54 protein-coding genes and 1 tRNA gene (2 of these 55 cut by a window edge) are annotated in these 56,303 nt (G+C 65.1%); 34 read left to right on the forward strand and 21 right to left on the reverse strand.

Annotation, left to right across the window (positions count from 1 at the left end; genetic code table 11):
• From CSC73_RS10145 to folE2, 5 genes are all read left to right on the forward strand, one after another.
• A protein-coding gene (locus tag CSC73_RS10145) for a TRZ/ATZ family hydrolase (RefSeq protein ID WP_163840316.1) crosses the window boundary here: on the forward strand, nt 1-521 show its 3' portion. Its footprint begins 817 nt before the window's first position; only the last 521 of its 1,338 coding nucleotides appear in the window; the start codon falls outside the window, past its left edge; the stop codon is at nt 519-521.
• A 25-nt stretch (nt 522-546) separates the two neighbouring features.
• Nucleotides 547-1,284: a bifunctional 2-polyprenyl-6-hydroxyphenol methylase/3-demethylubiquinol 3-O-methyltransferase UbiG gene (ubiG, locus tag CSC73_RS10150; RefSeq protein ID WP_163840317.1), complete on the forward strand. Its 738-nt coding sequence runs from the start codon at nt 547-549 to the stop codon at nt 1,282-1,284.
• Nucleotides 1,274-1,978 carry a phosphoglycolate phosphatase gene (locus CSC73_RS10155; RefSeq protein ID WP_163840318.1) on the forward strand — a complete coding sequence of 235 codons (705 nt, stop codon included), beginning with the start codon at nt 1,274-1,276 and terminating at the stop codon, nt 1,976-1,978. Before ubiG ends, CSC73_RS10155 begins: the two co-directional genes overlap by 11 nt.
• Nucleotides 1,979-2,077: 99 nt before the next feature.
• Complete coding sequence (locus CSC73_RS10160; protein ID WP_163840319.1) at nt 2,078-2,794, forward strand: phytoene/squalene synthase family protein; 717 nt, start codon at nt 2,078-2,080, stop codon at nt 2,792-2,794.
• Between the two features lie 77 nt (nt 2,795-2,871).
• Complete coding sequence (gene folE2, locus CSC73_RS10165; RefSeq protein WP_163840320.1) at nt 2,872-3,804, forward strand: GTP cyclohydrolase FolE2; 933 nt, start codon at nt 2,872-2,874, stop codon at nt 3,802-3,804.
• Between the two features lie 114 nt (nt 3,805-3,918).
• Here the strand turns inward: folE2 and CSC73_RS10170 are convergent, their stop codons facing one another.
• From CSC73_RS10170 to yidD, 3 genes are read right to left on the reverse strand one after another with little or no spacing between them, the layout of a single operon-like run.
• Complete coding sequence (locus CSC73_RS10170) at nt 3,919-4,731, reverse strand: M23 family metallopeptidase (protein WP_484573220.1); 813 nt, start codon at nt 4,729-4,731, stop codon at nt 3,919-3,921.
• 14 nt (nt 4,732-4,745) lie between these two features.
• Entirely contained in the window at nt 4,746-6,092 is a 1,347-nt protein-coding gene (locus CSC73_RS10175; RefSeq protein ID WP_163840322.1) for a dihydroorotase, read from the reverse strand.
• The gene (gene yidD / locus CSC73_RS10180) at nt 6,092-6,343 is read right to left on the reverse strand and encodes a membrane protein insertion efficiency factor YidD (protein WP_163840323.1); all 252 of its coding nucleotides are present in this window, start codon (nt 6,341-6,343) and stop codon (nt 6,092-6,094) included. Before yidD ends, CSC73_RS10175 begins: the two co-directional genes overlap by 1 nt.
• Before the next feature lie 119 nt (nt 6,344-6,462).
• Here yidD and dksA point away from each other — a divergent pair, with 119 nt between their 5' ends.
• On the forward strand, nt 6,463-7,551 hold the full coding sequence (gene dksA / locus CSC73_RS10185) for an RNA polymerase-binding protein DksA (protein WP_163840324.1): 1,089 nt from the start codon (nt 6,463-6,465) through the stop codon (nt 7,549-7,551).
• A 468-nt stretch (nt 7,552-8,019) separates the two neighbouring features.
• Here the strand turns inward: dksA and CSC73_RS10190 are convergent, their stop codons facing one another.
• From CSC73_RS10190 to cysS, 4 genes are all read right to left on the reverse strand, one after another.
• Entirely contained in the window at nt 8,020-8,661 is a 642-nt protein-coding gene (locus CSC73_RS10190) for a CDGSH iron-sulfur domain-containing protein (RefSeq protein ID WP_163840325.1), read from the reverse strand.
• A gap of 52 nt (nt 8,662-8,713) precedes the next feature.
• A complete protein-coding gene (locus CSC73_RS10195; protein WP_163840326.1) occupies nt 8,714-9,952 on the reverse strand; it encodes an MFS transporter in 1,239 nt (412 codons plus the stop codon).
• Nucleotides 9,949-10,386 (reverse strand): SufE family protein, encoded by a 438-nt coding sequence (locus tag CSC73_RS10200; RefSeq protein ID WP_163840327.1) that lies wholly within the window; start codon nt 10,384-10,386, stop codon nt 9,949-9,951. The genes CSC73_RS10195 and CSC73_RS10200 overlap by 4 nt, the downstream gene beginning before the upstream one ends.
• Before the next feature lie 228 nt (nt 10,387-10,614).
• Nucleotides 10,615-11,982, reverse strand: a complete 1,368-nt coding sequence (cysS, locus tag CSC73_RS10205; protein ID WP_163840328.1) for a cysteine--tRNA ligase — start codon at nt 11,980-11,982, stop codon at nt 10,615-10,617.
• Between the two features lie 191 nt (nt 11,983-12,173).
• Here cysS and CSC73_RS10210 point away from each other — a divergent pair, with 191 nt between their 5' ends.
• The 11 genes from CSC73_RS10210 (at nt 12,174) to CSC73_RS10260 (ending at nt 23,494) form a co-directional block, all read left to right on the forward strand.
• Nucleotides 12,174-12,605: a glycine zipper 2TM domain-containing protein gene (locus CSC73_RS10210; protein ID WP_211840864.1), complete on the forward strand. Its 432-nt coding sequence runs from the start codon at nt 12,174-12,176 to the stop codon at nt 12,603-12,605.
• A 215-nt stretch (nt 12,606-12,820) separates the two neighbouring features.
• Nucleotides 12,821-13,837, forward strand: coding sequence for an N-acetylornithine carbamoyltransferase (locus tag CSC73_RS10215; protein WP_163840330.1), 1,017 nt, complete (start codon nt 12,821-12,823; stop codon nt 13,835-13,837).
• A 50-nt stretch (nt 13,838-13,887) separates the two neighbouring features.
• A complete protein-coding gene (locus CSC73_RS10220) occupies nt 13,888-15,087 on the forward strand; it encodes an argininosuccinate synthase (RefSeq protein WP_163840331.1) in 1,200 nt (399 codons plus the stop codon).
• Nucleotides 15,088-15,194: 107 nt separating this feature from the next.
• Nucleotides 15,195-16,283, forward strand: coding sequence for an acetylornithine deacetylase (locus CSC73_RS10225; RefSeq protein ID WP_163840332.1), 1,089 nt, complete (start codon nt 15,195-15,197; stop codon nt 16,281-16,283).
• Between the two features lie 3 nt (nt 16,284-16,286).
• Entirely contained in the window at nt 16,287-17,603 is a 1,317-nt protein-coding gene (locus tag CSC73_RS10230) for an acetylglutamate kinase (protein ID WP_163840333.1), read from the forward strand.
• Nucleotide 17,604: 1 nt separating this feature from the next.
• Nucleotides 17,605-18,225 (forward strand): GNAT family N-acetyltransferase, encoded by a 621-nt coding sequence (locus CSC73_RS10235; protein ID WP_163840334.1) that lies wholly within the window; start codon nt 17,605-17,607, stop codon nt 18,223-18,225.
• Nucleotides 18,215-19,165, forward strand: coding sequence for an N-acetyl-gamma-glutamyl-phosphate reductase (gene argC / locus CSC73_RS10240; RefSeq protein ID WP_163840335.1), 951 nt, complete (start codon nt 18,215-18,217; stop codon nt 19,163-19,165). Before CSC73_RS10235 ends, argC begins: the two co-directional genes overlap by 11 nt.
• Before the next feature lie 109 nt (nt 19,166-19,274).
• Nucleotides 19,275-20,579, forward strand: a complete 1,305-nt coding sequence (gene argH, locus CSC73_RS10245) for an argininosuccinate lyase (protein ID WP_163840336.1) — start codon at nt 19,275-19,277, stop codon at nt 20,577-20,579.
• Between the two features lie 92 nt (nt 20,580-20,671).
• Nucleotides 20,672-20,944 carry a YciI family protein gene (locus CSC73_RS10250; RefSeq protein WP_163840337.1) on the forward strand — a complete coding sequence of 91 codons (273 nt, stop codon included), beginning with the start codon at nt 20,672-20,674 and terminating at the stop codon, nt 20,942-20,944.
• 10 nt (nt 20,945-20,954) lie between these two features.
• The gene (proB, locus tag CSC73_RS10255) at nt 20,955-22,100 is read left to right on the forward strand and encodes a glutamate 5-kinase (RefSeq protein ID WP_163840338.1); all 1,146 of its coding nucleotides are present in this window, start codon (nt 20,955-20,957) and stop codon (nt 22,098-22,100) included.
• Nucleotides 22,101-22,240: 140 nt separating this feature from the next.
• Entirely contained in the window at nt 22,241-23,494 is a 1,254-nt protein-coding gene (locus tag CSC73_RS10260; RefSeq protein WP_163840339.1) for a glutamate-5-semialdehyde dehydrogenase, read from the forward strand.
• A gap of 41 nt (nt 23,495-23,535) precedes the next feature.
• Here the strand turns inward: CSC73_RS10260 and CSC73_RS10265 are convergent.
• Nucleotides 23,536-23,612, reverse strand: a tRNA-Pro gene (locus CSC73_RS10265).
• 140 nt (nt 23,613-23,752) lie between these two features.
• Between CSC73_RS10265 and hisS the strand changes: the two genes are divergently transcribed.
• Both hisS and CSC73_RS10275 read left to right on the forward strand, forming a co-directional pair.
• Nucleotides 23,753-25,159: a histidine--tRNA ligase gene (hisS, locus tag CSC73_RS10270; protein ID WP_163840340.1), complete on the forward strand. Its 1,407-nt coding sequence runs from the start codon at nt 23,753-23,755 to the stop codon at nt 25,157-25,159.
• Complete coding sequence (locus CSC73_RS10275; protein WP_163840341.1) at nt 25,159-27,045, forward strand: HAL/PAL/TAL family ammonia-lyase; 1,887 nt, start codon at nt 25,159-25,161, stop codon at nt 27,043-27,045. Before hisS ends, CSC73_RS10275 begins: the two co-directional genes overlap by 1 nt.
• A 320-nt stretch (nt 27,046-27,365) precedes the next feature.
• On the opposite strand, the gene CSC73_RS10280 is transcribed toward CSC73_RS10275, so the two are convergent.
• A complete protein-coding gene (locus CSC73_RS10280; protein WP_163840342.1) occupies nt 27,366-29,129 on the reverse strand; it encodes a sensor domain-containing diguanylate cyclase in 1,764 nt (587 codons plus the stop codon).
• A 286-nt stretch (nt 29,130-29,415) separates the two neighbouring features.
• On the opposite strand from CSC73_RS10280, the gene CSC73_RS10285 reads away from it, so the two are divergent.
• The 11 genes from CSC73_RS10285 (at nt 29,416) to CSC73_RS10335 (ending at nt 39,353) form a co-directional block, all read left to right on the forward strand.
• The gene (locus CSC73_RS10285) at nt 29,416-29,742 is read left to right on the forward strand and encodes a YerC/YecD family TrpR-related protein (RefSeq protein ID WP_163840343.1); all 327 of its coding nucleotides are present in this window, start codon (nt 29,416-29,418) and stop codon (nt 29,740-29,742) included.
• Nucleotides 29,743-29,752: 10 nt separating this feature from the next.
• A complete protein-coding gene (gene hisG / locus CSC73_RS10290; RefSeq protein ID WP_163840344.1) occupies nt 29,753-30,667 on the forward strand; it encodes an ATP phosphoribosyltransferase in 915 nt (304 codons plus the stop codon).
• 26 nt (nt 30,668-30,693) lie between these two features.
• Nucleotides 30,694-31,992: a histidinol dehydrogenase gene (hisD, locus tag CSC73_RS10295; RefSeq protein ID WP_211840867.1), complete on the forward strand. Its 1,299-nt coding sequence runs from the start codon at nt 30,694-30,696 to the stop codon at nt 31,990-31,992.
• A complete protein-coding gene (gene hisC, locus CSC73_RS10300) occupies nt 31,989-33,071 on the forward strand; it encodes a histidinol-phosphate transaminase (protein ID WP_163840346.1) in 1,083 nt (360 codons plus the stop codon). Before hisD ends, hisC begins: the two co-directional genes overlap by 4 nt.
• Before the next feature lie 154 nt (nt 33,072-33,225).
• The gene (gene hisB / locus CSC73_RS10305) at nt 33,226-34,299 is read left to right on the forward strand and encodes a bifunctional histidinol-phosphatase/imidazoleglycerol-phosphate dehydratase HisB (RefSeq protein WP_163840347.1); all 1,074 of its coding nucleotides are present in this window, start codon (nt 33,226-33,228) and stop codon (nt 34,297-34,299) included.
• Nucleotides 34,299-34,898, forward strand: a complete 600-nt coding sequence (gene hisH, locus CSC73_RS10310; RefSeq protein WP_425502303.1) for an imidazole glycerol phosphate synthase subunit HisH — start codon at nt 34,299-34,301, stop codon at nt 34,896-34,898. The genes hisB and hisH overlap by 1 nt, the downstream gene beginning before the upstream one ends.
• Entirely contained in the window at nt 34,895-35,632 is a 738-nt protein-coding gene (gene hisA / locus CSC73_RS10315) for a 1-(5-phosphoribosyl)-5-[(5-phosphoribosylamino)methylideneamino]imidazole-4-carboxamide isomerase (protein WP_163840348.1), read from the forward strand. Before hisH ends, hisA begins: the two co-directional genes overlap by 4 nt.
• Nucleotides 35,626-36,402 carry an imidazole glycerol phosphate synthase subunit HisF gene (gene hisF, locus CSC73_RS10320; RefSeq protein WP_163840349.1) on the forward strand — a complete coding sequence of 259 codons (777 nt, stop codon included), beginning with the start codon at nt 35,626-35,628 and terminating at the stop codon, nt 36,400-36,402. Before hisA ends, hisF begins: the two co-directional genes overlap by 7 nt.
• Entirely contained in the window at nt 36,392-36,991 is a 600-nt protein-coding gene (hisIE, locus tag CSC73_RS10325; RefSeq protein WP_163840350.1) for a bifunctional phosphoribosyl-AMP cyclohydrolase/phosphoribosyl-ATP diphosphatase HisIE, read from the forward strand. Before hisF ends, hisIE begins: the two co-directional genes overlap by 11 nt.
• Nucleotides 36,992-37,171: 180 nt before the next feature.
• Nucleotides 37,172-38,773, forward strand: coding sequence for a calcineurin-like phosphoesterase C-terminal domain-containing protein (locus CSC73_RS10330; protein ID WP_163840351.1), 1,602 nt, complete (start codon nt 37,172-37,174; stop codon nt 38,771-38,773).
• Between the two features lie 4 nt (nt 38,774-38,777).
• Nucleotides 38,778-39,353: a YdeI/OmpD-associated family protein gene (locus tag CSC73_RS10335; RefSeq protein ID WP_163840352.1), complete on the forward strand. Its 576-nt coding sequence runs from the start codon at nt 38,778-38,780 to the stop codon at nt 39,351-39,353.
• Nucleotides 39,354-39,516: 163 nt separating this feature from the next.
• Here CSC73_RS10335 and yddG read toward each other — a convergent pair whose 3' ends face one another.
• The 5 genes from yddG to CSC73_RS10360 form a co-directional block, all read right to left on the reverse strand.
• A complete protein-coding gene (gene yddG, locus CSC73_RS10340; protein WP_211840865.1) occupies nt 39,517-40,386 on the reverse strand; it encodes an aromatic amino acid exporter YddG in 870 nt (289 codons plus the stop codon).
• 10 nt (nt 40,387-40,396) lie between these two features.
• Nucleotides 40,397-41,110 carry an acireductone synthase gene (gene mtnC, locus CSC73_RS10345; protein ID WP_163840353.1) on the reverse strand — a complete coding sequence of 238 codons (714 nt, stop codon included), beginning with the start codon at nt 41,108-41,110 and terminating at the stop codon, nt 40,397-40,399.
• 2 nt (nt 41,111-41,112) lie between these two features.
• Nucleotides 41,113-41,670, reverse strand: a complete 558-nt coding sequence (locus tag CSC73_RS10350; RefSeq protein WP_163840354.1) for a 1,2-dihydroxy-3-keto-5-methylthiopentene dioxygenase — start codon at nt 41,668-41,670, stop codon at nt 41,113-41,115.
• Nucleotides 41,671-41,883: 213 nt separating this feature from the next.
• Entirely contained in the window at nt 41,884-42,525 is a 642-nt protein-coding gene (locus tag CSC73_RS10355; RefSeq protein ID WP_163840355.1) for a methylthioribulose 1-phosphate dehydratase, read from the reverse strand.
• 80 nt (nt 42,526-42,605) lie between these two features.
• Complete coding sequence (locus CSC73_RS10360) at nt 42,606-44,150, reverse strand: amino acid permease (protein WP_163840356.1); 1,545 nt, start codon at nt 44,148-44,150, stop codon at nt 42,606-42,608.
• Nucleotides 44,151-44,315: 165 nt separating this feature from the next.
• Between CSC73_RS10360 and CSC73_RS10365 the strand changes: the two genes are divergently transcribed.
• Nucleotides 44,316-44,870: an NUDIX hydrolase gene (locus tag CSC73_RS10365; protein ID WP_163840357.1), complete on the forward strand. Its 555-nt coding sequence runs from the start codon at nt 44,316-44,318 to the stop codon at nt 44,868-44,870.
• Nucleotides 44,871-44,952: 82 nt separating this feature from the next.
• On the opposite strand, the gene serA is transcribed toward CSC73_RS10365, so the two are convergent.
• Nucleotides 44,953-46,194, reverse strand: a complete 1,242-nt coding sequence (gene serA, locus CSC73_RS10370; protein WP_163840358.1) for a phosphoglycerate dehydrogenase — start codon at nt 46,192-46,194, stop codon at nt 44,953-44,955.
• A gap of 259 nt (nt 46,195-46,453) precedes the next feature.
• On the opposite strand from serA, the gene CSC73_RS10375 reads away from it, so the two are divergent.
• From CSC73_RS10375 to CSC73_RS10385, 3 genes are all read left to right on the forward strand, one after another.
• On the forward strand, nt 46,454-47,842 hold the full coding sequence (locus tag CSC73_RS10375) for an FAD-binding oxidoreductase (protein ID WP_163840359.1): 1,389 nt from the start codon (nt 46,454-46,456) through the stop codon (nt 47,840-47,842).
• A 272-nt stretch (nt 47,843-48,114) separates the two neighbouring features.
• Nucleotides 48,115-48,414 (forward strand): DUF2388 domain-containing protein, encoded by a 300-nt coding sequence (locus CSC73_RS10380; protein ID WP_163840397.1) that lies wholly within the window; start codon nt 48,115-48,117, stop codon nt 48,412-48,414.
• Nucleotides 48,411-50,267 (forward strand): DUF7844 domain-containing protein, encoded by a 1,857-nt coding sequence (locus CSC73_RS10385; RefSeq protein WP_246197487.1) that lies wholly within the window; start codon nt 48,411-48,413, stop codon nt 50,265-50,267. Before CSC73_RS10380 ends, CSC73_RS10385 begins: the two co-directional genes overlap by 4 nt.
• Before the next feature lie 296 nt (nt 50,268-50,563).
• Here the strand turns inward: CSC73_RS10385 and yeiP are convergent, their stop codons facing one another.
• From yeiP to CSC73_RS10415, 6 genes are all read right to left on the reverse strand, one after another.
• Nucleotides 50,564-51,130, reverse strand: coding sequence for an elongation factor P-like protein YeiP (yeiP, locus tag CSC73_RS10390; protein ID WP_163840360.1), 567 nt, complete (start codon nt 51,128-51,130; stop codon nt 50,564-50,566).
• 105 nt (nt 51,131-51,235) lie between these two features.
• Nucleotides 51,236-52,006 carry an SDR family oxidoreductase gene (locus CSC73_RS10395; protein ID WP_163840361.1) on the reverse strand — a complete coding sequence of 257 codons (771 nt, stop codon included), beginning with the start codon at nt 52,004-52,006 and terminating at the stop codon, nt 51,236-51,238.
• A gap of 122 nt (nt 52,007-52,128) precedes the next feature.
• The gene (locus CSC73_RS10400; protein WP_163840362.1) at nt 52,129-52,629 is read right to left on the reverse strand and encodes a GNAT family N-acetyltransferase; all 501 of its coding nucleotides are present in this window, start codon (nt 52,627-52,629) and stop codon (nt 52,129-52,131) included.
• On the reverse strand, nt 52,622-55,231 hold the full coding sequence (locus CSC73_RS10405; protein ID WP_246197488.1) for a sensor domain-containing protein: 2,610 nt from the start codon (nt 55,229-55,231) through the stop codon (nt 52,622-52,624). The genes CSC73_RS10400 and CSC73_RS10405 overlap by 8 nt, the downstream gene beginning before the upstream one ends.
• Complete coding sequence (locus CSC73_RS10410; RefSeq protein ID WP_163840363.1) at nt 55,228-56,121, reverse strand: hydroxymethylglutaryl-CoA lyase; 894 nt, start codon at nt 56,119-56,121, stop codon at nt 55,228-55,230. Before CSC73_RS10410 ends, CSC73_RS10405 begins: the two co-directional genes overlap by 4 nt.
• On the reverse strand, nt 56,118-56,303 hold the 3' portion of the coding sequence (locus tag CSC73_RS10415) for a hypothetical protein (RefSeq protein ID WP_163840364.1). 435 nt of this gene lie beyond the right edge of the window; 186 of the gene's 621 nt are visible here — the last part of the coding sequence; the start codon falls outside the window, past its right edge; the stop codon is at nt 56,118-56,120. The genes CSC73_RS10410 and CSC73_RS10415 overlap by 4 nt, the downstream gene beginning before the upstream one ends.

Below are 56,303 nucleotides of genomic sequence, written 5' to 3' on the forward strand. Positions count from 1 at the left end.
CCGAGCGCGGCGTATCGGTGGTGCATTGCCCCGAATCCAACCTCAAGCTGGCCTCCGGTTTCTGCCCGGCCTGCGCCTTGCAGAAGGCGGGCGTGAATCTGGCCATCGGCACCGACGGCGTGGCCAGCAACAACGACCTGGACATGTTCGGCGAAACGCGCACTGCGGCGATCCTGGCCAAGGCGGTGGCCGACGATGCCGCCGGCTTCGATGCTTTCAGTGCGTTGCGCGCGGCCACGCTGGGCGGCGCCAAGGCGATGGGCTTCGACCATCTGGTGGGTTCTATCGAGCCCGGCAAGCAGGCCGACCTGGTATGCGTCGACCTTTCCGCGCTGGAAACCCAGCCGCTGCACCATGTGGTGTCGCAACTCATCTACGCCACCGGCCGCCACCAGGTCAGCGATGTCTGGATCGCGGGCAAGCCCAAGCTGGCCCGGCGCGAGCTGGTCGACATGGACATGGCTGGAATACTGGCCAACGCCAAACAATGGCAGGCGCGCATCGCCGCCATCCTGCGTTGACCCCATCGGATTCAGGAAGCTACGCATGACCGGTTCCAACGCCCACGCCAAGGAAAACTTCGATCAGGCCGAACTGGACAAGTTCGGCGCCCTGGCCAATCGCTGGTGGGATCCGCAGGGTCCGCAGAAAGCGTTGCACGCACTCAATCCGGTACGGCTGGACTATGTGAAGCAACGCGTCGCGCTGCATGGCGCCGCGGTGCTGGACGTGGGTTGCGGCGCCGGCCTGCTCAGCGAGGCGCTGGCCAGAGAAGGCGCGCAGGTCACCGCCACCGATCTGGCTCCGGAGCTGATCAAGGTGGCCAAGCTGCACAGGCTGGAATCGCAGGTCAGCGTCGATTACCGGTTGCAGTCGGTCGAGTCGCTGGCAGCGGAGCGGCCCGGCAGCTTCGATGCGATCACCTGCATGGAAATGCTGGAGCACGTTCCCGATCCGGCCGCCATCGTCGCCGCTTGCGCGACCTTGCTGAAACCCGGCGGACAATTGTTCCTTTCCACGCTTAACCGCACGCCGGCCGCCTTCGCGCTGGCCATCGTCGGTGCGGAATACGTGGCGCGGTTGCTGCCCAAAGGCACCCACCACTACCAGGATTTCATCAAGCCTTCCGAGCTGGCCGCCTGGCTGCGCGCCGCCGGGCTGCAGTTGGAAGACGTCAGCGGCCTGGCCTACGAACCCTGGCGCAACGCCGCGCGCATCATCGGACGCACTGATGTGAACTATCTGGTCTGTGCGGTGAAGCCGGGAATCGGGAATGGAGAATAGGGAATTGGAGAGGCAGGCAAGCGGCTTTTCGTTCCCCCGCGCTGTATTGTTCGATCTGGATGGCACCCTGCTGGACAGCGCGCCGGACATGCTGGCCACCGCCAACCTTCTGCGCGATGCGCACGGATTGGCGCCGATGCCGCTGGCGCAGATACGCCCGCACGTCTCCAAGGGTTCGCGGGCGATGCTGGCCGCTGCCTTTCCGCATATAGATGCGACCGCGCGCGAGGCGATGGTGCCGCTGTTTCTGGAAACCTACCTGCAGCAACTGGGCAGGCACAGCGTGCTGTTCGGGGATATCGAAGCGATGCTGGCGGCGCTGGAAGCCGATGGCGCGGCCTGGGGCATCGTCACCAACAAGCCCGAATACCTGGCGCGCGAAATCCTGCCGCAACTCGGCTGGGAAACGCGCTGCGCGGTGCTGATCGGCGGCGACACCCTCGCCGAAAAAAAACCGCATCCGCTGCCGTTGCTGGTGGCGGCCGAGCGCATGGGCTTCGCTGCAGGCCAATGCGTCTACGTGGGCGACGACGAGCGCGATATCCAGGCCGCTCGCGCCGCAGGCATGCCTTCGATCGCCGCGTTGTGGGGATACCGGCAGGATCACGAAGACCCTGTGAAGTGGGGCGCGGATGCTGTGCTGCAGTTCCCCTCCGACCTGCTGGATGCCCGCAACTGGCCGCAGTCCCTGTAGGAGCGGCGTAAGCCGCGACCGGAACGTCGAAGTGCCCCGGAAGAATCGACGGGTTTCCATTGCGCCGGTCGCAGCTTACGCAGCTCCTACAATTACGATATGACCGACTCGACCGCACTCGACAGCTTCCTGGACAAATGGCGCACCCGCTGGCCGGAATGGCGCGTGGTCGAAGTATTCGTTCCCGTTGCCCAACGCCAGCTCGCCGTCGCCTGGTTCGCCTTGCTGCAGGAATTCACCGATGCGATGAACATCGCCGGCGATCCCTTGCCGGCCGACGCCAAGCTGGCATGGTGGGGCGAGGAACTGCGCGACTGGAGCAGGCAGCGCTCCCGGCATCCGCTGGGCCGCGTGCTGGAGCCGCACCGCGCGCCCTGGTTCGAACTGGCCGAGACGCTTCCGGTCCTGATCCGGTTGCGCGAACGTCCCCAGGACCCGGCGGCGGCATTCGAGCTGGTACGGCCCCTGGCAACGGCTGTCGCCAATGCGGAGTCCGCCTTGTTCGGCTTCGCCACGGGAGGCCAACCGCTGGTTCAGTCGATCGGCGCCCAGTGGCTGGCGACTCGGCTGGAGGGGGCAGGGGATGCGGCGGTGCCCGTCCATTCCGGCAACCGCGCAGATTCCTCCCAGCTCGGCTGGTCCCGGCAATTGCTCGAACAATGGCCCGTACGCAACGGCGGCGCCGTTCCCCGCAGGCTTTGGGGGGCGCTGGCCCGGTCGCGGTTGCGGCGTTTCACCAAGGCTGGGGAAGGTTCTGCGCCCCTGTCGCCGGTGCGCGCGCTGTGGCTGGGATGGCGCATGGCAAGGCGGCGCTGACGTAACGGACCGTTGCAGGGGCGGCCGGTCCCCAGCCGGTACAATTCACGTCTGACCCGCCCCCACGGTTTGCCAAGATGTCCGCTTCACGTCCCCTGGTTCCACGCACAGACCTTCCCGATGTCGCCGGCCATGCCGTGCCTCTGGCGCGCCCGCTGGACTGGGTAGGCATGGAAGGCATCGCCTTGCCGGTGCGGGTATCCGATGGCGCGGGCGGGCAGTTGCAGGTCGCCGCCAATATCGATCTGTCGGTGAACCTGTCCAATCCCGACGCGCGCGGCATCCACATGTCGCGCCTGTACCTGCAATTGCAGGAAGGCCTGGCGCGCGAAGCCATCACTCCAGCCGGTCTGCGCCACCTGCTGCAGGAAAGCATCGCCTCGCAATCGGGCCTGGCTTCGCGGGCGCGGCTGAAGATCCGCTACGAAGCGCTGCTGCAGAGGCGTGCGCTGGAGAGCGAATTCACCGGTTGGAAACGCTATCCGGTGGAGATCGAAGCCACCTTGAGCGAGGGCCATCTGCATCTTGCGCTTGGTTTCTCGCTGGAATACTCCAGCACCTGCCCGGCGTCGGCCGCGCTGTCGCGCCAGGCCAACGCCGAGCGCTTCTCCGGGGATTTCGCCGCCGCGCGTCCGCTGTCGGTGGAAGTGGTGCGCGACTGGTTGGAATCCGAACGCGGCATGGCCGCCACGCCGCATGCGCAGCGCAGCCGCGCGCAGGTGCGGGTGGAGCTGCGCGCGCAGTTCGACGAACTGCCGCTGGTGCCGTTGATCGACGCATTGGAAGCGGCCCTGGCCACGCCGGTGCAGACTGCGGTCAAGCGCGTCGACGAGCAGGCCTTCGCGCGCCTGAACGCGGAAAACCTGATGTTCTGCGAAGACGCTGCCCGCCGGGTGGCCTCGGTGCTTTCCAGCGATGCTCGCGTGGAGCACTACGAAGCCACCGTGTCGCATTTCGAAAGCCTGCATCCGCACGATGCGGTGGCACGCGTCAGCGGCACGAATCCCTGACAGCCATCATCGTCCGGGTGCATCGGGTGCGTGGATGTGGCGTAGGAGCGACGTAAGTCGCGAAGGATTTTTGTTTCGAAAGGCCCATTCGCGACTTACGTCGCTCCTACGGCTCTATTTTCGCTCCAGCACCAGCAGCGGGTCGATGCGCACGTCGAACCAATTCATCCCCCAATGCAAATGCGGCCCGGTTGCGCGCCCGGTCGCGCCGACTGCAGCGATGACCTGTCCCTGTTCGACTCTGTCGCCCACCTTCACATCGATACGCGACAGATGCAGGAAGTTGGAGCTGACGCCGAAGCCGTGATCCAGCAGCAATGTGCCGCCGGTGAGGTAGAGATCGGGCGCGGCGAATGTCACCACGCCGGCCGCAGGCGCCTTGACCGGGGTGCCGGCGGGCACGGCGATATCCATGCCCGAATGCCCAGCGCCTGGCTGCCCGTTGTAGACACGGGCATTGCCGAAGCGGCCGCTGATACGTCCCTGCACCGGCCATACGAAGGGTTTTGCGAAATCGGTGCGGTCGTCGTCGCGCGCCCTGGCGGCGGTCACCAGCGCCTGTTCGCGCTTGATCCTTTCGGCGATGGCAGGCGGCGGGTTGACGGTTTTGGGCGGCACGCCGTCGACCTTTTCTTCGGGCCACTGGCGAGGCGTCACCACGATCTGAGCGGCGTCGCGGATTCCATCCGGCCGCTTGACCTCGACTTCCAGCGGCCCGGATTCATCGCGGCCCACGCCGAACACCACCGTACCGTAGCCGCTGACCCGCAGGTTGCGCCCGGCGTAGCGCACCTCGCTGCCGGGCGGCACCTTGCCCAGCACCAGTGCGCCTTGCTGCACGCTGGCGGGAAAGACGATCTTCGAGTCTTGCGGCGGATCCTGTTGCGCGGAAACCGAGGAGGGAAGCAGGGCCAGCCAAAGCAGCAGAGCAATAGCCGCCTTCAACGATCGAACTCCAACCGCTGTCCGTTCGGCGTGCCCACCAGGTGCTCGCCATTCCATACCATGCGTCCGTTGACCCAGGTCGCGCCGATGCGCGACTGGAAAGTGGTGCCTTCGAAAGGCGACCAGCCGCACTTCGACAGCACATCCTCGCGGCGTACGGTGAACGGGTCGTTCTCCACCAGCACCAGGTCGGCCCAGTAGCCTTCGCGCAAGTAGCCGCGTTCCTTGACGTCGAACAGCTGCGCCGGCGCATGGGAGACCTTGTTGACGATCTGCGCGACGGTCGATTTCTTTTCGTGCACCAGTTCCAACGCCGCCACCAGCGCGTACTGCACCAGCGGCAAGCCGGAAGGCGCCTGCGAATAGGCCCTGGATTTCTCTTCCAGCGTATGCGGCGCATGGTCGGTGGCCAGCACGTCGATGACGTTGTCGGCCAGCGCGCGGATCAACGCTTCGCGGTCGCTGGCGTCCTTGATCGCGGGGTTGCACTTGATCAGGTTGCCCAGGCGCCCGTAGTCGCTGCGGTCGAAGCGCAGGAAGTGGATGCAGGTCTCGGCGGTGATCCGCTTGCGCACGCCGTCGCTGCGCACCAGCGGGCCGGCCTGGAACAGCGCCAGCTCGTCGGCGGTGGAGATATGCAGCACATGCAGGCGTGTGTCGTGCTTGCGCGCAAGCGACAGCGCAAGCCGCGTGGACTTGATGCAGGCCTCGCGCGAGCGGATGTCCGGATGGCATTCCACCGGAATATCCTCGCCGTAGCGCACCTTGAACAACGCCAGGTTGGCGTCGATGGTCGGCGTGTCTTCGCAGTGGGTGATGATGGGCGTGGGCGCTTCGCGGAAGATGGCGTCCAGGGTGTCCGGGTCGTCGACCAGCATGTTGCCGGTGGAAGCGCCCATGAACACCTTGATGCCCGGCGCAGTCTTGGGATCCAGCGTGCGCACCGCTTCCAGGTTGTCGTTGCTGGCGCCCAGATAGAAGCCGTAGTTGCCCCAGGCGCGGCCGGCGGCGCTCTGGTACTTGGCTTGCAGCGCGTCGGCATCCAGGGTGGGCGGATTGGTGTTGGGCATGTCCATGAAAGTGGTCAGGCCGCCGGCCGCGGCCGCTCCCGATTCGCTGGCGATGTCGCCTTTGTGGGTCAGGCCGGGTTCACGGAAATGCACTTGGTCGTCGATCATTCCGGGCAACAGCCAGCGTCCGCCGGCTTCGATCACCTGATCGCCGGGTTGCGCGCTCAGCTGCCCGCCCACGTGAGTGATGCGGCCGTTGGCGAAACGCAGGTCGCCGTCGAACTCGCGGCCTTCGTTGACCAGGCGGGCGTTGACTATCAGGGTGCCGGGCATCAGGGGGTTCCTGTGGACGGGGAGGGGGGAACGGGCTTTTCAGGCACGGGATCGTGCCCGCCCGGATGGAAAGGATGGCAGCGGCCGACGCGCCGCAGCGCCAGCCAGCCGCCCTTCAGCGGGCCGAAGCGACCGATGGCCTGCATCGCATATTCCGAGCAACTGGGCGCAAAGCGGCAGCGCGGCCCTAGCAATGGACTGATGAAGCGCTTGTAAAACCGCAGAAGGAGAATAAGGAAACGACCAACCATGCACCGATGATATGCGAGTTGGGTGGAGAGTTCATTGAGCCGGTGGTTGCCGCACCCGAGCGGGTAGGCTATAAAGACGCCCCCTTCCCGGGCCCGGGAAGTTGAAGGAAGTGCTTTTCGTGGCTGCAAAGAAACCTGCGAAGAAGGCCGTCAAGCCGGCCAAGAAACCCGCCAAGCCCGTCGCCAAGAAGCCTGTCGCCAAGCCCGTTGCGGCCAAGAAACCGGCGGCCAAGCCTGCTGCCAAGAAGGCGCCGGCCAAGAAGCCGGCCGCCAAGAAAGCTCCGGCCAAGCCGGCCGTCGCCAAGAAGGCTGCCCCGGTCCAGAAGGCCGCAGCCAAAAAGGCGCCCGCCGCAAAAGCCGCACCGGCCAAGAAGCCGGCAGCGCAGAAGCCCGCAGCCAAGGCTGCTGCGAAGCCTGCGGCCGCCAAACCTGCCGCTCCCTCCAAGTCTTCCGTCAAATCCGTACCGAAGCCGGCCGCCAAGCCGGTTACGGCCAAAGCGACTCCTGCCAAGACCGCCCCCCCGGCTGCTGGCCGTGCCGAAGCGCCAGTTCCCAAGGCTGCTGCAACCCCGGCACCGGCGCCAGCCGTCCAACCGACTCCCACAAAACCCGTGCCTTCCCCCAAAACCTCCAAAAACGCAAAATCCGTCGCCGCCGTTCCGGCCCCAGTCGCCAAGGCTCCCATCCCTCGTCCCGTGGGCAAGGTGGCCGTTGCCGTGGTTTCCAAGCCTTCGGCCACGCCCGCGCCGCGCGGCAAGGTCAAGGTGGTGCCGTACAAGACCGATGAAGCGACCGGCCGTCCCCTCATTCCCGATGGCTACAGGCCGGCGGCGGACGAGGAATACATGAGCACTCTGCAGCTGGAGTATTTCCGCCAGCGCCTGCTCACCTGGCGCGCCGATCTGGTCGAAGAATCCAAGCAGACCATCGAGAACCTGAAGGACGAAGTGCGCGACGTCGGCGACGAAGCCGAGCGCGCCACCCGCGAAACCGAGAACTCGCTGGAATTGCGCACCCGCGACCGCTACCGCAAGCTGATCGGCAAGATCGACAGCACGCTCAAGCGCCTGGATGGCGGGGACTACGGTTACTGCGCCGATACGGGCGAGGAAATCGGCCTGGAGCGTCTGGAAGCGCGTCTGACCGCCGAGCGCACCATCGATGCGCAGGAGCGCTGGGAGCATCTGCAGAAGCAGCAGGGAGACTGATCACTGCGTCTGCTTAAATCTGTTGCAGAGTTTCAAAAAAGCCCCGCATCGCGGGGCTTTTTCTTGCCGTCATCCCAGCGCAAGCTGGGATCCATCTTGATCTTGATTCTGCTCTTGCTCCCGCTTCTGCCTCCTCCCTTGCGCGCAGCGCAGGGGAGGATTGAGGAGGGGTGCTCTTGATCTTGCTCTGGTTTTTGCTTGTGCCTCAAAGCAAGAGCGTTTCGCGCTAACGCGCGAGTCACTTTTCTTTGAACGGCAAAGAAAAGTAACCAAAAGAAAGCCGCCCTAACGTCGCGCCCAACGATAGAGCCGTTGGGTCCGCAAGCAGGCCAGGAATTTCCGTAAGACACATCCTGTGTCTACGGAAACGGCGCACATCCCTGTGCGCCGCCCCTTCGGGGTTGATCCCGACCTGCTTGCCGCGTCTCACGGGATAATGAAGCTAAAAGCAAGGGCCGAACCTATCCTTTATGCCCCATCGGCCTGAAAACCAACCTTCCTATGCGAGCCATCGCAATAAGGCTTGTTCTGCGAATGCCCGCAGCGGCAAAGCCAGGTTTCGCCGACCCGATTGATCGTGTGGCCGGTTCCGCTGACGATTTCCAGATTGCCGCTGACTTTCAGCGGTCCGTTGAGTTGCGGCGCCACTTCAAGCGTGCCCGCGCGTGCGGCCAGCGCTTCGGAAGGCTTGATCGCGGGTTCACCGGTCGCCCGGAAACCGCCTTCGGCATGGCTGTTGTCGCAGTAGGGTTTGTTCTTGGACAGGCCGCAGCGGCACAAGGTCGCGCGCAAGCCCTGATCCTCGCCGGCGATGCGCAGCGGCGCGTTGAAGGCCAGCGGTCCGTCTTCGCGTATGCGTACTGTGTTGACCAGCGGCGGCGGCTCTCCGTTCTGCCCATCGAGGCGCTCGTAGCGGATCGCGCCGGAAGGGCAGATGCGGGCGGTGAGCGCTACTTCATCGGCGGAAACGGCGTCGGGATGGATCCATTCGCCCTCCACGTTGGGGACGAACACATCCGGGTGGGTCAACACGCAATTGCGCGAATGGATGCAGCGTGTGCCGTCGAAATGGATGACGACCTGCTTGCCGCGAACGGTTTCGGTACCCATGGCATGACTCGGCTTTGGGGAGAGCCCAAGTTTACGCCGGAGCGGCCCGGGGTTATTGCAGATCCTGCAGATCCAGCCGCCGCAGCTTCGGCGCCTTCCATGCGGTGACGCCCACTACGGCCAGAGTCATGCAGCCGCCGAATATCACCGAGGGCACAAGCCCCAGCAGCTTTGCCGCCAGCCCCGACTCGAACGCGCCCAGTTCGTTGGAAGAGCCGATGAAGATGCCATTGATGGAAGAAACCCGGCCGCGCATTTCGTCCGGCGTGGCCAGCTGCAGGATGGTCGAGCGCAGCACCACCGATACGCCATCGCACATGCCCGAAAGCGCCAGCATCAGCACCGACAGCCAGAATTCGCGCGACAGCGCGAAGCCGATGATGCACAGACCGAAGCCTGCGACCGCATACAGCAGCAGGCGTCCGGCGTTGCGCTTGGGCGGATGCCGGGCCAGCCATAGGCCCACCAGGACAGCGCCTGCGGCGGGCGCAGCGCGCAGGATGCCCAGCGCTTCGGGACCGTAGTGCAGGATGTCGTGGATGAAGGCCGGCAGCAGCGCCACCGCGCCGCCGAACAGCACCGAGAACATGTCCAGCGCCTGCGCGCCCAGCACGACCTGGTTGTTGAACACGAAACGCAGGCCTTCGCCGATGCTCTTGAAGATGGGCGCGCGCTCCGGCGGGGAAGGCGGCTCGGTGACGCGCAGGGAAACGATAGCGATCGCGGCGGCCGCGGCGAAACCGGCGGCGACCAGATAAGCCAGCGTATTGCCGCCCCAGGCCACCAGCAATCCGCCCATGGCCGGTCCCAGCACCAGGCCCGTCTGCATCACTACGCTGCCTATGCCCGCGCCGCGCGCGTACTGCTCGCGTGGCAGCACGCGCGCGAACAGCGCCGTGTACACCGGCGCCAGGAAAGCGCGCACCACGCCGTTGACGGCGATGGCCGCGTAGATGGTGAGGGTGCCGAAGGAAGGAATGCGTCCGCTGGCCACGCCCGCCAGGGTCAGCGTGGTCAACAGCAAGCCCAGGCAGGCATACATGCCCAGCCTGCGCCGGCGCATGTGGTCGACCGCATAGCCGGCGAACAGAGCGAAGCAAAAGTAGGGGATGACCTCGGTCAGCCCGATCAAGCCCAGCGCCAATGCGTCGCGGGTGATCTGATAGATATGCCAGCCTACGGTCACCGCCACGATCTGGTAGGACAGCATCGCCAGCAGGCGGTACACCAGCAAGCCGATGAAGCCACGGTTGCGCAGCGGCGAAACCGGTGTCGTGGCGGCATCGCTCATGCGTGATTTCGCGCGGTGTCCTGAATGAAGGCAAGAATCGCGGCCAGCCCGTTGCTGCGTGTCGGCGACAGATGCTTGGCCAGGCCGATGTCGGCGATGTAATCCGGCTGCGTGGCCAGGATCTCGGCGGCCGAGCGGCCGGAGTACACACGCAACGCCAGATAGATCAGGCCCGAGACGATGGCCGAGTCGCTGATGGCGCTGAAATCCAGGCGCTCCGCGTCGCCTTGCGGCACGATCCAGACCAGCGACTGGCAACCGAGCAGGCGATTTTCCTCGGTCTTCCACTCTTCAGGGAAGGCGGGCAGCTTGCGTCCCAGGTCGATCAGGTACTGGTAGCGCTCGGACCAGTCGCCGAAGAAGCCGAACTCTTCCTTGATGGCGAGCTGGGCTTCGGCGGGGGTGGATTCGAGGGGGAAGATCGTGTCAGTCATCGAGAAGCCAAGAATTCAGCGGATTTTTGAGCCCCTCTCCCTTCGGGAGAGGGGTTGGGGTGAGGGTACGGCGAAGTGAAGATGGCGCCGAAGCTGTATGAATGAGGAGCTGATCATTGCGCCCGTCAGGGCCACAAATATCACTTCGCCGTACCCTCATCCGCCCTACGGGCACCCCGTATCGAGTACGGGGCAGGCTCTTCTCCCAGAGGGAGAAGGGGAAAGTCATCAACCACGCTTCCAGCGTACGCCCTGTGCCGTGTCTTCCAGCAAAACGCCTTCGGCGGCCAGCTGGTCGCGGATGGCGTCGGAGCGTGCGAAATCGCGATTGCTCTTGGCAGTGTTGCGTTCGTCGATGAGCGACTGGATGCGCGCATCGTCGTCGCCTGAAGCGCCTCGACCGAACCAGTCCGCCGCTTCCTGCTGCAACAGGCCCAATGCCAGGCCCGCGCCAAGCAACTCCGATTTCAGACGTGCCTTGTCCTCGGACGTGATCGCCTTGCGCGCTTCGCCGGCGATGCGCGACAGTTCGGCGAGCGCTTGCGGAGTATTCAGGTCGTCGTCCAACGCGGCTTCCACAACAGCAGGAATCCCGGCCTCGGCCTGGACGTCTGCCAGGTCGCGCAACGTCCCATACAGCCGGTCCAGCGTGCGCACCGATTGTTCGATCAAACTCTCGGACCATTCCAGCGGCTGCCGGTAATGCGCGGAAAGAAGCGCATAGCGCAGCGCTTCCGGCGGATGCTGCTTCAGCAGCTCATGCACGCGCTCCACATTGCCTACCGACTTGGACATCTTGGCGCCGCCGAAATTCAGCATGCCGTTGTGCACCCAGAAACGGGCAAAGATCCTGCCGCCGTGGGCGCATTCGCTCTGCGCGATCTCGTTTTCGTGGTGCGGAAACTGCAGATCCACGCCGCCGGCATGGATGTCGATGGTTTCGCCGAAGATCGCCTCGATCATCGCCGAGCATTCGATATGCCAGCCCGGGCGGCCCCGGCCCCACGGCGATTCCCAGCCGGGAAGATCGTCGCTGGAAGGCTTCCACAGCACGAAATCGCCGGGATCGCGTTTGTACGGAGCCACTTCCACCCGTGCGCCGGCCAGCATTTCCTCCGGATCGCGGCGGGAAAGCTTGCCGTAATCCGGGAAGGTCGCCACCGCGAACAGTACGTGGCCTTCGGCGGCGTAGGCATGACCGGTTTCGATCAGGCGCTCGATCATGGCGATGATGTGGGGCACATGGGCGGTCGCTTCGGGCTGCAGGTCCTGCGGCACCACGCCCAGGCCGGCCATGTCCTCGCGGTAGGCGGCCGCGTATTTGTCCGTGATCGCGGAAATCGGCACCCCGAGTTCCTTCGCCGCGGCGTTGATCTTGTCGTCTATGTCGGTGATGTTGCGCGCGTAGCGCAGGCCGCCGAAGCGGCGGCGTAGCAGGGCGGCCAGCACTCCGAACACCACCGGGCCGCGCGCATTGCCGATATGCACGTAGTTGTAGACCGTCGGCCCGCACAGGTACATGGTGGGGCAGGCCGGATCCATAGGCACGAAGGTTTCGACCTGTCGTGTCAGGTTGTTGTGCAGTCGCAGGGTCATCGGTGTCGGCGCAAGTGGGGGTAGCAGGACGATTCTACCGGCCCACCCTTGGCTTCGACAGCATCGATTCAGCCCCTCTCAAGGCGCGTTCCCTACACTGGCGTCCGGGATTCCAGTCAAGCGGCCTAATGCACCTGTATCGCCACACCTTACTCGGGTTCTGCCTTTCCGCCTTTGCAGCTGCGCCGGCCATGGCCCAGGATGCCGCCCCGCTCACGGTGCTTCCAGTGGAAAACGTGCGCCTGGACTATGCCCAGGTGCTGGCGGTCGAGCCCGTTTACCAGACTCTGCGTGCCTCGCGCACCGAGATGCGTTGCGAAGAGATACAGGCCCCCAAGCCCACGCCGCCCAAGGACGAAGGCCGCTGGTCGAAGATCATGGACTCGGTGAAGGGCGTATTCACCCGCGACCCGGAGCCCGCACCCAAGACCGAACCGGCCAAGCCCAGCTGCCGCATGGTGCCGGTGGAGCGCGAATTCCGCCGTCCCATCGCCTATGACGTCGACTACGTCTACAAGGGCTTCAAATACCGCTCGCGCCTGGCCGAGGACCCCGGCAATCGGTTGCGGATCCGGGTTTCTGTGATGCCGTACGTACCCGGCCAGAACCTCGCCACGCCTTGAGTCTTGCGCCAGAGCACCCTGCATGCGAGGATGCGGGCCCATGAAGATGAACACCCACCTGCACGCATGCGCCGCCCGGATGGCCTCGGGAATGACGTCTCGTGCCCGCCGACCGGAACCGCTTATCTAGCTGGGTCGCCGGACGTTACTGCTTGTTCAACCGGAACCCAGCCTGACGCTGGGTTTTTTCGTTTCTGGATACTTAGGAAGTCGCAATGAAGCCGGATGCAATCAAACATTTCTTGAATACGCAGGACTGGTCGCGTGCCGAATTGGACGCTCTGCTGACGCAGGCGGCGCTGTACAAGCGGCACAAGCTGGGCGATGCGCTGAAAGGCAAATCGATCGCCCTGGTGTTCTTCAACCCGTCCATGCGCACCCGCACCAGTTTCGAGCTGGGCGCTTTCCAGCTGGGCGGCCATGCCGTGGTGCTGCAGCCCGGCAAGGACGCCTGGCCTATCGAATTCAACCTGGGCACGGTGATGGACGGCGACACCGAGGAGCACATCGCCGAGGTCGCCCGCGTGCTGGGCCGCTACGTGGACCTGATCGGCGTGCGCGCCTTCCCGAAGTTCGTCGACTGGTCCTACGACCGCCAGGACATCGTGCTGAAGAGCTTCGCCAGGTATTCGCCGGTGCCGGTGATCAACATGGAGACCATCACCCACCCGTGCCAGGAACTGGCGCACGTGCTGGCCCTGCAGGAGCACTTCGGCACCCACGACCTGCGCGGCAAGAAGTACGTGCTGACCTGGACCTACCACCCCAAGGCGCTGAACACCGCCGTGGCCAACTCGGCCCTGACCATCGCCACCCGCATGGGCATGGACGTGACCTTGCTGTGCCCCACGCCCGAGTACGTGCTGGACGAGCGCTACATGGGCTGGGCCGAACAGAACGTGGCCGAAAACGGCGGCTCGCTGCGCGTCAGCCACGACACCGACAGCGCCTATGCGGGCGCCGATGTCGTCTACGCCAAGAGCTGGGGCGCCTTGCCGTACTTCGGCAACTGGGAACCGGAGAAGCCCATCCGCGACCAGTACAAGCACTTCATCGTCGACGAACGCAAGATGGCGCTGACCAACAATGGCATCTTCAGCCATTGCCTGCCGCTGCGCCGGAACGTCAAGGCCACCGACGCCGTCATGGATTCGCCGCAATGCATCGCTATCAATGAGGCGGAGAACCGCCTGCATGTGCAGAAGGCCATCATGGCCGCCTTGATCAAATAAGAATTCCAACCACAACCCGGTGGGCCAAGGCCCACCCTACGAGACCCAAAATGACTGCCTCCCCCAAAGACATCGTTCTCGCCTTTTCCGGCGGCCTGGATACCAGTTTCTGCATTCCATACCTGCAGGAGCGGGGCTGGGCCGTGCATACCGTATTCGCCGATACCGGCGGCGTGGATGCGGAAGAGCGCGCCTACATCGAACAGCGCGCCGCCGAGCTGGGCGCCGCCAGCCACGTCACCGTCGATGGCGGCCCTGCGATCTGGGAAGGTTTCGTCAAGCCGTTCGTGTGGGCGGGCGAGGGTTACCAAGGACAGTATCCCTTGCTTGTGTCCGACCGTTATCTCATCGTCGATGCCGCGCTGGCGCGCGCCAAGGAACTGGGCACCAACGCCATCGCCCACGGCTGCACCGGCATGGGCAACGACCAGGTGCGTTTCGATCTGGCGGTGAAGGCTTCCGGCGACTATCTGATCGTCGCGCCCATCCGCGAAATCCAGAAGGAGCACACCCAGACCCGTGCCTACGAGCAGCAGTACCTGGAAGCGCGCGGTTTCGGTGTGCGCGCCAAGCAGAAGGCCTACACCATCAACGAGAACCTGCTGGGCGTGACCCTGTCAGGCGGCGAGATCGACAAGTGGGAAGCCCCGGGCGAAGGCGCGCGCGGCTGGTGCGCGCCGCGCAGCGAATGGCCGGAACAGGCGTTGAAGGTCGCGATCGGCTTCAAGAACGGCGAGGCAGTGACGCTGGACGGGCAGCCGATGGAAGGCGCCAAGCTGCTGGCGAAGTTGAACAGCCTGTTCGCGCCCTACGGCGTAGGCCGCGGCATGTATACCGGCGACACCACTATCGGCCTGAAGGGCCGCATCGTGTACGAAGCGCCGGGTTTGATCTCGCTGCTGGCCGCGCATCGCGCGCTGGAGGAGGCGGTGCTGACCAAGCAGCAGAACCGCTTCAAGCCGGAAGTGGCGCGCAAGTGGGTGGAAGTGGTTTACGAAGGTTTCTATCACGACCCCATCAAGACCGATCTGGAGGCTTTCCTGGCTTCGTCGCAGGCCACGGTCAATGGCGAAGTAGTGCTGGAAACCCGCGGCGGCCGTGTCGATGCCGTAGCGGTGAAGTCGCCGCACCTGCTGCACGCCAAGGGCGCCACTTATGCGCAGTCGGCCGACTGGGGCGTGGAGGAAGCGGAAGGCTTCATCAAGCTGTTCGGAATGAGCAGCACGCTGTGGGCCGAAATCAACCGTTGAACCTTCCGTTGTCATCGCGAACGCAGTGAGTGATCTGCTTCTCCTTTCTACGACGCTAACAGCAGATCCCTCGCTTCGCTCGGGATGACAAACCATTTGGTAACGAAATGCTGAACTCCGTACTCAAACACCTCGAAGCGCTGGTGTCCCACGACACCCGCAATCCACCGCGCGCCATCACCACCGGCGGCATCTTCGACTATATCCGTACGCACCTGCCGGGCTTCCGCGTCGAGGTCATCGACCACGGCGCCGGCGCGGTGTCGCTGTTCGCCGTGCGCGGACAGCCCAGACGCTTGTTCAATGTGCATCTCGATACGGTGCCTTCGTCTCCTGCCTGGACGGCCGATCCGCTGAAACTGCGTGTCGTCGGCGACCGCGCCATCGGTCTGGGCGCCTGCGACATCAAGGGCGCCGCAGCTGCGTTGATCGCGGTGGCCCAGGTCACCGAAGGCGATGCGGCTTTCCTGTTCAGTAGCGACGAAGAAGCCAACGACCCGCGCTGCATCGCCGCGTTCCTGGCGCGCGACCACGGGTTCACCGAAGCCGTCATCGCTGAGCCCACCCAGGGCCAGGCCGTGCTGGCGCATCGCGGCATCAGCGCAGTGCGCATGGCGTTCAAAGGCCAAGCCGGGCATGCGTCGGCGGAGAACGCGCTGTCGCTCAGCGCCGTGCACAACGCCATGCGCTGGGGTGCTTCGGCGCTGGATTTCGTGCAGGCCCAGCACCACCTCCGCTTCGGCGGGTTGACCGGCTTGCGTTTCAACATCGGCCGGGTCGAAGGCGGCATCAAGGCCAACATGATCGCGCCCAGCGCCGAAGTGCGTTTCGGTTTCCGCCCGTTGCCTTCGCAGGACGTGGACGCGCTGCATGCGCAGTTCCGCGATTTCGCCAATAGCGAGGCGCTGGCCGAGTACGAGGAAACATTCCGCGGCCCTTCGCTGCCGTCGGGCGATGTGGCACGCGCAGAAGAGCGCCGGCTGGCCGCCCGCGACCTGGCCGACGAACTCGGCCTGCCCATAGGAAACGCGGTGGATTTCTGGACCGAAGCCTCGCTGTTCTCGCAGGCCGGGCTGACCGCTCTGGTCTACGGTCCTGGCGATATCGCCCAGGCGCACACCGCCGACGAATGGGTGTCGCTCGAACAACTTCAACATTACGCCGCTACGGTGCAGCGCATTTTCGGAACCGAATAGAACATGGAATCGCACAAGCAAACCCGGCAGACCATCATCCGCCTGTTGTCCAGCATGGCCAGCGCGAAGGAGATCTCGCAGTACGTCAAGCGTTTTTCGCAGCTGGACGCCAAACGCTTCGCCGTGGTCAAGGTGGGCGGCGCGGTGTTGCGCGACGACCTGGAAGCACTGACTTCCTCGCTGTCGTTCCTGCAGGAAGTAGGGCTGACGCCCATCGTCGTGCATGGCGCAGGTCCGCAGCTGGACGAGGAAATGACTGCGGCCGGCATCGTCAAGCAGACCGTCGATGGCTTGCGCGTGACCACGCCGGAAGTGCTGGCCATCGTACGCAAGGTGTTCCTGCAGCAGAATCTGGCGCTGGTCGAAGCGCTGCAGGAGTCGGGCGCGCGCGCGACTTCGATCGTTTCGGGCGTGTTCGAAGCCGAATACAAGGACCAGCCGACCTACGGCCTGGTCGGCGAGGTGAAGCGCATCAACCAGTCGCCGATCGAAGCCAGCCTGAAAGCGGGCTCCATTCCGGTCATTGCCAGCCTGGGCGAGACGGTGGGCGGGCAGATCCTCAACATCAACGCCGACTTCGCCGCCAACGAGCTGGTGCAGGTGCTGCAGCCCTACAAGATCATCTTCCTCACCGGTACCGGCGGCTTGCTGGACGACAAGGGCGCGGTGATCGACTCGATCAACCTGTCCACCGAATACGACGAACTGATGGCGCAGCCGTGGATCAACGGCGGCATGCGGGTGAAGATCGAGCAGATCAAGGATCTGCTGGACAAGCTGCCGTTGACTTCGTCGGTATCGATCACCAAGCCGGCGGAGCTGGCCAAGGAACTGTTCACCCACAAGGGCTCCGGCACCCTGGTGCGCCGCGGCGAGCGCGTGCTGCGCTTCGATTCGTGGCAAGGGGTGGATCTGGAGCGGATGCGTGAGCTGATCGAATCCAGCTTCGGCCGCAAGCTGATCGCGGACTATTTCGACAGAACTATTCCCTATCGCATCTACATCAGCGAGAACTACCGCACCGCGCTGATCCTTACCCGCGAGGAAGGCTTCGCCTACCTCGACAAGTTCGCCGTGCTGGACGATGCGCAGGGCGAGGGCCTTGGCCGAGCGGTCTGGCATGTGATGCGCGAAGAGAATCCGCAACTGTTCTGGCGTTCGCGCCACAACAACCAGATCAATATCTTCTACTACGCCGAATCCGACGGTTGCTACAAGCAGGAGAAGTGGAAGGTGTTCTGGTACGGCATCGAGGGTTTCGCCGACATCGAGCGCTGCGTGGCGCATTGCCGCACGCGCGTGCCCACGCTGGTGGACTGAGATGAGCCTGCAACCGCTTCCCGCCAACTGGCAGGCGCCACGCCTGCAAGGCCGCCACGTTTCCCTCGAAGCGCTGGCCATCGAACACGCCGCCGGGTTGCGACTGGCCCTGCAAGGCGATGCTCTCTCCGCGCTTTGGTACACCAACGTGCCCAAGGCGGCCGATGCGCAGGCCTGGGTCGCTACGGCGCTGCAGAAGCACGCCCAGGGTATGGAAGTGCCGTTCGTGGTCCGCGATGCCGAAGGCGTGGCGGTCGGCAGCACCCGCTTCTACGATCTCGATCCGGCCGTGCCCAAGCTGAGCATCGGCTACACCTGGTATGCGCCAAGAGTGCAGCGCACGGGTCTGAATACCGAAGCCAAGCTGCTGCTGCTCACCCATGCGTTCGAGAGCCTGGGCTGCGTATCGGTGTACCTGGAAACGAGCTGGTTCAACCATGCTTCGCGAGCCGCCATCGCCCGCCTGGGCGCCAAGCAGGATGGCGTGCTGCGCAACCACCGCCGCCATGCCGACGGCAGCCTGCGCGACACGGTGGTGTTCTCCATCCTCGGCAGCGAATGGTCCGGGGTGAAAAGCAATCTGCTGCACAAGCTGGAACAAGGAGATCGCCATGGCCAGTAAGACCGTCGGCCTGGTCGGCGCGCGCGGACACACCGGCGCCGAACTGATCCGCCTCATCGCCCGGCATCCGCAACTGGAGCTGGCGTTCGTGTCTTCGCGCGAATTGGCCGGACAGCCTGTCCGTGCGCACATAGAAGGTTTCGCCGGCGAGCTTCGTTACGAGAACCTTGGCCACGAGGAGGTCGCCGCCCGCGGCGTGGATGCGGCGATCCTGGCGCTGCCCAACGGCAAGGCCGGCGACATCGTCGCGGCGCTGGAGGCGCAGGCGCCCGATACGTTGATCGTGGACCTGTCGGCCGATTACCGCTTCAACCAGGACTGGTACTACGGCCTTCCCGAACTTACCCGCGCAAGCTATGCGGGCCAGAAGCGCATCAGCAACCCGGGTTGCTACGCGACCGCCATGCAGCTTGCCATCGCGCCTTTGCTCGGCCGTCTGGCGGGGCCGCCGCAATGCTTCGGCGTTTCCGGGTATTCCGGCGCCGGCACCACGCCTTCGGACAAGAACGACACCGACAAGTTGCGCGACAATCTGATGCCCTATGCGCTGGCCGACCACATGCACGAGCGCGAGGTCTCCCGCCATCTGGGGGTGCCGGTGGAATTCATGCCGCACGTGGCGCCGCATTTCCGCGGCATCACCATGACGGTCAACCTGTGGCTGGACGCGGCGATGAAAGTGGAGGATATCCGCGCGCTGTACCGTTCGCGTTACGACGGCGAGCCCTTGATCCGGATCCTGGACGAGGCGCCCTGGGTCAGCAATATCGCAGGCAGGCATGGAGTGGAGATCGGCGGTTTCACCGTGGCGCCGGGCGGCAAGCGGGTGGTGGTGGTGGCCACCCTCGACAACCTGCTCAAAGGCGCCGCAACGCAGGCCATGCAGAACCTGAATACCGCTTTCGGTTTCGACGAACTGACGTCGATACCGTTGGAATAGTAGGGCGGCATTGCCCGCCCGTTACCGAAGTCATGAAGCGGCGGGCAGTGCCCGCCCTACCAATGGCGAGGCGGGAATACCCGTCTGGCATGAAGGCAGGAGAAAACCGATGTCCGATTTGTTATGGCAAAAACCCGGCGTGAGCGTCGATGCACGGATCCAGAAATTCCTGGCCGGCGACGACGTGATCCTGGACCGCGAATTCTTCCTGCACGACATCGCCGCCAGCAAGGCGCACGCCGAAGGCCTGCAGCGTATCGGCATCCTCTCGACCGATGAGTTGTCCGGATTGCAGCGCGAGCTGGATACGCTGGCCGACGATTTCCGCAGCGGCGCCTTCGTGCTCGACGAGCGTTTCGAGGATTGCCATTCGGCCATCGAAGCGCGCCTGACCGAGCGCCTGGGCGACGCCGGCCGCAAGATCCACACCGGCCGCAGCCGCAACGACCAGATCCTGGTGGCCACGCGCCTGTGGCTGAAAGAGAAACTCTCGCGGGTTTCGGAACTGAGCCGCCAGATAGCAGGAATCGCGCTGGACCGCGCCGAAGCCGAGAAGGACCTTCCCATTCCGGGTTACACGCACATACAGCGCGCGGTGGTTTCGTCCGCAGGCATGTGGTGGGCAGGCTGGGCGGAAGCCTTCATCGACAACGCCATCCGCGCCGACGATACGCATCGCCTGATCGATGCCAATCCGCTGGGCACCGCCGCCGGCTATGGCGTCAACCTGCCGCTGGACCGCGACCACACCACGAAGGCGCTGGATTTCGCGCGCCTGCAGGTCAGCCCGATCTACGCGCAGCTTTCGCGCGGGAAGTTCGAAATGGCCGCGCTCGAGGCGCTGGGCAGCGCCACGCTGGACCTGCGCAGGCTGGCCTGGGACCTGTCGCTGTTCACCAGCGCCGAGTTCGGTTTCGTCTCGCTGCCGGCGCAGTACACCACCGGCAGTTCGATCATGCCGAACAAACGCAACCCCGATGTGATCGAACTGATGCGCGCCACCCACGCCAGCGTGGCGGCGGCGCGCACCGAGATCGAACAGCTGCTGTCGCTGCCATCGGGCTATCACCGCGATCTGCAGGGCAGCAAGGGCGCCATCTTCCATGGATTCGGCCGTGGTCTGCCGGCCTTGGAGCTGTTGCCGGACCTGCTGGCGAACCTGGAATGGCGCCAGGACCGCATGCGCGCTGCGATGGATTCGGGTATGTATGCGACCGACGTGGCGGTGGAGCAGGCCGCCGCGGGCGTGCCGTTCCGCGAAGCCTATCGCGCGGCGGCGGCGTCCGCGGACCAGGCGGGGTCGGGACGAACGCCCGAATCGAGCCTTGCCGCGCGTGTCTCGCCGGGCGCCGCGGCGGACTTGCGCCTGCATGAATTGCGTAACCGATGGGAATCTTTGAGCAAGCGGGCGTAGGAGCGACGTAAGTCGCGAATATGTATTGTTGAAAGCGGAATTTATACGATGTTCCAGTCGCGACTTACGTCGCTCCTACGTTGGGGATACCGATGTCCGACAGGCCAAAAACAAAGCGTTATCTGGTGATGGCGATGCGCAAGCCGGACTTCAGCGAGGCTGCGGTGGCGCCGCACCTGGCGTTTCTCGACGGCCTGCGTCTTGCCGGCAAGCTGGAAATGACCGGGGGCTTCAGCGACAAGAGCGGCGGCGCCTATGTGCTGAATGTGGGCACGCTGGCCGAAGCGCTGGCCATCGCCGCCGACGATCCGCTGGCCACCTCGGATTCCTCGACCTTGACCGTCTACGAATGGAACGCCCACTGAGCCCCATGCAATGAACGCGACCGAGTCCGCCTTCGCCGAACAAACCTTGCCTGTCTGGCGCCGCGCGGTGCTCAAGGTCGGCAGCAGTCTGCTGACGGCCGAAGGCGAAGGCTTGAGCCCGCGCCACGCATTGGGCCTGGCGCAGTTCGTGTCGGCGAATCTGGCCGCGGGCAGGGAAGTGGTGATCGTGTCTTCGGGCGCGGTGGCGGCGGGCAGGGCGGTGATCCATCGCAAGGCCCATGCCGGCGCCGCCATGGCCGAGCGCCAGGCGCTGGCGGCGCTCGGCCAGGCGCAGCTGATCGGGCTGTGGCAGCGTTTCTTCGAGCGGCCCGTGGCGCAGGTGCTGCTGACCCATGACGACCTGCGCAACCGCCGGCGCTACCTCAATGCGCGAGCCACGCTCAACGAACTCCTGGCCCTGGGCGCATTGCCGGTGATCAACGAGAACGACACCGTATCGGTCGACGAGTTGAAATTAGGCGACAACGACAACCTGGCCGCGGTCATCGCCGCGCTGGTCGATGCCGATGTCCTGTTCGTCGCTACCGACATCGATGGCTTCTTCACCGCCAATCCGCGCGTCGATCCCGACGCCCGGCCCATCGAGGACGTGGAAGCGTTGACGCCGGAATTCTTCGCCATGGCCGGCGACGCCGGCAGCAGTGCCGGAACCGGTGGCATGCGCACCAAGCTGGAAGCGGCTGCGAAAGCGGCGGCGGCGGGTATAGAAACCTTCCTGTTCAACGGCACCCGCGCCGAGACCGTGCGCGCGCTGGCCAACGACCGTTTCCACGGCACCCGTTTCCGGCCGGCGCAGAACCGCGTGGCGGCGCGCAAGTACTGGTTGCGCAATGTGCCGCTGGAGGCGGGCGGAGTGATAGTGGACGCGGGCGCGGCGCGCGCGATGGGCGAGAAGGGCGCTTCGCTGCTGCCGGGTGGCGTGGTCGCGGCGGAAGGCGATTTCCGCCGGGGCGACATGGTCGAAGTGCGCTTGCGCGACGAAAACGGCGACCACGGCATCGCCCGCGGCGTCTGCCAATACTCGGCCGTCGATATCCGGCGCATCGCCCGTCGGCACTCGCGGGACATCGAATCCATACTCGGCTACAACTACGGCGAAAACGTGATTCACCGGGACGACCTGGTGCTTTTGTAGGAGCTGCTGTAGGAGCCGCGTAAGCTGCGACCTCGGTCGATGAGTTCCCGGATGCTTGCCGGGAGGTTGTTCTTCCGGTCGCAGCTTACGCAGCTCCTACAAGAAAATACGCTGATGGCCAGTAAAACAGGAATGCATGCATGAGCGACATCAGATCCCAAGCCGTAGCCTGCCGCGATGCCGCACGGCACGTCGCGCAGCTTCCTGCTTCCGCGAAGAACGATCTGTTGCGCGCGATGGCCGCGGCGCTGGAAGAGGATGAAGCCTCGATCCTGCAGGCCAATGGCAGGGATCTGGAAGCGGCTGCGGCCAAAGGCATCGGCGGCGCCATGTACGACAGGCTCAAGCTGGATGCCAAGGGGCTGGCGGCTATTGCGGATGCGCTGCACGAGGTCGCCGAGCTGCCGGATCCGGTCGGACAGGTGACCCGCAGGGAAACCCGGCCCAATGGCATCGCCATCGAGCGCGTGCGCGTCCCGCTGGGCGTGATCGCTATGATCTACGAGGCGCGGCCCAACGTCACCGCCGACGCTGCGGCCCTGTGCCTGAAGGCCGGCAATGGCGTGATGCTGCGCGGCGGCTCCGAAGCCATCCATTCCAACACCGCCATCGCCGCCTCGCTGAAGCGTGCGCTGCGCGAAGCCGGCCTGCCGGATGCGGCGTTGACCCTGGTCACCGACCTGCGCCGGGAAACCATGCTGGAAATGCTGCAGCTCACCGACATCATCGACTTGGCCATCCCGCGCGGCGGCGAAGGCCTGATCCGTTTCGTCGCCGAGCACGCGCGCGTGCCGGTCATCAAGCACTACAAGGGCGTCTGCCATCTGTTCGTGGATGCCAGCGCCGATCCGGATCTGGCCCTGCGCCTGCTGATCGACGGCAAAGTCTCCCGTCCCAGCGCCTGCAACTCGCTGGAAACGCTGCTGGTGCACGCGGATATCGCTGGCGACTTCCTTCCCGCGGCCGCCTCGGCGCTGTCGGAGCGGGGAGTGGAGGTGCGGGCCGACGCGCGCAGCATTGGATTCATGGAAGGCGCCAAGCCGGCCACCGATGACGACTACGCCGCCGAATTCCTCGATCTGGTGATCGCAGTGCGGGTCGTCGACAGCCTGGACGATGCCATCGCCCATATCCGCCGCTACGGTTCGGACCATACCGAGGTCATCGCCACGCGCGATGAAGGCAATGCGGAGCGTTTCGTGCAGTCGCTGCGTTCGGCGGTGGTGATGGTGAACGCGTCCTCGCGCTTCTCCGACGGCGGCGAGCTGGGGCTGGGCGCGGAGATCGGCATTTCCACCACCCGCCTGCATGCCTATGGGCCGATGGGGCTGGAGGCGCTGACGGTGGAGCGTTTCGTGGTGCGCGGCACCGGCCAGACCCGCAACCTGCCCTGAGGGCAACAAAAAACCGGCGCGGGGCCGGTTATTGGTCTTCTTGGTCGGGGAGACAGGATTCGAACCTGCGACCTCTACGTCCCGAACGTAGCGCTCTACCAGACTGAGCTACACCCCGATGAAGCCGCATATTGTATTCAGTCGCCCCCCATTGGAGCAAGTAGCGCGCGTCCGACCGCCTGCGTCGGCCGTTCAGCCGCTAAAATGGCGGCTTGCCGTCATTTGCCGCCCCGCGGCCGCCACCCAGGAGTTTTACGCTTGATCAAGCCGCGCACGCCGCCCGGGGTCATGGAGTTGCTGCCCCGCGACCAGATCGCCTTCCAGCGCATGCTGGACACGATCCGCCGCAACTACGAGCGTTTCGGGTTCCTGCCGGTGGAAACGCCTGTGTTCGAACTGTCCGAAGTGCTGCTGACCAAGTCCGGCGGCGAGACCGAGCGGCAGGTGTATTTCGCCCAGTCGACCGGCGCCCTGGAGAAGGTCGCCGAGGGCGTCTCCCGGCATGAACTGCCCGAACTGGCGCTGCGTTTCGACCTGACCGTGCCGCTTGCGCGCTACGTGGCCGAACACGAGCACGAGCTGGCATTCCCGTTCCGCCGCTACCAGATCCAGCGCGTGTACCGCGGCGAACGCGCCCAGCGCGGCCGTTTCCGCGAGTTCTACCAGTGCGACATCGACGTGGTGGGCAAGGATGCGCTGAGCATCCGTTTCGATGCCGAGATCCTGGCGGTGATCCATGCGGTGTTTTCCGAACTGGGCATCGGCGATTTCACCATCCAGTTGAACAACCGCAAGCTGATGCGCGGCTTCTTCGAAGCGCAGGGCGTCACCGACGGCGCGCAGCAGGCGCTGGTGCTGCGCGAGGTGGACAAACTGGACAAGCGCGGCGCCGACTACGTGCGCGAGACGCTCACCGGTCCCGATTTCGGAATCCCGGCCGCGCAGGTCGGGAAGATCCTCGATTTCGTCGGATTCAGATCCGGCAATCACGCCGGTGCGCTGGAGATGCTTGCCATCCTGGAGGGGCATGAAGACAGCAACGACACTTTGCGCCAGGGCGCGGCCGAACTGCGCGAAGTACTGGAACTGGTGAAGGCGCTGGGCGTGCCGGAATCCGCTTATTGCCTGAACCTTTCCATCGCCCGTGGCCTGGATTACTACACCGGCACCGTCTACGAAACCCAGCTGGACGGCTACCCGCAGATCGGTTCCATCTGTTCGGGCGGGCGCTATGAAGACCTGGCCAGCCACTACAGCAAATCGAAGCTGCCCGGCGTGGGCATTTCCATCGGCCTGACCCGCCTGTTCTGGCAGCTGCGCGAAGCCGGTCTGGTGGCGGGCGTCGATGAAAGTTCGGTGCAGGCGATGGTGGCTTTGATGGAAGAGAACCAACTCACCGAATCGCTGGACATAGCGCGGCGTCTGCGCGCGGGCGGCATCAATACGGAAGTGCAGATGGAACCGAAGAAACTGGCCAAGCAGTTCCAGTACGCGTCGCGGGCGGGCATCCGTTTCGTGGTGCTTGCCGGCGAGGACGAACTGGCGCGCGGCGTGGTCACGGTGAAGGACCTGGCGCGCGAGCAGCAGTTCGAAACAACCCGCGACCAGCTCGCTTCCACTCTGCGTGTCGAGCTCGAGCAGACCCGCGCACTGGCGGGCCGCTGATGAAACCCATCCGCCTCGACGGGCAATCCCTGACCCGCGACCAGTTGGTCGAAATCGCCTACGGCGCCAGCATCGGCCTGGACCCGCAGGCGCTGGAAGCGGTGGCGCGCGCCGCCGATTTCCTGGCCGAGCAGGTGCGCCGCGAAGAGCCCATTTACGGCGTCTCCACCGGCTTCGGCAGCAATGCCGACAAGCTGCTGGGCGCGCACCCGCTGCGCGACGAATTGCCGGGCGCGGCCAAATCCGGCCGCTCGCTGCACGAAGAATTGCAGCACAACCTGATCATCACCCACGCGGTGTGCGTGGGCGAACCGATGGCGCCGGAAGTGGTGCGCGCCATGCTGGGCATCCGCATCAACACGCTGCTGCGCGGGCATTCGGGCATCCGCGTGCAGACCCTGGAAGCGCTGGCGGCGATGTTCAACGCGGGCATCGTGCCGGTGGTGCCGGAGCTGGGATCGGTGGGCGCTTCGGGCGACCTGGCGCCGCTTTCGCATCTGGCGCTGGTATTGCTGGGTGGCGGCGAAGCCTTCTTGGAAGGCGAACGCATGCCCGGCGCGCTGGCGCTGCAACGCGCGGGCCTGACGCCGGTGAAGCTTTCCTACAAGGAAGGCCTGGCGTTGAACAACGGCACCGCGCAGATGCTGGCGATGGGCGTGCTGGCCGTGCACAAGCTGGATGCGCTGCTGGACACGGCCGATCTTGCCGCGGCGATGACGCTGGACGCCTTCGCCGGCCGGTTGGGCGCCTTTGCCGAGGAAGTGCATGCCTTGCGTCCGCATCCCGGCCAAGTGCATGTGGCCTCGCGCCTGCGCGACCTGTTGTCCGGCTCCACGCTTGCCGATATTCCTTACCACCTGGTGCCCAAGTTCAAGCAGTGGCTGCCGCACAGTTGGGACACCGATGCCTCGCGCGAACTGCGTTTCGACATCGGCTGGGACTGGGTGCCCACCGACCAGCGCCACGGCCGCGAAAAGTTCTACCAGCGGTTCCGCCCTTTCCGCGGCGGCAAGAAGCACCAGCCGCAGGACAGCTATTCGCTGCGCTGCATCCCGCAGGTACATGGCGCGGTGCGCGATGCGGTGGCGCAGGCCAAGCGCGTGCTGGAAATCGAGCTGAACTCGGTCACCGACAATCCGCTGGTGTTCCCGGACAAGGCCGATGCGGCGCACGTGGAAGAGCAGGTCATCTCGGCCGGTCACTTCCATGGCATGCCGCTGGCGCTGGCGATGAGTTACGTGAAAGCCTCGATCCCGGTGCTGGCATCGATCAGCGAGCGCCGGCTCAACAAACTGGTCGATCCGGCCACCAACGATGGCTTGCCGGCTTTCCTGATCGGCAACGAGGACGGCACCGAGTCGGGCCACATGATCGTGCAGTACACCGCCGCGGCCATCGTCAACGACCTGGCCAGCCGCGCGCATCCGGCTTCGGTGTTCTCCATTCCCACCAGCGCCAACGCGGAAGACCACGTCTCGATGGGCGCCAACGAGGCGCGCCAGGTGCTGGCGATGACCCGCGACCTGACCAAGGTGCTGGCGCTGGAGCTCTACACCGCAGCACAGGCCCTCGACCTGCGTCGGGATATGATCAATGCGGCGCGGGATCTTGCCCGCCGTAGCGAAGCCGCCGGTTTCGCCAGGAAGGTGCAGGGTAGTGCCGACACGGGTGCCGCGTTCCTTGCCGAAGTCGAGGGTCTGCGTGCGGAGCTCGCAGAGGCGGATGAATTCCATCCCGGCCATGCTGTCGCCGCAGCGCATGCGGCCCTGCGCGCGGAAATTCCGTTCCTGGACCGCGATCGTGCGATGGATGGAGAAGTCGCGGCGGCTGTGCGGCTGGTGGAATCCGGTAAGTTGATGGATGCGACGCGCACCGCGTTGTCGTAGCCGAGGATTCTGGCGGCAGTCAAATGCGCGCTTGGTTGAAAGGCCGGGAGCTGCACTGGAAGTGCACGCAAATGTCTGGACAATTACCACCTCTCCCCTTGTGGGAGAGGTCGACGCGCTTGCGCGTCGGGAGAGGGGTGAGCGGAGCCGCATAGCTTGCAGATTGTTTTCTGCGAACCACATTCAGGGAGCCGCCGCTCGTTGCCGCGCTCCCGATATCGGATGGCGCATCACTCCGTTCGCCCCTCATCCGCCCTCCTGGCACCCCGTATCGAGTACGGGGCAGGCTCTTCTCCCGCAAGGGGAGAAGGGAGTGGATTTCACAGCGTGCGCACGCAATCGCGCCCTTCGGCCTTGGCCGCATACAAGGCCTGGTCGGCCACCTGCAACGCCGATTCGATGCTGTTCTTGGCGGCGATATCGACCGAATGCACGCCGATACTGGCCGAAACCGGCACTATCAGATCGCCGCTCACGCAAGGCCGCTGGTGCAGGCTCTGGCGCAATTCCTCGGCGACGACGCTGGCTTGCGCCAGGTCCATGCCGGGCAGGGCGGCGATGAATTCCTCGCCGCCGAAACGGGCCAGCAGCGCATTGTAGGGCGCCAGTATTTCGGCCATGGTGTTGGAAGTGGAGCGCAGACAGTCGTCGCCTACCAGGTGCCCATAGGTGTCGTTGATCTTCTTGAAATGGTCGAGGTCGATCATCAGCAGCGAGATGGGATGGCGGCTGTTCCTGGCTTCGGACAGCAGGTGCTCGAAGGCTTCGCGGAAATGGGTCCGGTTGTAGAGCTCGGTAAGGCCGTCGTGGCGGCTGGATTCGCTCAGCCGGTGGTGCGCGTCTTCCAGCTGGGCCAGCGCACTGCGCAGTTCCGAGGTGCGCATTTCCACCTTGTGTTCCAACTGGTCGCGCGCTTCGCGAACGATGCGCTCGTTCTCGTTGCGCAAAGCGGCGTAGCGGTAGCCCAAGGCGACCGACAGCAGCAGCATCTCCAGCGCCGAGCCGATCTGCACGCCGTATTCGGTGACGAAGTTCTTCGGCAGCAGATCGAAGGCGATGGCCGAGAACATGCCGGTACCCAGCAGGAACAGGAACCAGGCCAGCAGGAAGAGCTTCGCCGGCTTGTAGCCGCGGCGAAGCACCAACACCGTTTCCACCAGGATCCAACAGATGCTGGGGAATACCGCTGCCGAGGCCAGGGGAACCACGGTGCGGTAGGGCAGCTGCGTGGCGGCGACGCCCAGCAGGACGAAGAACACGATGATCCCCAACGCCACCCGGTCGCCGAACCGCCAGCGCTGTTTCAGTTCCAGGAACGTCCGTGCGAATTGCTGCATGCCGATCAACGCCAGGCAGATGGACAGCGGCACCATGTGGTCGGCCAGCCATGCCGACCGTGGCCACAGGTATTCGAAACCCAGCCCGTTCAAGGTGAACAGCACCAGGCCGAAGGCGGTGATGTGGAACAGGTACCAGAAATAGCTGGCGTCGCGCAGGGTCAGCCACAGCACCAGGTTGTAGGTGAACAACGCCAGCAGGATGCCGTAGTACAGGCCGATGGCGAACTGCGCATCGCGCGACTGTTCGATGAAGGCGTCGGGCGCGTACAGCGTCAGCGGCACCTGCATCGAGCTCTCGCTTTGCACGCGCACCAGCAGATTCACCGTTTGCCCCGGCGGCAGGTTCAGCCAGAAGTTCGGTTGCCGGTAGCGGAGGTTGCGCTGGTCGAAAGGCAGGTGGTCGCCGCCGGCGCTATGGGTCACGCGGCCATCGCTGTATTCGGCGTAGACGTCGATGCGATCGCTCAGCGCGTACTCCTGCACCAGCAGCCATTTATCTTCGGGGTTGTCCCGGTTGGCGACCACGGCATGGAACCAGTACGCGCCGTCCTGGAAACCGAAGGTGGTGCCGTCGCCGCCGGGCAGGGGCTTGAACGCGCCTTCCCGGACATGGCGGTCGGCGGCGGCCAGGTCGTCGTCGCCTTTTTCGTCATGGTAGAAGCCGGTGTAGGGCGCCAGCGACAGCTGGGAGGAGTCGGCGGTGATTTCCAGCGCCGTTCGCGCGAACGCGTCCGCGGCTGTCATAGCCATGAGCACCAAAAAGACCCGAATCAACCGGCTCCGCCAATACCGCATCCTGCCCGCTCCCATGCGCGTTTCCGCGTGACTGGCCCCCCATGAGAGCCGCTCCGGAAGTCTACTCCCGCCGGATCGCGCCACTCGTGGATTCCTTCTCATTTTCCGTTTCATCACTCCAACGCAGTAAGCCCTTTGCCGGGGACACGAAAGGGCGGCGGCGGCAGGATTGACGGGCCGGCCGCCCATGGGTTAATGTAACAGCACATTAATACATTAATACGAACCCGCACCCATGAAACGCCGTCCCGCCGCCAACGAACAAGCCGCCTCCGCTTCGCTGCAGGCCCTGTCCCGGGCCCTGGCCGGCCTGGCCAAGGCGGAAGACGTAAGGGCTTTCCTGCAGGATCTGTGCACTCCCGCCGAACTCGAGGCCATGGCCGACCGCTGGCGCGTAGTGCCTTTGCTGCTCAAAGGCGTGCCTTACCGCGAAATCCACGACCTGACCGAAGTCAGCGTCACCACCATCGGACGCGTCGCCCGCACGCTGGAAAGCGGTACCGGCGGTTATGCCTCCGCATTGCGGCGCCAGCAGTCCCGTTCCTCCGCCGTTTCCCAGTGAGCCTCCTTGCATGAGCCCCATAGCCGCCAGCGCGACGCGCGACCGCCTGCGCATCGCCATTCAAAAGAGCGGACGTCTGGCCGAACCGGCCCGTGCGCTGCTGTCGGCCTGCGGCCTGAGCTGGCGCGAAAGCCGCGACAAGCTGTTCTGCTACGGCGAATCGCTGCCGGTGGATCTGCTGCTGGTGCGCGACGACGACATTCCGGGCCTGATCGCCGACGGAGTCTGCGATTTCGGCGTGGTGGGGCGCAACGAACTGAACGAGCAGGCCGCGGCCCGTGCGCGCTTCGGTCTGGCCGACGCCTACAGGGAAATGCATGCGCTGGGCTTCGGCGGCTGCCGCCTGATGCTCGCCATTCCCGACACCTGGGACTGGCAAGGCCCCGCGCAGCTTGAGGGCATGCGCATCGCCACCAGTTATCCCGCGATCCTGGGCGACTGGCTGGAGAAGCAGGGCGTGCGCGCCAGCGTGGTCGAGCTGTCCGGTTCGGTGGAGATCGCCCCCAAACTGGGGACGGCCGATCTGATCTGCGATCTGGTTTCCAGCGGCGCCACCCTGTTGGCCAACCAGCTCAAGCCGGTCGAGACTTTGCTGGAAAGCGAGGCGGTGCTGGCCGGGCCGGCACGCGAGCTGGAAGACCAGCGTGCCGATCTGGCCGCGATGCTGCTGCGCCGGATGGAAGGCGTGCTCAAGCTCAAGGACAGCAAATTGCTGATGTTCCGCGCCGAACGCGCCACCGTGCCCGCACTGCTGCGTCTGCTGCCCGATGCCGATCCGCCCACCTATCTGCAGGCCGACGCCGGCGGTCCGCTGTCCTTGCAGACCATGTGCCATGGGCTGGTGACATGGCAACGGCTGGAGGAGCTTGAACGCGCGGGCGCGCAGGGTCTGATGGTGCTCGCCGTGGAGAGGTCGCTGGCATGAGCGCGCCTGGCATCAAAGCGTCGGTCGTGAACTGGCTCGAGTGGTCTTCGCTGGACCTGCAATCGCGCCGTGCCGCGCTGTTGCGGCCGGTGCAGCAGGTATCGGCGGCCACGCGCGATGCGGTCGCCGGATTGCTGTCCGAGGTGCGCGAACGCGGCGATGTGGCGCTGCGGGAAATAACCGCGCGGTTCGACAAGGTCGCGCTGGAAAGTTTCGAGGTGGGCGAAGAAGAGTTCGCAGCCGCCGAAGCCGCCGTGCCCGCGCAACTGAAGTCCGCGATGCGCGAGGCCGCCGAACGCATCGAAGCCTTCCACCGCGCAGGCATGGCCCAGCCGTATGCGGTCGAAACCGCGCCTGGCGTGGTCTGCGAGCGCATCGTGCGGCCGGTACGGCGGGTAGGCCTTTACGTGCCCGCGGGAAGCGCGCCCCTGCCTTCCACCGCGCTCATGCTCGGAATTCCCGCGCGACTGGGCGGTTGCGGCGAAGTGCTGCTGTGCACGCCCCCACGCACCGATGGCAGCGCCGACCCGGCCGTGCTGGTCGCCGCCCGGCTGACCGGGGTGTCGCGCGTGCTCAAGCTGGGCGGGGCGCAGGCGGTCGCGGCGATGGCGTTCGGCACTGAAACGATCGGCAAGTGCGACAAGATCTTCGGCCCCGGCAACAGCTACGTGACCGAAGCCAAGCAGCAGGTCGCCCGCAGCGCCGCGGTGGCCATCGACATGCCGGCCGGGCCGTCTGAGGTGCTGGTGATCGCCGATGCGGGCGCCAATCCCGCCTTCGTGGCGGCGGACCTGCTGTCGCAGGCCGAACACGGCCCGGATTCGCAGGTATTGCTGCTGTCCGACGATGCCCGGCTGCTGTCGGCCGTCGAACTGGAATTGGAATCGCAGCTGGCCGTGCTGCCGCGCGCGGCGATCGCGCGCGATGCGCTGGCGGCGTCGCGGCTGATCCGGGTGGAGTCGCTGGAGCAGGCCTTCGCCATCAGCAACGAATACGCTCCGGAACACCTGATCCTCGCGCTGCGCGAACCGCGCCAATGGCTGCACAAGGTGGAGGCCGCAGGTTCGGTTTTCCTGGGCGATTTCACCCCGGAGGCGTTGGGCGACTACTGCAGCGGCACCAACCACGTGCTGCCCACCAGCGGCGCGGCCGCAGCCTATAGCGGGGTCAGCGTCTCCAGCTTCCAGAATTTCGTCAGCGTGCAGTCGGCCAGCCGCGAGGGCATCGCCGGCATCGGCGCTTGCGCCGTGACCTTGGCCAGGGCCGAAGGCCTGGATGCGCATGCCAATGCCGTAGTGCTGCGGATGCAGGAGGCGGCGGCATGAGCGGGCTTCTGGATCTGGTGCGCGAGGACCTGCGCGATTTCACGGGCTACAAATCCGCACGCAGCGAGTCGCTGCAGGGCGGTGTCTGGTTGAACGCCAACGAGTCGGCCTGGGCCAATCCCGCCGACGCGAAGGCCACCAGCAGGCGCTATCCCGATCCGCAGCCGGCCGCGTTACGCAGCGCTCTGGCCGGCCTGTACGGCTGCGAGGAATCGCAGTTGCTGATCGGGCGGGGCAGCGACGAGGCCATCGACCTGCTGGTGCGCGCACTGTGCAACCCGGGCCGCGACGCGGTGATCGTCACCCCGCCGGTGTTCGGCATGTACGCCGTCTGCGCGCGTCTGCAGGATGCGCCGGTCATCGAGGTTCCCTTGCGTGACGGAGCCGATGGTTTCGTGGCCGACCTGGACGCCGTCGCGGCGATGGCGGTGGAGAGCAACGCAAAACTGGTGTTCCTGTGCTCGCCTTCTAACCCGGCGGGTTCCGCTATTCCCCTGGCGGAGATCGAACGGCTGGCCGAGCGCATCGAGGGGAAGGCGCTGTTGGTCGTGGACGAGGCTTACGGCGAGTTCTCCGACCTTCCCTCGGCAACCACTTTGCAAGCGCGTCAGCCGAATATCGCGGTGCTGCGAACGCTCTCCAAGGCGCATGCGCTGGCGGCGGCGCGTATCGGCGTCGTGATCGCCGACGCCGCGCTGATCGAGGTGCTGCGCCGCTGCCAGGCGCCGTATCCGGTTCCCACGCCGTGCGCCGAACTGGCGCTGGCGGGTCTGTCGCCAGAAGCGCTCGCCGAAACGGAAAAGCGCGTTGCGTTGATCCGTTCGGAACGTGCCCGTCTGCAAGCGGCACTTGCCGGCTTGCCGGAAGTGCGGCATGTCTATCCTTCGCAAGGCAACTACGTACTGGCGCGTTTCCGCGATGCCGAATCCGCTTTCCGTTCGCTGCTGGCGGCCGGCGTCGTGGTGCGCGATCAGCGCGCCGCCCCGCAATTGGGCGACGCGTTGCGCATCACGGTCGGATCGCCGGAACAGAACGACAGGGTGATTTCTGCATTGCGAAGGATCGAGGCTGCGGCATGAATGAATTTACGTTTGCAAGCAAAAGCAAATCCCCCTCAATCCCCCTTTTTCAAAGGGGGAGGCAATTTCGCTCCTTTGCAATGAGTAGCCAGTATCCCCCCTTTGAAAAAGGGGGGCAGGGGGGATTTGCTCTTTGCGAAAATGGTGAAGCCCCGTGACTCCCATCCTCTTCATCGACCGCGACGGGACCCTGATCGAGGAGCCTTCCGACTTCCAGATCGACACCTACGAAAAAATACGTTTCGTGAAGGACGTGGTGCCCGCGCTGCTGAAGCTGCGCGATGCCGGCTACCAGTTCGTGATCGTCACCAACCAGGATGGCCTGGGAACCGAGGCGTATCCGCAAGCGTCATTCGACGGCCCAAACGATCTGATGCTGCAGATCTTCGAAAGCCAGGGCATCGTGTTCCGCGAGGTGCTGATCGACCGCAGCTGGCCGCAGGAGAACAAACCCACGCGCAAGCCGGGCATCGGCCTGGTGCTGCCCTACCTGCAGGACCGCAGTATCGATTGGACGCGTTCGGCCATGGTGGGCGACCGGGAAACCGACATCGCATTCGCCGAAAACCTGCGCATTCGCGGCTTCCAGTTGCGGACCCCGCAATTCGGCGGCGAATGGGATTGGGCCGGCATCGCCCACGAGCTGGCGGACGCGCCGCGTCGCGCGGTCGTGCAGCGCGATACCAAGGAAACGAAGATCCGTGTGGAGGTCGACCTGGATCGCGTCGCCGAACCCGCCATCGCGACGGGCCTGCCGTTCTTCGACCACATGCTCGAACAGATCGGCAAGCATGGCGGCTTCGCATTGAAAGTGAAGACCGAAGGCGACCTGCACATCGACGAGCACCACACGGTGGAAGACACCGGCCTGGCGCTGGGCCAGGCTTTGAAGGAAGCCCTGGGCGACAAGCGCGGCATCGGCCGCTACGGTTTCACCCTGCCGATGGACGAGACGCTGGCCAGCGCCGCGCTGGATTTCAGCGGCCGGCCGTACTTCGTGTTCTCCGGCGAGTTCAAGCGCGAGCGCGTCGGCGATCTGCCCACCGAACTGGTGCCGCACTTCTTCCGTTCCGTCTGCGATGCCTCCGGCCTTAACCTCAATCTGCAGGTGCACGGAGAAAACGATCACCACAAGGTCGAGGCCTGCTTCAAGTCCTTCGCCCGCGCGCTGCGCCAGTCGATCAGGCGCGAAGGCGTCGAGTTGCCCAGCACCAAGGGCGCGCTCTGATGCGGGTGGCGCTGATCGATGCCGGTGGGGCGAATATCGGTTCGGTGCTGTTCGCGCTGCAGCGTCTTGGCGTGGAAGCGACCCTGACCGGCGATGCCCAGCTTATCCGCGAGGCGGATCGCGTGATCCTGCCCGGCGTCAGCACCGCAGCGATGGTGATGGGCCGGCTGCGCGAACTCGATCTGGTGGAAACCTTGCGTACGCTGGAACGGCCGCTGCTGGGCGTTTGCGTGGGCATGCAATTGCTGTACGAACGCTCGGAAGAAGGCGATGTGGAATGCCTTGGCTTGATTCCCGGCAAAGTCGCGAAACTGCCAGCAAGCAGCGCGATCCGCGTCCCGCACATGGGCTGGAACACCCTGCGGCCCCTGCGCGCCAGTGCATTGAGCGAGGGAATCGAAGCGGGCGACCGCGCCTATTTCGTGCACAGCTACGCGGCGCCGGTGACTGCGGATTGCGTGCTTTCCAGCGATCACGGCCTTGATTTCGCCGCAGTGGTGCAGCGCGGCCGCGTCGCCGGCGCGCAGTTCCACCCGGAGCGGTCGGCCAAGGTCGGCGCGCGGCTGCTGCGGAATTTCCTTGAGCGGGGGCTGGCATGAACGGATTCACGGTCTACCCGGCCATCGATGTGCGCGAAGGCCGCGTGGTGCGGTTGCAGCAGGGCGACTACGCGCGGGAAACCACCTACGGACACGACCCGCTGCGCGCCGCGGTCCGTTACGCCGCGCAAGGTGCGCACTGGCTGCACCTGGTCGACCTGGATGCCGCCAAGGCCGGGGGCTACACGCTTTCGCCGCTTCTGCGCGAGATCTGCGCTTTCACGGGTTTGAAGGTGCAAACCGGAGGCGGGGTGCGTTCGCGCGACGACGTGCTGCGCATACTCGCAGCGGGCGCGTCGCGCGTGGTAGTGGGATCCCTGGCGGTCCAGCAGCCGGAGCAGGTGCTGGAATGGGTCGCCGAATTCGGCGTCGAGCGCATTACCGTGGCGCTCGCCGCACGCCAGGACGAACAAGGCGTGTGGCGGCTGCCGGTCCACGGTTGGACCGAAACCGCAGCCGTCACTCTGGATCAGCTTGCGGTGCGCTTCGCCAACGGCGGCCTCAAGCACCTGTTGAGCACGGATATCGCCCGCGACGGAATGTTGTCCGGGCCCAACGCCGCGCTCTACGCGCATCTTCAGGCAATCGCGCCTTCGCTGCAGGTGCAAGCCTCGGGGGGCGTTCGCGAAATCGCCGACGTTGCGGCGGCCAAGAGCCAGGGTTGCGCAGGAATCGTGCTGGGGCGCGCCTTGCTGGAAGGCAAGCTCGATCTGGCCGAGGCGCTGGCATGCTGAGCCGCCGGATCATCCCCTGCCTGGACGTGCGCGACGGCCGCGTGGTCAAAGGCGTGCGTTTCCGCGATCACGTGGACATGGGCGACATCGCCGAACTGGCGCTGCGCTACCGCGACGAAGGCGCGGACGAACTGGTGTTCTACGACATAGGCGCCAGTCCGGAAGGCCGTTCGGTGGACCGGACCTGGGTCAATCGCGTTTCCGCCTTGCTGGATATCCCGTTCTGCGTCGCGGGCGGCATCCGCGATGTGGAGACCGCGCGTGCCGTGCTTCATGCGGGTGCGGACAAGATATCGATCAACAGCCCGGCGCTCGAGCGGCCGGCTTTGATTTCGGAACTCGCCGATGCGTTCGGCGTGCAATGCATCGTGGTCGGCATCGATTCGGTCCGCGAAGCCGACGGCCAATGGCGGGTGCGCAGCAACACGGGCGATCCATCGAAGACGCAATCGCTGCCGATACGCACCCTGGACTGGGTGGTCGAGGCGCAACGCCTGGGCGCCGGCGAGATAGTGCTGAACTGCATGGATAGCGATGGAGTGCGGCGCGGCTACGATGTGGAGCAGCTCAGCGCGGCGCGAGCCCTCTGCGCGGTGCCGCTGGTGGCGTCCGGTGGGGCGGGAGAACCGGAGCATTTCGCCCGGGTTTTCCGGCAGGCCGATGCCGATGGCGCACTGGCGGCCAGCGTTTTCCATAGCGGCCAGATCGCAATTCCGGAACTCAAGCGCTATTTGCGCTCGCAGAACATAGAGGTGCGCGATGTCGGATGAATTGCAGTCGCTGGAATGGGCCAAGGGCGACGGCCTGCTGCCCGCGATCGTGCAGGACGCAAGCAACCTGCGCGTGTTGATGCTGGGCTACATGAATGCGGAGGCGCTGGCGGCCACGCGCGCCAGCGGTCACGTCACTTTCTACAGCCGCAGCAAGCAGCGCTTGTGGAAGAAGGGCGAGACCTCCGGACACGTGCTGGAACTGGTATCCATCCAGGCCGACTGCGACAACGACACTCTGCTGATCCTCGCGCGTCCGCATGGGCCTACCTGCCACCTGCAGCGCGCCAGTTGTTTCGCCGACGCTCCGGCTTCGTTCCTTGCCGATCTGGATGTTCTGGTCGCGCAACGCGAGCGCGAACGTCCTGCTGGAAGCTACACGACTGCGTTGTTCGGGGAAGGCATACGCCGGATCGCGCAGAAAGTGGGCGAAGAGGGTGTGGAGACCGCGCTGGCCGCGGTTGTCCAGGATGACGCAGCTTTGCTCGGCGAATCCGCGGATCTGGTATTCCATCTGCTGGTGTTGCTGCGGGCCAGAGGGCTGTCGTTGCAGGATGTGTCGTCCTTGTTACAGGAACGGCACAAATAATGTAGGTCGGCCCCCGTATCACGTACGGGGCAGGCTCTACGTGGCCGACGGGGAGACGCGATGCGCATCGGGGGACGCAGGCGCTTGGAGACATGGGGCGTCGGGGGCGTAGCCCCGACCTACGGGACGCGATCGATACGCAGGTCCGGCCTACAATCGGCATCCCCGCTGGACACCGCCATGCATTACCTCTGCTTGCTGCCGCTTCTGTTCGCCTTCGTCCTTCCCGTACGCGCCCAGGACAGCGCCTGCACGGGCGGCGTGGTGTGGGTGGACGGCAACGGCAACGGCCAGCGGGACGACGGTGAGAAAGGACTGTCTGGGGTGAAGGTTTCCGATGGGCGGCGCGTAGTGGTTACCGATGCGCATGGCCAATACGATCTGCCCCTGCCGGCCGGCGAGGGGCGCACGTTGTTCGTGATCAAACCGCCCGGTTACGACTTTCCCGCGCGCAGCGATGGGCTGCCGTCGTTCTGGATCAACGATCCGCCTTCGCCGCAGCCGAAACTGAAATACGGCGGCATTCCGATTTCGGCGCACGGCATTCCGCGCTGCATGGGTTTTCCCTTGCTTCGGCAAAAAAACCGCCGCGACAAGGGCGAGCTGGAAATCCTGCTGTTCGCCGACACCCAGACCAAGAGCGTCGCCGACATCGGCTACTACCGCCGCGACATCGTCGAACCCCTGGCCGGCAAACACACGGCGACGCTGGGCCTGACCCTGGGCGATGTGGTCAACGACGACCTGTCGCTGTATCCCGCCTTGAACGAGGTCACCCGGCAGCTGGGCGTGCCCTGGCTGCATATCGCCGGCAATCACGACCTGGATTTCGATGCAGTACGCGACGAGGATTCGTTGCTGACCTTCCGCAATACCTTCGGACCGGACACCTTCGCATGGGAGGAAGCGCAGGCGGTATTCGTCGGGCTGGACGACGTGGTGTACCTGCCGGGCCAGAAGCCTGCGTACATAGGCGGTCTGCGCGAGGACCAGTTCGCCTTCCTCGAAGCCTATCTGCCCACGGTGCCGAAGGACCGCCTGCTGGTGCTGGGCGTGCACATTCCGTTCTTCGACGCCAAACCTGATGCGGAAACCTTCCGCCGTGCCGACCGTGCGCGATTGTTCGCATTGCTCAAGGACTTCCCGCATGTGTTGCTGCTCAGCGGCCACAGCCACACCCAGCAGCACGTGTATCACGGCGCCGACAGCGGCTGGCACGGCAGCGCGCCGCTGCACGAATACAACGTCGGTGCGGTCTGCGGGGCGTTCTGGTCGGGCGTGAAGGATGCGCAAGGCATTCCGGACGCCACCATGGCCGACGGTACCCCGAACGGCTACGCCAGCCTGCAGGTGCGCGCGGCTGGCGCCTATTCGCTGGCCTGGCATCCTGCCCGCGACCCCGGCCGCGTCCTGTCCCTGTACGCGCCCAAGGTACTGAGGAAGGGCGCTTATCCCGCGTTCGCGATCTATGCCAACGTGTTCATGGGCCAGGACGACAGTAAGGTGGAATACCGGGTCGATGCGGGTCAATGGAAACCGATGTCGCAAGTGCGCCAGCCCGATCCGGGCGTATTGGCGGAAAGCATCCGCGACGACAGCGCCGACGCATTGCGCGGCTATGACCGTTCTCCCGAAGCCGTGCCGTCGCGGCACCTGTGGCGCGGCGCCTTGCCTACCGACCTGGCCGTGGGCGAACATCGGGTCGAAGTACGCGTGCAGGATCAAGGGCGCGGCGAACGGACGGCCACCACCACTTATCGACTGCAGGAAGCTGCGGAGTAGCGCCATGCCCATGCCCGACGATCTGCCAATCCAACATTTCGAGGACCGGACTAGCTGGGAAAAATGGCTGGTCGCCAATGCGGGAGGCAAGGGCATCTGGCTGCGGATCGCCAAGAAGGATTCGGGCATCGCTTCGGTGAACTATGCCCAAGCCCTGGAGGTGGCCTTGTGCCACGGTTGGATCGATGGGCAGAAGCGCGGATACGACGAAAAGTTTTTCCTGCAGCGCTTCACCCCGCGCAGACCGCGCAGCTTGTGGTCGAAGATCAACATAGAGCATGCCGAACGGCTGATCGCTGCGGGCCGCATGCGATCCGGCGGCCTGCGCGAGATCGAGGCGGCGAAGGCCGATGGCCGCTGGGAGGCCGCCTATCACAGCTTTTCCAATATGGAAGTGCCCGTCGAGCTAGCCGCAGCCCTGAAGAAGAACAAGCAAGCACAGGCGTTTTTCGATCAACTCGACAAGACCAATCGTTATTCGTTCTGCTGGCGCGTGCACACGGCCAAGAAGCCGGAGACGCGGCTGGCGCGCGCGGAGAAATTCGTCGAGATGCTCGCCAAGGGCGAGAAAATTCACTGATTGGCGCAGAAAAATTGGTCTTGAGACGGCTTCCAGGAATCCGTTCGTGGTGAGCTTGTCGAACCACGCTTTCCGCGGACTGATGGAACTATCCCATACTGAATTCCCGCGCCAACAGCGTGGTTCGACAAGCTCACCACGAACGGAATAAAGAGCGTCAGCTCTACGCCGGATTCGGCTTGCGCAGACTCAGCCACGCCCCCAGCATCAGCAGGCCAATGGCGACCGCTTGCGACCAGTGAGGCTCGGCGCGTCCCGCCAGCACCAGCAACAACGTGGACAACAACGGAGCTAGGTAAGAAAGGCTGCCCAGTACCGCGATGTCGCCATGCTTGGTGCCGTGGTCCCAGAGCAAAAACGCGGCGCCCACCGGGCCCATGCCCATCGCTGCAAGCACCAGCCACTGTTTGGCACTCGGCGCGACGGTCCGTTCGAAACCGGCGTGCGCCAGCAACCCGAATACCGCGACCAATGCGCAGGCCACGATGATCGCCGCGCTCGGCACCTGCGCATGGCGGCGGTTGAGCACCGAATAAGCGGCCCAGACCACTGCCGCACCCAAGGCGGCCAGGTAGCCGGACAGGTATTGCGGTTGTATTTCGATGCCGCTGCCGTGGGTGACCAGCACGATCGCGCCGACCAGTCCCAACAGCGTGCCCATCAGCTGCGCACCGCGCACGCGCACTCCCGGCAGCAGACCGGCGAGCAATACGATCAACAGCGGCCACAAGTAGTTGAGCAGGTTGGCTTCCACCGCCGGCGCGCGTTTCAGCGCCATGAAGTAGAGCGCGTGATAGCCGAACAACGCCGCGGTAGCGAGCGCAAGCGCGGACCACGGCTGCCGCAACTCCCGCCAGCCATCGCGACCGCCAAGCGCAATACGCGCGAAGCCGAACAGGGCCGCGAAGCCGAAACCGAGCGCCAGGACTTCGAAAGGCGGCAGCCCTTCGGTCGCCGTGGTCAGCAGCGCCAGCGACGACCACAGGACGATGGCCAACAAGCCGCTCAGTGTCGCCGCCTTCAGGGACGCCACCAGTGCGAACTCAGGCGGGAAGCAGGATATCGGCGAAACTGGCGGCGCGCGGATGGCCGTGCGCGGCGGCGCCTTCGCGCGGTTGCGGATAGTCCTCGCGCCGGTCCACCAGTACGGTCTGCATACCGGCGATCCGTGCGGCGTCCAGTTCTTCCACCACGTCGGACAGGAACAGTATTTCCGGAGCGTCCAGGCCGATGCGTTCGGCGATCGTCTCGTAGCTGCCTGCTTCGCGCTTGCCGCCTACTTCGGTGTCGAACCAGCCGGAGAACAGCGGAGCCAGATCGCCCGCGTCGCTATGGCCGAAGAACAGCTTCTGCGCCGGCACCGAACCGGACGAGTACACGTACAACGGCAATCCCGAATCGTGCCAGCGGCGCAGGGCGGGCGCGGCATCGGCGTAGATGGGCGCGGTGAACTCGGCGTCGCGGTAGCCCGCTTCCCAGATCATGCCCTGCAAGGCCTTGAGCGCGGTGTGCTTGCGGTCCTGGTCTATCCAGCCCTGCAGCGTCTCCACGATCACTGCGTCGCTGCAGATGCTGCCGTGTTCGACCGCCACCGCATCCAGCCAGCGCCGCACCTCTTCCTGCTTGCCGTGCTTGGCCACGAAGCCGGGCAGGGCGTTGCGCGCGTAGGGGAACAGCACGTCCTTGATGAAGGAGATGCTGCTGGTGGTGCCCTCGATATCGGTGAGGATGGCGCGCGGTGCGCGCGTATCAGGCATGTTCAGGAGCATTTACCGGGTTCGTAGCGGGGGAATTTCTTGGCGATTTCCTCGCCGGTGAAGTGGCCCACCCAGCCGTCGGGCTCGGTGAAGAAACGGATGGCGATGAAGCTGGGCTCCTCGCCCATGTCGAACCAGTGCAAGGTGCTGTCGGGCACCGCGATCAGGTCGTCCTGCACGCATTCCACTTCGTAGACCTTGCCGCCCACGTGCAGGGTGAACAGGCCCGAGCCGGCGACGAAGAAGCGCACTTCGTCTTCCTTGTGGTAGTGCTCGTCCAGGAATTTGGCGCGCAGGGCTTCGCGCTGCGGGTTGTCCGGCGCGATGCTGACCACGTCCACGGTCTTGAAGCCGCGTTCGGCGATCAGGCGGTCGATGTCGGTCCTGTAGGCGGCCATCACCTCTTCGGGGCTGGCGCCGGGCGCGAGCGGGTGGGATGCCTTCCAGCGCTCGAAGGTCACGCCGATCTTGTGCAGCTCGGTGGCGATGAAATCGGGGTCGAAGCTGGCGAATTCCGGCGTATGCGGGTTTTTCTCGTCGAAGATGCGCAGACGGCTCATGGCGGGGGGCTCGAGTGTCGTGGAAGGGATTTAGCGTAGCAAACGAAAGGGAAACCAGAGCCCTTCTCCTACGGGAGAAGAGCCTGCCCCGTACTTGATACGGGGTGCCCCGAAGGGCGGATGAGGGTACGGCGAAGTCCAGATGCTTGTAAGACATGGACTTCGCCGTACCCTCACCCCAACCCCTCTCCCGTTGGGAGAGGGGCTCAAGATTCAGCCGCGACAGCCCAGCTTGCGCAGCTCCAGCTCGCAGTGGAACAGGAACTCGAAGGCTTCCAGGTGCCTGCGCGCTTCGGCCATGTCGCGGCCCCAGGCGTACAGGCCGTGTCCGTCGATCAGATAGCCCCATAGCGCCTTCCGGTCGAGCAGGGCATCGACCTGGGCCGCCAGGGTGTGCATGTCCTGGGTATTGGCGAACACGGGTACGTCGATGGTGTCGTCGTGGGTGGTGTTGCCCTGGAAGGCCTTCAGCAGTTCGTAGCCTTCCAGTCGGATGTGCCCGGCGCCGGCATACAGCCGCGAAGCGATGGTCTGCACGGGGGAGTGGGTGTGCAGCACGCAGCCGATTTCCGGATACCGGCGGTAGAGCTGGGTGTGCAGCAGGGTTTCGGCGGAGGGGCGGTGGTCGCTGCCCACGGCCTTGCCGTCGAAGTCGACGACCATGATGTCCTCGACCGTAAGCCGGCCCTTGTCGCGCCCGGAAACGGTGATCGCCGCATGGCGCTCGTCCAGCCGTTCGGAGAAATTGCTGCTGGTCGCCGGCGTCCAGCCGGCCTGCGACAGCTCGCGGACGTTGGCGATGATTTCCTGCGCGAGTTCCTGCAGGCGGGCGGGGTTGTACGGCAGTGCGCTCATGCGCCGAGTTTACAAAATCGGGGTGGCAAACGAAAACGGCGCGGAAATCCGCGCCGTTTTCTTGTCGCTACAGGATCGACTCAGGCCTGTGGGCCCTCGTGGAACGAGGGTTCCGGCTCCAGCTTGGCGTCCGCCGCCGCCTTGTAGGCGACGCTGCCGGGCGCGAGTTCGCTCTTGCGGTAGCCGTAGAACGCATAGACAAGCGCGCCGATCACGGCCCAGCCGAGGAACAGGCTGATGGTGTACGTGGAGAGGTTCAGGAACAGCAGAACGCAGCCGAGCACCGCCAGCGGGCAGACCACCCACACCAGGGGCGTGCGGAACGGGCGCGGACGGTCGGGCTGGGTCTTGCGCAGCACCAGCACGCCGATGGAAACCATCATGAAGGCGAACAGCGTGCCCGAGTTGGAGATGTCGGCCAGGATGCCGACCGGGAACAGGGCCGCGAACAGCGACACGAACAGGCCGGTGATGATGGTGACCACGTGCGGCGTGTGGAAGCGCGGATGCACTTTGGACAGGACCTGCGGCAGCAGGCCGTCGCGCGACATGGTGAAGAAGATGCGGGTCTGGCCGAAGATCATCATCAGGATGACCGACGGCAGCGCCAGCGCAGCGGCGATGCCGATGGCGTTGCCCCACTTGGCGAACCCAAGCATGCGCAACACGTGCGCCAGCGGCTCGTTGCTGCAGACCAGTTCCGTGCTGCCTTTGCAGGCCGCGGCGAGTTCGGGCGTGCCTGGATGCAATGCGAGTCCATTGGCGCCCATCATCGGCTGCGCGCCACCGGCGCCCACTGCGCCGTAGCTGACCAGCATGTAGAACACCGTGCACACACCCAGCGAAGCGATGAGGCCGATCGGGATGTTGCGGTTGGGATTCTTGGTTTCTTCGGCCGCCGTGGAGACCGCATCGAAACCCACATAGGCGAAGAAGATCGACGCGGCTGCGCCAAGAACGCCGATGCCGCCCAGCGGGCTACCCCAGCCGGTGGGGAAGAACGGCTTGAAGTTGGCGTCTTGCGCGGCGGGCACCGCGATGATGATGAAGGCAGTGAGCGCAACCACTTTGATGGTCACCAGCACCGCGTTGACTTTGGCCGACTTGGAGGTGCCGATGACCAGCAGGAACGTGACCACCAGCGAGATAAGGAAGGCGAGCAGGTTGAAGGTGCCGCCAGCGTAAGGACCCGTTCGCAGCGCTTCGGGAATGGGATATCCGGCGCTCATCAGCAGGCCGTTCATGTAACCCGACCAGCCCACTGCCACCGCACCCGCGGCAATCGCATATTCCAGCACCAGCGCCCAGCCCACGGACCAGGCCAGCGCTTCGCCCAGGACCGCGTACGTGTAGGTGTAGGCGGAACCGGAGACCGGAACCATCGCGGCCAGTTCCGAGTAGGCCAATGCGGCCAGACCGCAGACCACTGCAGCGATTACGAATGCGACCATCATGGCCGGGCCCGCCTTCTGGCCCGCTTCGGCGGTCAGCACGAAGATGCCGGTACCGATGATGGCGCCGATGCCGAGCATGGTCAGTTGGAAGGCGCCGAGTTGTCGCTTGAGCGACTTTTTCTCGGCGGTGGCAAGGATTTGATCGAGCGGTTTTACACGCCAAGATGACATTCGGTGATTCCCCAGTGCCGTTGATCTGCAGGCCGTGACCGGCAGCGAATGGCCGGAACGGGTTTGCCGAACCTTACCCGTCACACTTTGGTCGCACAAGCGCCACGGGCCCGTGGTGGGCGATAATGCCAGCCTGAATAGGGATAGAGAGAGCCGGGTCCACTCATGCCGCAACCGACACAGGCCGCGCCTTTATTGGCGCAGCAGCTCGCCGATTACTTGCGATGCTGGCCCAGCGAGGCCGAGACAGTGCAATCGTTCCTTGCTCTGCTGAATGAGCCGCAGGATCCCTTTCTGCGCGAACGCCTGGAAGGCCACTTCACCGGCGCGGCCTGGCTGGTGAGCGCCGACGGCGGCCGCATCCTGCTGACCCATCACCGCAAGCTGGAGCGCTGGCTGCAGCTGGGCGGGCATGCCGACGGCGACCGCGACATGGCCCAGGTGGCGCTGAAAGAGGCCCAGGAGGAATCCGGTTTGCCGGACTTGTCGGTCGATGCCGATGCGATCTTCGACCTGGACCGGCACTGGATTCCCGAGCGCAAGGGTGTACCGGGCCACTGGCATTACGACGTGCGCTACGTGGTGCGCGCCGGTAGCGACGAGAACTATACGGTCAGCGACGAATCGCACGATCTGGCCTGGCGGCCGATCGCCGAAGTAGCGCAGGACCCCGACGAATCCCTGAGCCGCATGGCCAGGAAGTGGCTGGCAATCCTGTAGGAGCGACGCGAGTCGCGAAACTCGTAACAGTTCAATTCTCCACGGCTTCGCGACTCGCGTCGCTCCTACAATGGCCGGCTCATCAATACAAAACGCGGGTGCGCAGGGTGCCGGGAATGGCCATCAGCGCCTCCTTCAAGTCCACCGCCTGCAGGTCGGTGGCCGACACGTCGATCACCACGTAGCCGACTTTGGCGTCGGTGCGCAGGAACTGGCCGTCGATGTTGATGCCGTGCTTGCCGAAGATATCGTTGATCTGCGACAGGATGCCCGGCACGTTGCGGTGGATATGCAGCAGACGATGGCTGGCGGCATGCTCGGGCAGGGTCACTTCCGGGAAGTTGACCGCCGACAGGGTCGAGCCGTTGTCGCTGTAGCGCACCAGCTTGGCCGCAACCTCTATCCCGATATTGTCCTGCGCTTCCAGCGTGCTGCCGCCCACGTGCGGAGTCAGGATCACGTTGTCCTTGCCGGCGAGCGGCGACACGAAGGCGTCGTCGTTGCCTTTGGGCTCGACCGGGAACACGTCCACCGCGGCGCCGCCGATCTGGCCCGATTCCAGCGCCGCGCTGAGCGCGTCGATATCCACCACGGTGCCGCGCGAGGCGTTGATCAGATGCGCGCCGCGCTTCATCCTGGCGATCTGCGCCGCGCCGAACATATCCTTGGTCGCCGGCGTTTCCGGCACGTGCAGGGTCACCACGTCCGACCGTTCCAGCAGATCGTCCAGGCTCAGCGAGGAACGCGCATTGCCCAACGACAGCTTGGTCTCGATGTCGTGGAAGATCACGTTCATGCCGATGGCCTCGGCCAGCACGCCCACCTGGGTGCCGATGTGGCCGTAGCCGACGATGCCCAGGGTCTTGCCGCGCGCCTCGTGGCTGCCGGCGGCGGATTTGGACCAGCCGCCGCGGTGGCACTCGGCGCTTTTCTGCGGAATGCCGCGCATCAGCATGATCGCTTCGGCGATCACCAGTTCGGCCACGCTGCGGGTGTTGGAATAGGGGGCGTTGAAGACCGGGATGCCGGCTAGCTCCGCGGCGTCCACGTCCACCTGATTGGTGCCGATGCAGAAGCAGCCGATGGCCATCAGCCGTCGCGCGCCACCCAGCACTTCTTCGGTCAGTTGCGTGCGCGAGCGGATGCCGACGATATGGGCGTCGGCGATGCGCAACTTCAGCTCGTCCTCGGGCAGCGACTTGGCGTGCAACTCGATCTGCGAATAGCCCGCGGCCTTGAAAGTGTCGATGGCGGTCTGGCTGACGCCTTCCAGCAGCAGGATGCGGATGTCCTGCTTGGGGTACGAGGTCTTCTTCTTCGACATGCGGCAGGCGGGCGTCCGGTGGCGGGGCGGTCACTATGCCAGAAGGGGCGGGGTTTTGCTGCGCTGCGGCAGTTGCCTTTGCCCCCTTTGAAAAAGGGGGCTGCGGGGAATTCGCTTTTGAACTTCGAAAGAAGCAAGAGTCAAGAGCAAATCCCCCTCAATCCCCCTTTTTCAAAGGGGGAAGCCAAGCGATGCCGGGCTTCTGGACGCGCGACGGCATCGCTGGCACGCTGGCAGCCCCCTCATATACCGGCCTCCCATGAGCGATCCGCGCCTGACAGACCTGTTGCAAGCCGTGCCGGCGCTGCGCCTGAAAACCGATCCCGCGGACCTGGAGCACTACGGCCGCGACTGGACCCGGCGCTGGACGCCGGCGCCGCTGGCGATAGCGTTGCCGGGATCGGTGGAGGAGGTGCAGGCGACCGTTCGCTGGGCGTACGAACATGGGGTCGCGGTGGTGCCTTCCGGCGGCCGCACCGGCCTGTCCGGCGGCGCGGTGGCGGCGAACGGGGAACTGGTGCTCAGCCTGGAACGGATGAACCGCGTGCTGGATTTCAACGCCGTGGACCGTACGCTCACCGTGCAGGCCGGTATCGCTCTGGAAGCGGTGCGCAACGCGGCCCGCGAACATGGGCTCGAGTACCCGGTGGATTTCGCCTCGCGCGGTTCGTGCTCCATCGGCGGCAACATCGCCACCAACGCCGGCGGCATCCGCGTGATCCGCTACGGCAATACGCGCGAATGGATCGCCGGCATGAAAGTGGTGACCGGCACCGGCGAACTGCTGGACCTCAACCGCGGTTTGATCAAGAACTCCAGCGGCTACGACCTGCGGCATCTGATGATCGCCTCCGAAGGCACGCTGGGTATCGTGGTGGAAGCGACCCTGCGCCTGACCGACCCGCCGCCGCCTTCCAACGTGATGCTGCTGGCGCTGCCTTCTTTCGAGGTGCTGATGCGGGTATTCGCCGCGTTCCGCGAAAAATTGCAGCTGGAGGCTTTCGAATTCTTCACCGACCGCGCGCTGCACCACGTGCTGGCGCATGGCGCGCAGAAGCCGTTCGAGGAAACGCATCCTTACTACGTGGTCACCGAGTTCGCCTCGGGCGACGAAATGCAGGAAGCGGCGGCCATGTCCGCCTTCGAGACCTGCATGGAGAACGGCTGGGTCAGCGATGGCGTGGTCAGCCAGAGCGATGCGCAGGCCGCGCAGTTGTGGCGGTTGCGCGAAGGCATTACCGAAAGTCTGGCGCGGTACAAGCCCTACAAGAACGACGTGTCGGTGCGCATTTCGGCAATGCCCGCGTTCCTGGAGGAAACCCAGAAGCTGCTGGGCCAGGCCTACCCGCATTTCGACGTAGTCTGGTTTGGCCACATCGGCGACGGCAATCTGCACATCAACGTGCTGAAACCGGACGACCTGGGCGATACGGAGTTCGTCGGCCAGTGCGAGCAAGTGACCAAGCTGCTGGCCGAGTCGTTGAAGCGCCACCAGGGCAGCATTTCCGCCGAGCACGGTATAGGCCTGGTGAAGAAAGGCTATCTGGAAAGCACGCGCAGTGCGGCCGAGATCGAGATGATGCGCGGCATCAAGCGGGTGCTGGATCCGAAGGGGCTGATGAATCCGGGCAAGCTTTTCGACAGCTGAGAACGGTCATGCAGCCAGGCTATGGCGGCACGGCCGTTGCTTTGCCCCCTTTGGAAAAGGGGGCTGCGGGGGATTTGCTTTTGCTTTGGTTTTTGCACTGGAGCAAGAGCAAATCCCCTCAATCCTCCTTTTTCAAAGGGGGAGGCTGGATTTACAGCGTTGGTGGTGGCGTTGGTTGCGTGCTGCGACGATTCAGCTTGCCGGGCACGCAGGCGGTTAATCTTGCGGAGCGTCGTTTCTTTCCTCTCCGTTTTTTTATCTGGAAACCCACCATGATCCGAATTGCCACGCTGTGCCTGTTGCTCGCGGTCTCTGTTCCGGTGTTAGCTTCCAGTTTCGCCGGCTCCTCCGCTGGCGCTTCCTCCGCAGGCTCTTCGGCTTCCTCCGGAAGCACCTCGGGCGACGACAAAGTAGTGCGGCAGGCGCGCGATGACGCCGCCAGCTTCGTCGCCAGCGAAGGGCGTATCCGCGGCGCCCGGTTGGAGGCGGCCCTGCGCCAGCTGCGCGAGCGCGACCCGGCCGCGCGCAAGGCCAGCGACATGCAACTCGCGCAGGCCATCCTGGCTTTGTGAGCCTGCCTTGTGGGAGCGCGTTCGGCGGAGCGGGAAGATGGCTGCTCCTGTTCGCGCTGGCCTGTGCGGGAAATGCGCAGGCCGGATTGCGGCTGCAGCCTGAAACCGGACCGCTGACACCGGAAGAAGCCGCTGCCACCCGACAGTTGTTGGATTCGGCCGTGCGGCGCTTGCCTCCGGCATGGGTGGCCGCTTTGGGCTCTATCCCGGTAATTTGGCGCGACGATCTGCCTGCGCAAGTGCACGGGCGCGCGAAGGCGAAGCGGCTGCTGCTCAATCGCGTGCTGCTCGACGACTGGATGGCGCGCCCGGCGGGTGCGGGAATCGACGAGCCGGCCACGCATGCGGCGTTATCGGCCGTGCTCCATGAGCTGGCGCATTTCTACGACCGCACGGCGCAGGGCCGGTTGTCGCGCGCTCCGCGCCTGTTGGACCTGGCGGGCTGGCAGGTGAGTCCCCTGCGGTTGGGTTTGCGGACTTCCCGCAATGCTTTCGGCGACCGCAGTCCGGATCCGTACGAGTTGGACCGCGCGTCCGAGTTCGTTGCCGTCAACCTCGAATATTTCCTGCTGGATCCGGACTACGCATGCCGGCGGCCAGCCTTGTACCGCTTTTTCTCCGAGCATTTCGATTGGGCGCCCGCCCATGCCGGTTGTGCGCCAGGCCAAGTATTTCTGCAGGCGGATGCCGATAGCGGTGAATCGGCGCTATTGCGATTGGATCCGTCGCGCGTGTACGCGGTGGACTACCTGCTGGCCGAACCCAACCAGCAGCCGATGAGCCGCTGGGGCCACAGCATGCTGCGGCTGGTGATCTGCGCGCCGGACCGCCCGCCGGGACCGGACTGCCGCCTGGACCTGCGTTACCACCGCGTGCTGTCGTTCCGCGCCTTCGTCGACGATGTGCAGATTTCCAGCTGGCGCGGGCTTACCGGCTCCTATCCGTCGCGGCTTTTCCTGCTGCCCCTGGAACAGGTGATCGACGAATACACCAAGGTCGAGTTGCGCGGCCTGCAGTCGATTCCGCTGCGCTTGGATCCGGCGGAAATCGCCGGCCTGCTGGAACGCGCCGCGCAAACCCACTGGACCTACGACGGCCGTTACTATTTTCTCGGCAACAACTGCGCGGTGGAGACCTTCAAGCTGCTGCACGACGGTGTACCGCGCCTGGCCGGCGAACCGTTGGCCAGCATCACGCCGACCGGCTTGCTGCGGCGATTGAAGAAGGCGGGCATCGCCGATGCCTCGGTGCTGGACGATCCGGCGGAAGCTTTGCGCCTGGGTTACCGCTTCGAATCGGCGGGCGCGCATTACCAGGCTATGTTCGATGTGGCCCGGAGCGGATTGGGGTTGCCGCAACAAGGCGTGCGGGAATGGCTGGAGCTTGCACCGACGCAACGCGCGCCATGGCTGGAACGGGGCGATTTACGCGCAAGCGCCGCATTACTGTTGCTCGAAGAAGCGGCATTGCGGCAACAGGAGTTGTTGGTGCGCGACGAACTCAAGCGCCGTTATCTGGGGCATGGGGCGCAGCAAGGTGGGAATGCCTTCGATGGGGAGGCCGCGCTCCGCGATTTCCTGCGCGTGGAGGGCTTCCTCAGCCACCCAGCAGCCTTGCTGCCGAACGGCAGCTATGGATTACCGCAAACGGACGAACGCAAGACGCTGGAGTTGGAGGGCGAGCGGTACGCGGCACAGCGTAAGCGACAGAGCGCCGCCTTGCGTGTGGATGCACGCAAGTGGATATCTCCCGAGCGCAGATCGACGCTAGAGAGGACCGAAACGAATATCGCTTCCCTGAGTGAACGACTGCAGCGGTTACATAAGGAGCAAAATGGACTGCAGTTGCAGTGAGCAAGAGGCATTCCACTCAATACTAGACGTGGCAAACGAAGGCCGAGTTTTTCTCCTCTCCCCTTGTGGGAGAGGATGCCCGGAGAGCCTGCCCCGTACTTGATACGGGGCAGGAGAGGGACGCGAGCGCAGCGACGCGTGCTCTGGCTTCACATCGCTCGAAACCTTCCGGCGATTCACCGCCGATGGCTCCGGCTCACCCTCTCCCGGCCTTCGGCCACCCTCTCCCATCAAGGGAGAGGGGAGCGTGGAGCGGCTTTCGGCCACCCACTCGCATCAAGGAAAAGGGAACACAATCAATCCGCGCGCCCACCGAACTCGCCCGTGGTCGTATTCACCAGTACCCGTTCGCCGTTGACGATGTATTCCGGCACCATGATCTCCAGGCCGGTGCTGAGCTTGGCCGGCTTGGGACGCTTGGTGGCGCTGCCGCCCTTGAGCTCCGGCGGGGTTTCGATTACTTCCAGGGTCACGTGCTGCGGCAACTGCAAGGCGACAGGCTGGTCGTCGATGATCTGCACGTAGCTGCCGGTCAGGCCGTCTGCGATGTAGCCGGCGTCGTCGCCGATCACGTCGGCGTCGAAGGTGTAGGGCGTGAAGTCCTCGTCGTCCAGGAATACGAAGGCGTCGCCGTCCTTGTAAGAGTAGGTGGCCTGGCGGCGCGACATCTCCACTTCCTTCAGTTCGTCGTCCGCGCCTACGCTCAGGTCGTACTTGACCGCGCCGGGCACGCTGTACAGGGTGAAGCGGTATTTGACGTTGCCGCCGCGGCCCTGCGGCGAGCTGCGCTCGATGTCGCGCACCTGATAGACGGTACCGTTGTGTTCGAAGACGTTGCCTTTCTTGATTTCGTGGGCTTTCATGAGAGACCGGGAATGGTTGAGAAGGGGAGTTTTTGTAGGAGCGGGCCCTGCCCGCGACCGCTCTACGCTAAAAGCGTTCGCGGGCAGGGCCCGCTCCTACAGGGACTATTTCGGCGCCAGCCGCACCGCGCCGTCCAGGCGGATAGTCTCGCCGTTCAAATAGCGGCTTTGCAGGATGAAGGCGACGGTATCGGCGAATTCCTCCGGCTTGCCCAGGCGCGCCGGGAACGGGATCGAAGCGCTGAGCGACTTCTGCACTTCTTCGCTCATGCCATCGACCATCGGTGTCCAGAAGATGCCGGGCGCCACCGTCATCACGCGGATGCCGAAACGGGAAAGCTCGCGCGCCATCGGCAAGGTCATGCCGACCACGCCGCCCTTGGATGCCGAATAGGCGGCCTGGCCGATCTGGCCTTCGTAGGCGGCCACGCTGGCGGTGTTGACGATGACGCCGCGCTCGCCGTCTTCGCCGGCCGCATTGTGCTGCATCAGGTTGGCGGCGGCCTTGGCCACGTTGAAGCTGCCGACCAGGTTCACCAGCACGGTGGTGCGGAAGTTGGACAGCGGCATCGGCGCTTCTTTGCCCAGCACGCGCCCGGCGCCGAGGATGCCGGCGCAATTGATCGCCGCGTTCAGCCCACCCAGGAATTCACTGGCGGCCGCGGCGTTGTCCGCCACTCCGGCCTCATCGGTGACATCGGTGCGGAAGTAACGCGCGTTGCCGTCGCCCAAAGCTGCGACCGCCGCCGCGCCCTTGTCGTCGTTGACGTCGAACAGCGCGACCTTGCCGCCTTGGGCGACAAGATTCTGGGCAACGGCCAGGCCAAGGCCGGAAACGCCGCCAGTGACGATGGCGCGGGTATTGGAAAGCTGCATGCGGAAGTCCATCGCTTGTAGTGGCACGCATTTTACGCGATGTCCGGGCGTCCTTTTGTAGGAGCGGGCCCTGCCCGCGACGGGCCTTACCGGTAAAGCCTCGTCGCGGGCAGGGCCCGCTCCTACAGATCCAGGAGATAGAAAGTGTTGCAACCGCCATGACCGGTGGCGCCCAACGGCGCCTCCAGGCGCCGGAATCCACTGCGCTCGTAGAGACGCATGGCCGCGTCCATCCCGCACAGGGTTTCCAGGTAGCACTGGCTGAAACCGAATTCGCGTGCGGCCTGCAGGCAGCGGGCCATCATCGCCGCGCCTGCGCCGATGCCGCGCGCTTCGGGCAGAAAGTACATCTTGCGCAGTTCGCAGGTCCCGTCATCGCCACCCACCAGCGGCGCCACGCCGCCGCCGCCAATGACCTGGCCATCGCGTTCGACGACGAAGTAGGCCGAACGCGGTTCCGCATAAGCGCGGCTCATCCAGTCCACTTCGGGGTCGTTGATGGCGAAGCCGCTGCCGGTGGCGCCGAATTCCGGCATCACCGTGCGGATGATCCGCGCCATCGCCGCGTCGTCGCGCGTTTCGATCGGGCGCAATAGATAACTCTCGTCCGCAGCTTCAACCATTCGAAACCCGATCCTCCCGCGCGCGCAAGCGGCTGGCGAATTCGTCCGGCGACAGCCCGGGCGCGAACAGGAAACCCTGGCCGACCGGAACGCCCAGCTGCAGCAGGAACTGGCGCTGCGCTTCCGATTCCACGCCTTCGGCCACCAGCCCCAGGCCCAGGCTGCGCGCGATCGCCGAGACCGCCTGGCACACCGCCACGTCGGAACGGTTGTTGGGCACGCCCTCGGTGAACAGCTGGCTGAGCTTGAGCCCATGGATGGGCAGGCGGCGCAGATAGTTGAGCGCGCTGTAGCCTTCGCCGAAATCGTCGATGGTCAGCACCACGCCCAACTCGCGCAGTTCGGCGAAGGTCTTGAGCGTGGCCGGAGCGTCCTCGATCAGCACGCGTTCGGTGAATTCCAGCTCCAGCGCCGAGCCGGGAAGTTCGTATTCGGCCAATACCGCGCGTACGTTTTCCGCCAGTTCGTCGCCGGCGAACTGGCGATAGGAAACGTTGACCGCCACGCGCACGATACCCAGTCCCTGGTCGTGCCATTCGCGGACCTGCCGGCAGGCTTCGCGCAGCACCCAGCTGCCGATCCGCACGATGTCGCCGGTGGTTTCGGCATGGCTGATGAAAAGATCCGGACGCAGTTCGCCCAGCTGGTGGTTCTGCCAGCGGATCAGCGCTTCGGCGGCGACGATGCGGCCGCGCCGCAGGTCGACCTGCGGCTGGTAGACCAGGCGGAACTCCTCGTTGTCCACCGCCCGCCGGAGCTGCGTCTCGATCTGCAGGCGATCCTGCTGCCGGCGCGCCAGTTCGGGAGTGAACGCCTGCCACGCGTTGCGCGCGCGGTGCTTGCTGTCGTACATGGCGATGTCGGCGTTCTGGATCAGTTGCTGCGGGCGCAATCCGTCTTCGGGCGCGCGCGCGATGCCGATGCTGGTGGTGATGGCGAACTCGTCCTTGCCGAAGCGGAAGGACTCGGTGAAAGCGCCCAGCACCGCATCGGCCAGGCGTTCGGGTTGCGCCGGATCGCCGCTGGCGTCGCAGACAACCAGGAATTCGTCGCCGCCGAAACGCGCCACCAGGCCTTCGGTGCCCACTGCGGCCAGGATGCGGGTGGCGGCCTGCATCAGCAGTTCGTCGCCGGCGCTGTGGCCCAACACATCGTTGACGGTCTTGAAGCGGTCCAGGTCGATGTACAGCACGGCGACCTGCGCATGAACAGGATCGATCAGGCGCGCGCCCAGTTCGTTGAGCACGGCGTCGCGATTCATCAGTCCCGTCAGCGGATCGGTGCGCGCCTGGATGCGCAGGGTTTCCTCGGCGCGCTTGTCCAGCGAGATGTCCTGCAATGTGCCGGTGATGCGGGAAGCGGTGGGATCGCTGGCTTCGGCCTCGCCGATGGCGCGGATCCAGAAAGGATGCCCGTCCATGCGGCTGCCCTGCAGTTCCAGGTCGAACCCTCCGCCGTTCTGCACCACGTTCTCCATCGCCGTGCGGAAGCGCCGCCGGTCCGGTTCGCGCAAGCTGGCCAGCATGGCTTCGACATTGTCCGGCACCTGCGCCGGCCCGAGGATGCGTACCGCTTCGTCGGTCAGGTAGACCCGGTCGCGGCCGGCGTCCCATTCCCATCCGCCGATATGGGCCAGCGACTGGGCGCGGTCGAACAATGCGCTGTCGCGTTTGAGCGCGGTCACGTCGCTGAAGAGCGAAGTGACCTGCGCCGGTTTGCTGCCGCCGGGCGCGAACTGCGGCACCGAAGTGACCGTGAGCCAGAGCAGCTGTTTGTGCTCGCGGTGGTACAGCCCCAGCAGCATGCTCTCGATGACCTGCCCGGTGGCCAGGGCGCGGTGCGCCGGCAGCGCGTCGCTGCCCATCTCGCGTCCGTTCTGGTCGACGATGCGCCAGTGCGCCAGGTCGAGGTCGTTGCCGCGCTTGCCTTCGCCCACCCCGAAGATACGCAGCGCCGCGCGGTTGGCGTAGACGATTTCGCGCGCGGCGTTCTGCACCACGATGCCCTTGTCGATCACTTCCATCAGCTCGCGGTAGCGCATTTCCGCTTCGTGCCGCTTGCTCAGGTCGCGGGCTACCGCCACCAGGCTCTTGCGCCCGTCGAAGACGAAATTGGCCGAATGCACCTCCACCGGAAAACGGGTGCCGTCGCTGCGCATGTTGGTGACTTCGATCACGTAGCTATCGCCACGGTTGAGGCTTTCCCAGACCGGATCCATGTGGTCGTGCGGCAATTCGGGATTGAGCACGTTGATGTTCTGGCCGACGATCTCTTCGCGCCGCCGTTTGTAGGCGGCCATGCCGGCCTTGTTGAGATCCAGCACGGTACCGTCCTCGGCCAGGATGCTGACCGGATCGGGAACCGCGTCGAACAGGGCGCGGTAACGCAGCAACGCCCAGTCCTTCTGCGTGGTGGTCGCACGCAGCAGCTCAAGCGCGTGTTTCATCAGCTGGCGGGTTTCATCGTCCAGCGAAGCGTCGGTGCTGGCCCTCTGCAGCGATTCCAGCAGTCTGGCGGCATCCTCTTGCAGCGATTGACTGGAAAGAAAGCCCGTTGCGCCGGCGTCGGGCGAATCCCCATCCGCTGGCGGCTTTCCGTTCATGCGGCCGACATGGCCCTCGCCACTTTGCTGCTTGTTTCGTGGCCCAGCAGGGCCGACAGCCACAGGCCGGTTTCGCTCAGTTTGTCCAGGTCTATCCCGGTTTCCACACCCAGGCCGTGCAGCAGATAGACAACGTCTTCGCTGGCGACGTTGCCGCTGGCGCCCTTGGCGTAGGGGCAGCCGCCGGTACCGGATACGGCCGAATCCACCACCGCCACGCCTTCCTCCAGGCACGCCAGGATGTTGGCCAGCGCCTGTCCGTAGGTGTCGTGGAAATGCACCGCAAGCGCGGGCATCGGTACTTCGGCGGCTACGGCCTTGAGCATTGCGCGGGCCTTGTGGGGGGTGCCTACGCCGATGGTATCGCCCAGCGAGATTTCGTAACAGCCTAGCGCGTGCAGGCGCGCCGCTACCCGCACCACGTCCGCCACCGGCACCTGTCCCTGGTAGGGACAGCCCAGCACGGTGGACACGTAGCCGCGCACTTTGACCCCATCGGCGCGGGCGCGCTCGAGCACCGGCCGGAAACGTTCGATGGATTCGTCGATGCCGGCGTTGATGTTCTTCTGGTTGAAAGCTTCGGAAGCGGCGGTGAACACCGCCACTTCCTGCGCTCCGACTTCACGCGCCCGCTCGTAGCCCTTTTCGTTAGGCACCAGCACCGGGTAGGAAATGCCCGGCTTGCGGTCGATGGCGGCGAACACTTCGGCCGCATCGGTCAGCTGCGGGATCCACTTGGGGCTGACGAAGCTGGTGGCTTCGATGCTGCGCAGCCCGGTCCGCGACAGGCGGTCGATCAATTCCACCTTGTCGGCGGTGGCGATGATGGTCTTTTCGTTCTGCAGGCCGTCGCGCGGACCGACTTCGACGATGCGGACGGAACCGGTCATGGCGCGGGCGTCCCGGCGGCGCGCCGCATCTTCATGGGCGGCGAACCGCTTTTCGCGAAAAGTCCGGGGTGGGCCAGGAGCACTTCGCGCAGGGCCGCTTCGTCGCCCGGAATCAGGTAGTTGAACTGGTCGAGCGCCGTCGCCTTCAGGCCGCGTTCGTCGCTCAATTTCTTTACGGTATC

This window comes from Pseudoxanthomonas sacheonensis (genome assembly GCF_010093305.1).
Classification (GTDB): domain Bacteria; phylum Pseudomonadota; class Gammaproteobacteria; order Xanthomonadales; family Xanthomonadaceae; genus Pseudoxanthomonas_A; species Pseudoxanthomonas_A sacheonensis.

Bases quoted from the DNA above. Each gene is read 5' to 3' on its own strand.
- CSC73_RS10375 (WP_163840359.1), top strand. From the start codon at position 46,454: ATGAGCGATCCGCGCCTGACAGACCTGTTGCAAGCCGTGCCGGCGCTG.
- hisA (WP_163840348.1), top strand. From the start codon at position 34,895: ATGAACGGATTCACGGTCTACCCGGCCATCGATGTGCGCGAAGGCCGC.
- CSC73_RS10355 (WP_163840355.1), bottom strand. From the start codon at position 42,525: ATGAGCGCACTGCCGTACAACCCCGCCCGCCTGCAGGAACTCGCGCAG.
- CSC73_RS10360 (WP_163840356.1), bottom strand. From the start codon at position 44,150: ATGTCATCTTGGCGTGTAAAACCGCTCGATCAAATCCTTGCCACCGCC.
- CSC73_RS10225 (WP_163840332.1), top strand. From the start codon at position 15,195: ATGCTGAACTCCGTACTCAAACACCTCGAAGCGCTGGTGTCCCACGAC.
- mtnC (WP_163840353.1), bottom strand. From the start codon at position 41,110: ATGCCTGATACGCGCGCACCGCGCGCCATCCTCACCGATATCGAGGGC.
- folE2 (WP_163840320.1), top strand. From the start codon at position 2,872: ATGTCCGCTTCACGTCCCCTGGTTCCACGCACAGACCTTCCCGATGTC.
- CSC73_RS10405 (WP_246197488.1), bottom strand. From the start codon at position 55,231: ATGAACGGAAAGCCGCCAGCGGATGGGGATTCGCCCGACGCCGGCGCA.
- CSC73_RS10395 (WP_163840361.1), bottom strand. From the start codon at position 52,006: ATGCAGCTTTCCAATACCCGCGCCATCGTCACTGGCGGCGTTTCCGGC.
- yidD (WP_163840323.1), bottom strand. From the start codon at position 6,343: ATGGTTGGTCGTTTCCTTATTCTCCTTCTGCGGTTTTACAAGCGCTTC.
- CSC73_RS10160 (WP_163840319.1), top strand. From the start codon at position 2,078: ATGACCGACTCGACCGCACTCGACAGCTTCCTGGACAAATGGCGCACC.
- CSC73_RS10230 (WP_163840333.1), top strand. From the start codon at position 16,287: ATGGAATCGCACAAGCAAACCCGGCAGACCATCATCCGCCTGTTGTCC.
- ubiG (WP_163840317.1), top strand. From the start codon at position 547: ATGACCGGTTCCAACGCCCACGCCAAGGAAAACTTCGATCAGGCCGAA.
- proB (WP_163840338.1), top strand. From the start codon at position 20,955: ATGAACGCGACCGAGTCCGCCTTCGCCGAACAAACCTTGCCTGTCTGG.
- cysS (WP_163840328.1), bottom strand. From the start codon at position 11,982: ATGACCCTGCGACTGCACAACAACCTGACACGACAGGTCGAAACCTTC.
- CSC73_RS10335 (WP_163840352.1), top strand. From the start codon at position 38,778: ATGCCCATGCCCGACGATCTGCCAATCCAACATTTCGAGGACCGGACT.
- CSC73_RS10275 (WP_163840341.1), top strand. From the start codon at position 25,159: ATGAAACCCATCCGCCTCGACGGGCAATCCCTGACCCGCGACCAGTTG.
- CSC73_RS10155 (WP_163840318.1), top strand. From the start codon at position 1,274: ATGGAGAATAGGGAATTGGAGAGGCAGGCAAGCGGCTTTTCGTTCCCC.
- CSC73_RS10235 (WP_163840334.1), top strand. From the start codon at position 17,605: ATGAGCCTGCAACCGCTTCCCGCCAACTGGCAGGCGCCACGCCTGCAA.
- CSC73_RS10410 (WP_163840363.1), bottom strand. From the start codon at position 56,121: ATGACCGGTTCCGTCCGCATCGTCGAAGTCGGTCCGCGCGACGGCCTG.
- CSC73_RS10195 (WP_163840326.1), bottom strand. From the start codon at position 9,952: ATGAGCGATGCCGCCACGACACCGGTTTCGCCGCTGCGCAACCGTGGC.
- serA (WP_163840358.1), bottom strand. From the start codon at position 46,194: ATGTCGAAGAAGAAGACCTCGTACCCCAAGCAGGACATCCGCATCCTG.
- hisG (WP_163840344.1), top strand. From the start codon at position 29,753: ATGAGCCCCATAGCCGCCAGCGCGACGCGCGACCGCCTGCGCATCGCC.
- CSC73_RS10175 (WP_163840322.1), bottom strand. From the start codon at position 6,092: ATGCCCGGCACCCTGATAGTCAACGCCCGCCTGGTCAACGAAGGCCGC.
- CSC73_RS10260 (WP_163840339.1), top strand. From the start codon at position 22,241: ATGAGCGACATCAGATCCCAAGCCGTAGCCTGCCGCGATGCCGCACGG.
- CSC73_RS10400 (WP_163840362.1), bottom strand. From the start codon at position 52,629: ATGGTTGAAGCTGCGGACGAGAGTTATCTATTGCGCCCGATCGAAACG.
- hisH (WP_425502303.1), top strand. From the start codon at position 34,299: ATGCGGGTGGCGCTGATCGATGCCGGTGGGGCGAATATCGGTTCGGTG.
- CSC73_RS10330 (WP_163840351.1), top strand. From the start codon at position 37,172: ATGCATTACCTCTGCTTGCTGCCGCTTCTGTTCGCCTTCGTCCTTCCC.
- CSC73_RS10350 (WP_163840354.1), bottom strand. From the start codon at position 41,670: ATGAGCCGTCTGCGCATCTTCGACGAGAAAAACCCGCATACGCCGGAA.
- CSC73_RS10365 (WP_163840357.1), top strand. From the start codon at position 44,316: ATGCCGCAACCGACACAGGCCGCGCCTTTATTGGCGCAGCAGCTCGCC.
- CSC73_RS10250 (WP_163840337.1), top strand. From the start codon at position 20,672: ATGTCCGACAGGCCAAAAACAAAGCGTTATCTGGTGATGGCGATGCGC.
- hisIE (WP_163840350.1), top strand. From the start codon at position 36,392: ATGTCGGATGAATTGCAGTCGCTGGAATGGGCCAAGGGCGACGGCCTG.
- argH (WP_163840336.1), top strand. From the start codon at position 19,275: ATGTCCGATTTGTTATGGCAAAAACCCGGCGTGAGCGTCGATGCACGG.
- CSC73_RS10280 (WP_163840342.1), bottom strand. From the start codon at position 29,129: ATGACAGCCGCGGACGCGTTCGCGCGAACGGCGCTGGAAATCACCGCC.
- CSC73_RS10380 (WP_163840397.1), top strand. From the start codon at position 48,115: ATGATCCGAATTGCCACGCTGTGCCTGTTGCTCGCGGTCTCTGTTCCG.
- CSC73_RS10190 (WP_163840325.1), bottom strand. From the start codon at position 8,661: ATGGGTACCGAAACCGTTCGCGGCAAGCAGGTCGTCATCCATTTCGAC.
- hisC (WP_163840346.1), top strand. From the start codon at position 31,989: ATGAGCGGGCTTCTGGATCTGGTGCGCGAGGACCTGCGCGATTTCACG.
- CSC73_RS10220 (WP_163840331.1), top strand. From the start codon at position 13,888: ATGACTGCCTCCCCCAAAGACATCGTTCTCGCCTTTTCCGGCGGCCTG.
- CSC73_RS10200 (WP_163840327.1), bottom strand. From the start codon at position 10,386: ATGACTGACACGATCTTCCCCCTCGAATCCACCCCCGCCGAAGCCCAG.
- argC (WP_163840335.1), top strand. From the start codon at position 18,215: ATGGCCAGTAAGACCGTCGGCCTGGTCGGCGCGCGCGGACACACCGGC.
- hisF (WP_163840349.1), top strand. From the start codon at position 35,626: ATGCTGAGCCGCCGGATCATCCCCTGCCTGGACGTGCGCGACGGCCGC.
- yeiP (WP_163840360.1), bottom strand. From the start codon at position 51,130: ATGAAAGCCCACGAAATCAAGAAAGGCAACGTCTTCGAACACAACGGT.
- CSC73_RS10215 (WP_163840330.1), top strand. From the start codon at position 12,821: ATGAAGCCGGATGCAATCAAACATTTCTTGAATACGCAGGACTGGTCG.
- CSC73_RS10210 (WP_211840864.1), top strand. From the start codon at position 12,174: ATGGCCCAGGATGCCGCCCCGCTCACGGTGCTTCCAGTGGAAAACGTG.
- CSC73_RS10285 (WP_163840343.1), top strand. From the start codon at position 29,416: ATGAAACGCCGTCCCGCCGCCAACGAACAAGCCGCCTCCGCTTCGCTG.